Below are 57,671 nucleotides of genomic sequence, written 5' to 3' on the forward strand. Positions count from 1 at the left end.
CCAGGTTCAATCAAGCCACACACTAAATTCGACGCAGAAGTATACGTACTTTCTAAAGAAGAAGGTGGTCGTCATACTCCATTCCTTAACGGTTACCGTCCACAGTTCTACTTCCGTACAACTGACGTAACTGGCGCAATCAAGTTACAAGACGGCGTTGAAATGGTAATGCCAGGTGACAACGTTGAAATGTCAGTAGAATTAATCCACCCAATCGCAATGGACCCAGGTCTACGTTTTGCGATCCGTGAAGGTGGTCGTACTGTAGGTGCTGGTGTTGTTGCTAAAGTAACTGCATAAGCCCAATACTGTGTTACACTCAAATCGGAAGCTTCGGCTTTCGATTTGCATAATAGGCTAGTAGTTCAATTGGTAGAGCGTCGGTCTCCAAAACCGAATGTTGGGGGTTCGAGTCCCTCCTGGCCTGCCACTTTTTTTTTATAAAAAAGCTTAATTCTGGCTGAGTTGTCATATAATAAGTCGCGAATTCTACGACGAGTAAAAAAATGTCGAATGATAAATCGCGTGACGCATTAAGCGACGCGCCAATCCCTCAAAGAAATAATGCTGCGGAAGTTGTAAGTTCAGGTTCTCCACTTGATGCTGTTTTGTGGTTGATTGCTATAGCTTTATTCGTCGGTTCAGCATTGGTAAATCAGCATTTACCAGCCTATTGGGCGCCTGCAAATGATATTTGGGTGCGCATTGGGGTAATTTTGGCTTGTATCGTCGTCGCTTTAGGTTTATTATACGCCACCCATCAAGGTAAAGGCTTTGTGCGCTTGTTGCAAGATGCACGAATTGAACTGCGTCGAGTGACTTGGCCTACAAAACAAGAGACGATCACGACATCGTGGCAGGTTCTTTTGGTTGTGGTTGTAGCATCATTAGTGTTGTGGTGCTTCGATTACGGGTTAGGTTGGTTTATTAAGTTAATTATCGGGTAAGAGCGCCATGAAACGTTGGTATATTATTCATGCCTATTCAGGTTTTGAAAAACAAGTGATGCGTTCACTTAATGAACGAATTCAACGTAGCACGGTAGCTGATAGCTTTGGTGAAGTCCTTGTTCCTACTGAAGAAGTAGTAGAAATGAAGGATGGGAAGAAGCGCAAATCTGAACGTAAATTCTTTCCGGGCTATGTATTAGTCGAAATGGAAATGAATGATGATACTTGGCACATTGTAAAAGAATGTCCAAAGGTTCTTGGTTTTATTGGTGGAACACCAGAGAAACCAGCACCTATTTCACAGCGTGAAGCAGATGCGATTCTTGCTCGTGTACGTAATACTGGTGAGGCACCTCGTCCTAAGACGATGTTTGAGCCGGGTGAAGAATTGCTCGTTATTGATGGTCCGTTCACAGACTTTAAAGGGGTCGTGGAGGAAGTACAATACGATAAGTCACGTTTAACGTTGACGATTAATGTATTTAATCGACCAACTCAAGTTGAACTCGAATTTCGTCAAGTCGAAAAAACGATTTAATTTGAATTGGTTGGAAAGCGCCCGATTTGATCGGGCATTGTTGTTCTAACACTTCGGTGTTGTTTAATTTTTTGGGGAGCCTAGCGGCGTCTGTACCCAGAGGAAATTTTCAATGGCTAAGAAGATTGACGGCTATATCAAGCTGCAAGTTCCAGCTGGTAAAGCAAATCCATCTCCACCAATTGGTCCTGCTTTAGGTCAACGTGGTGTAAACATCATGGCTTTCTGTAAAGAATTCAATGCTGCTACACAAAAACTTGAAGTTGGTTTGCCAATTCCTGTCGTGATCACTGTGTACAACGATAAGTCGTTCACTTTCATCATGAAAACTCCACCTGCATCTATTCTTCTTAAGAAAGCTGCTGGTATTCAAAAGGGTTCTTCTGTACCTAACAAAACTAAAGTTGGTAAGTTGACTCGTGCTCAATTAGAAGAAATTGCGACTACTAAAGAACCAGACTTAACTGGTGCTGATTTAGACGCTCGTGTTCGTACCATCGCTGGTTCTGCACGTTCTATGGGCTTGGAAGTGGAGCTATAAGACATGGCAAAGTTAACTAAACGTCAAAAAGCCATCGCTGCTGCTGTAGAAGCAAACAAAGTTTACACTTTGGAAGAAGCAGTACAAGTTCTTAACAGCCTTCCAGCTGCGAAGTTCAAAGAATCTTTAGACATCTCTGTAAACCTTGGTGTAGATCCACGTAAATCTGACCAAGTTGTTCGTGGTGCGACTACTTTACCTGCTGGTACTGGTAAAACTGTACGTGTTGCAGTATTTGCTCAAGGTGCTGCTGCTGAAGCTGCAAAAGAAGCTGGTGCTGACATCGTTGGTTTTGATGACCTTGCTGAAAGCATTCAAGGTGGAAATCTTGATTTCGACGTAGTGATTGCTGCTCCTGATGCAATGCGCGTTGTTGGTAAGTTAGGTACGATTCTTGGTCCACGTGGCTTAATGCCAAACCCTAAAGTGGGTACAGTAACTCCTGATGTTGCTGGTGCGGTTAAGAATGCTAAATCTGGTCAAGCACGTTACCGTGTAGACAAAGCGGGTATCATCCACGCTGCGATTGGCCAATTAGGCTTCAGTGAAGATGCTGTTCGTCAAAACGTTGAAACTTTAATTGCAGATTTAAAACGTTTAAAACCTGCAACTTCTAAAGGTGTATACGTTAAAAAGATCACTTTGAGCTCAACTATGGGTCCTGGTCTTGCAATTGACGTAAACAACGTTTCTAAGTAATTAGAAAGAATTTTAAAGCCTCAGATTCTTATATAAGAATCTGAGCAAACTTTGAATTGATAAATGAATATTTATCAGCGTCAAAGACCTCAGGCGAGAAATATTTTCGAATATTTTTCTTAATAAACCAGCCTGAGTAGACGTGGTGGTGTGATTTGTTCCTCCTCCACGTGTAGGTCGAAAGGCTTACGAATTGGGAGTGTACTCATATTTGAGTGCATAAATCACCGTTAGGAGGTTTTACAATGGCTCTTCTTATCGAAGACAAAAAACAGATCGTTGCAGAAGTAAACGAAGTTGCTTCTAAAGCGTTCTCTGCCGTTGTTGCTGACTACCAAGGCTTAACTGTAGAGCAATTAACAACACTTCGTGTTGAAGCTCGTAAGTTAGGTGTTACTACACGTATTGTGCGTAACACTTTGGCTAAGCGTTCATTCGAAGGTACTCAATTCGATATCTTGAATGACGACCTTGTTGGTCCAACAATTCTCGGTTTCTCTACTTCTGAAGACGACATGGGTGCAGCTGCACGCTTGTTCGAAGAATTTGCGAAAACTAACAAAGCATTTGAACTTAAAGCTGCTGCATTTGATGGCAAACTTTATAAAGGTGCAGAAGTTAGCGTTATTGCAAACCTTCCGAACCAAGAGAAAGCGCTTACTATGCTTGCCTCTGTTCTTCAAGCTCCTATTTCGAAATTGGGTCGCCTTATTACAGCACTCAAAGAGAAAAACGAGTCAGAAGCGGCTTAATCCTATTTTCACACCATTCAATATCCATTTGGAGTTATTCTCATGGCTTTAACTAACGAAGAAATCTTAAACGCAGTTGCTGAAAAAACAGTTCTTGAACTTGTTGAATTAATTTCTGCTTTCGAAGAAAAATTTAACGTATCTGCTGCTGCTGTAGCTGTTGCTGCTGCTCCAGGTGCTGGCGCTGCTGCTGCTGAAGAACAAACTGAATTCAACGTTGAGTTGACTTCTTTCGGTGCTAACAAAGTTGCTGTAATTAAAGCAGTTCGTGAAGCTACTGGTCTTGGTCTTAAAGAAGCTAAAGATATGGTTGAAGGCGCTCCTGCTGTTCTTAAAGAAGGCGTTTCTAAAGAAGAAGGCGAAGAACTTAAGAAGAAGCTTGAAGAAGCTGGTGCTACAGTTACACTTAAGTAATTCTGTAGGGAGTCGGTTTTTTGATAATCGGCTCCAAAAAATGGCTGATGGCTCTTGGGTCATCAGCCTTTTTGCGTTACAATAATCGGCTCGTTTTTTGTTAGTTTTGCTTGTAATACGTGCGTAATTAGAATAAACGACTGAATATCAAACGCTTACCAATATTTTTTTGCTTATAAAAATATTGTTAAGCGTTTTAATACCACTAAAAATTGCAGCATTTGTAAACAGTGGTGGCCATATCGGCCTGCGTAATTCCTTCCAAACCCGTTCTGCAGGCGGGTTTGGTTTACTTTCCGAGGACTCCAGATGGCATACTCATATACCGAAAAGAAACGGATCCGTAAGAATTTTGGTAAATTGCCCCAAGTAATGGATGCACCGTACTTGCTTTCGATTCAAGTCGATTCGTATCGTACATTCTTGCAAGACGGTAAAACTCCAAAAAATCGCGAAGATATCGGTCTCCAAGCCGCATTTCGTTCAGTTTTTCCTATTGAAAGTTATTCTGGCAATGCTGCTTTAGAATTTGTTGAGTATAGTCTTGGTAAGCCTGAGTTTGACGTACGTGAATGTATTTTACGTGGTTCAACTTATGCAGCACCAATGCGCGTAAAAATTCGTTTGATCATCAAAGATCGTGAAACGAAATCAATTAAAGACGTTCGTGAACAAGAAGTTTACATGGGTGAAATGCCACTCATGACCGATAACGGTACATTTGTTATCAACGGTACAGAGCGTGTAATCGTATCTCAATTACACCGTTCACCAGGCGTATTCTTTGACCATGACAAAGGTAAAACCCACTCTAGCGGTAAAGTGTTGTATTCAGCACGTATTATTCCTTACCGTGGTTCATGGTTAGATTTTGAATTTGATGCTAAAGATTTAGTATTCGTACGTATTGACCGTCGTCGTAAATTGTTGGCGACTGTGATTTTACGTGCTTTGAATTATACAAATGAACAAATCTTGAATTTGTTCTACGAAAAAGTACCTGTATATCTAGATATGGGTAGCTATCAAATTGACCTCGTTCCAGATCGTTTACGTGGTGAAATGGCGCAATTTGATATCTTGGATAACGATGGTAAAACAATCGTTGAACAAGGCAAACGTATTAATGCACGTCACGTACGTCAAATGGAAGCTGCAAACTTAGCGAAGCTTTCTGTACCTGATGAATATTTATATGAGCGTATTACTGCTGAAGACATCACACTGAAAAGTGGTGATGTGATTCCTGCAAATACGGTGCTTAGCCATGAAATCATGGTGAAGATCGCTGAAGGTGGCGTTAAACAGTTTAACATTCTGTTTACAAATGACATCGACCGTGGTCCTTTCGTTGCGGATACATTACGTGCAGATACAACAACAGGTCGTGAAGAAGCACTTGTTGAAATCTATAAAGTAATGCGTCCAGGTGAACCACCGACGAAAGAAGCTGCTGAGAACTTATTCAATAACTTATTCTTCTCTTCTGAGCGCTATGACCTTTCTCCAGTAGGTCGTATGAAATTTAACCGTCGTTTGGGTCGTCCTTACGAAGTGGGTACTGATCAGAAGTCACGAGAAGTTGAAGGTATTTTATCGCACGAAGATATCATTGATGTACTGCGTACATTGGTTGAAATTCGTAACGGTAAAGGTGAAGTCGACGATATCGACCACTTAGGTAACCGTCGTGTGCGTTCTGTTGGTGAAATGACAGAAAACCAATTCCGTGTTGGTTTAGTTCGTGTTGAACGTGCTGTTAAAGAGCGTTTAAGCCAAGCAGAAACAGATAACTTGTCTCCGCAAGATTTAATCAATGCAAAACCAGTTGCTGCTGCAATCAAAGAATTCTTTGGTTCAAGCCAATTATCTCAGTTCATGGACCAAAACAACCCATTGTCTGAGATTACACACAAACGTCGTGTATCTGCGCTTGGTCCTGGTGGTTTGACTCGTGAACGCGCGGGCTTCGAAGTACGTGACGTACATCAAACTCACTATGGTCGTGTTTGTCCTATTGAAACGCCTGAAGGTCCAAACATTGGTTTGATCAACTCGCTTTCTGTTTATGCAAAAGCGAATGACTTCGGTTTCTTGGAAACACCATACCGTAAAGTTGTAGATGGTCGCGTAACTGACGATGTTGAATATTTATCTGCAATTGAAGAAGTGGGTACTGTCATTGCACAGGCCGATTCTGCTGTTGATAAAGATGGCAACTTGACTGAAGAAATGGTTTCTGTACGTCATCAAGGTGAATTCGTACGTATGTCGCCTGAGCGCGTAACTCATATGGACGTTTCTGCACAGCAGGTTGTTTCTGTTGCAGCATCATTGATTCCATTCCTTGAACACGATGATGCGAACCGTGCATTAATGGGTTCAAACATGCAACGTCAGGCTGTTCCAACTTTACGTGCTGACAAGCCGCTTGTTGGTACGGGTATGGAAGCAAACGTAGCACGTGATTCTGGTGTGTGTGTGATCGCCGATCGTGGTGGTGCAATTGAATATGTTGATGCATCTCGTATCGTTATTCGTGTAAACGAAGATGAAATGATCGCAGGTGAGGCAGGTGTAGATATCTATAACCTCATCAAATATACACGTTCAAACCAAAATACATGTATTAACCAAAATGTTATCGTGAAATTAGGCGACAAAGTTGCTCGTGGTGACATCTTGGCTGACGGTCCATCGACTGACATGGGTGAACTTGCGCTTGGTCAAAACATGCGTGTCGCGTTCATGACATGGAACGGTTATAACTACGAAGACTCGATCTTATTATCTGAGCGTGTACTTCAAGAAGACCGTTTAACGTCGATTCACATTCAAGAATTGTCATGTGTAGCACGTGATACTAAGTTAGGAGCAGAGGAAATTACTGCCGATATTCCTAACGTAGGTGAAGCTGCACTGTCTAAATTGGATGAGTCTGGTATCGTTTATATTGGTGCTGAAGTGACTGCGGGTGATATCCTTGTTGGTAAAGTAACGCCTAAAGGTGAAACTCAATTAACACCTGAAGAAAAATTACTTCGCGCAATCTTTGGTGAAAAAGCGGCTGACGTAAAAGACTCTTCTTTACGTGTTCCGTCTGGTACTAAAGGTACGGTTATCGATGTTCAAGTCTTCACTCGTGATGGTTTGGAAAAAGATGAGCGTGCACAGGCAATTGAAAAAGCTCAGCTTGATGCATACCGTAAAGACTTGAAAGAAGAATACAAAATCTTCGAAGAAGCAGCACGTGAACGTATTGTTCGTTTGTTGAAAGGTCAAGAATCTAACGGTGGTGGTTCGACTAAACGTGGCGATAAACTTTCTGAAGACGTATTGTCTGGTTTAGAGCTTGTTGATTTACTTGAAATCCAGCCAAATGATGAAGCAATTGCTGAGCGTTTAACTCAAATTCAAGTGTTCTTGAAAGAGAAGAGCTACGAGATTGATGAGAAGTTTGCTGAGAAGAAACGTAAACTTTCTACAGGTGATGAATTAACAACTGGCGTATTGAAAGTTGTTAAGGTTTACCTTGCTGTTAAACGTCGTATCCAGCCTGGTGATAAGATGGCGGGTCGTCACGGTAACAAAGGTGTTGTATCAAACATCTTGCCAGTTGAAGACATGCCGCATGATGCAAATGGTGTACCAGTTGATATCGTGTTAAACCCACTGGGTGTACCATCACGTATGAACGTGGGTCAGATTCTTGAGACTCACTTAGGTATGGCGGCGAAAGGTCTTGGTGATAAAATCGAGAAAATGTTGAAAGAACAGCGTACAGTGTTAGAACTACGTGATTTCTTAGACAAGATTTATAACAAGGTTGGTGGCGAACAAGAAGAGCTGAATAGCTTAACTGACGCAGAAATTTTAGCACTTTCAGGTAACTTGCGTGCTGGTGTTCCATTGGCAACACCTGTATTCGATGGTGCTGAAGAAAGTCAAATTAAAGACTTACTTGAATTGGCAGACATTTCGCGTACTGGTCAAACGGTATTGTTTGATGGACGCACAGGTGAGCAGTTTGATCGTCCTGTAACTGTAGGTTACATGTACATGCTCAAATTGAACCACTTGGTTGATGACAAAATGCATGCGCGTTCAACAGGTTCTTACTCGCTTGTTACACAGCAGCCGCTTGGTGGTAAAGCACAATTCGGTGGTCAGCGTTTCGGTGAGATGGAAGTATGGGCACTTGAAGCATACGGTGCAGCATATACACTCCAAGAAATGCTTACTGTTAAGTCGGATGACGTCGAAGGTCGTACACGCATCTATAAGAACATTGTAGATGGTAACCATTATATGGATCCGGGTATGCCTGAATCGTTCAACGTATTGACCAAAGAGATCCGTTCTTTAGGTATCAACATTGAACTGAAAAATGGTGACTAAAAAATCTCCGCTAACCCCTGTTTGAGAAAGAGGGGTAAAGTCCCCCTTTATGAAGGGGGATTCGAGATTTCCAAATTTCAGTAAAAACAATATTTGTGACCCAGTCGGGTGAGCGTAGCTTCCCGACACACGGAGAAAAAAATTGAAAGACTTGCTCGATATCATGCGTAAGAAAACGGATTCAGAAGGTCATGCACCTATTGAATTTGACCGTATCCGTATTGGTCTTGCGTCACCAGAGATGATTAAGTCATGGTCTCACGGTGAAGTTAAAAAGCCTGAAACCATTAACTACCGTACTTTTAAACCTGAACGTGACGGTTTGTTCTGTGCCAAAATCTTTGGTCCAGTAAAAGATTACGAATGCTTGTGTGGTAAATACAAGCGTATGAAATACAAAGGCGTCATTTGTGAAAAATGTGGCGTTGAAGTAACAACTGCAAAAGTTCGTCGTGAGCGTATGGGTCACATCGAGCTTGCTTCTCCAGTTGCACACATCTGGTTCTTGAAATCATTACCGAGCCGTATTGGTTTACTTCTTGATATGACTTTACGTGATATCGAGCGCGTATTGTATTTCGAATCTTATGTTGTAACAGATCCTGGTATGACTCCGTTTGAAAAGTATCAACTTTTAACAGACGAAGAATACTACAATGCACTTGAAGAACACGGTGATGAATTCACTGCGAAAATGGGTGCAGAAGCAGTTCAGGATTTGTTAAAAGATATTGATCTTGAAGCAGAAATTTCACGTTTACGTGAAGAAATTCCACAAACAACGTCTGAAACGAAGCTTAAGAAAGCTTCTAAGCGTTTGAAATTGATGGAAGCTTTCAAAGATTCAAACAACAAACCTGAATGGATGGTAATGAATGTACTTCCAGTACTTCCACCAGACTTACGTCCGCTTGTGCCACTTGAAGGTGGTCGTTTCGCGACTTCAGACTTGAACGATTTATATCGTCGTGTGATCAACCGTAACAACCGTTTAAAGCGTCTTCTTGACCTTGCTGCACCAGACATCATCGTACGTAACGAAAAACGTATGTTACAAGAGTCTGTTGATGCATTACTTGATAACGGTCGTCGTGGTCGTGCGATTACAGGTTCGAACAAACGTCCATTGAAATCTTTGGCAGATATGATCAAAGGTAAACAAGGTCGTTTCCGTCAAAACTTGCTCGGTAAGCGTGTTGACTATTCAGGTCGTTCGGTAATTACCGTTGGTCCTACTTTACGTCTTCACCAGTGTGGTCTTCCGAAGAAAATGGCACTTGAATTATTCAAGCCATTCATTTTCGCAAAACTACAAGCTTCTGGCCAAGCAACAACCATTAAAGCTGCGAAGAAAATGGTTGAGCGTGAAACACCTGAAGTTTGGGACGTTTTAGCACACGTTATTCGTCAACATCCAGTGATGTTGAACCGTGCGCCAACACTTCACCGTCTAGGTCTTCAAGCATTTGAACCTATCCTGATCGAAGGTAAGGCAATCCGTCTTCACCCACTCGTATGTGCTGCGTTTAACGCCGACTTCGATGGTGACCAAATGGCGGTACACGTTCCATTGACATTGGAAGCACAGTTAGAAGCTCGTGCGTTGATGATGTCAACAAATAACATCTTGTCGCCTGCAAACGGTGAGCCAATTATCGTTCCTTCTCAAGACGTTGTCTTGGGCCTTTACTACATCACTCGTGATGCGGTAAATGCCAAAGGTGAAGGCATGGTATTTGCGGATACTCACGAAGTTAACCGTGCGTTGGCGACTGGTAAAGTTGCAATCCATGCACGCGTAAAAGTACGTGTACACCAAACTGTTATTGATGAAAATGGTAACCGTGAAAAACAAACCATTATTGTTGATACAACACCTGGCCGTTGCTTGTTATGGGAAGTTGTTCCACAAGGTCTAAGCTTTGAATCGATCAACCTTGAGATGACCAAGAAAAACATCTCTAAGTTAATCAACTCTTGCTACCGTAAACTTGGTTTGAAAGATACTGTTATCTTCGCTGACCAATTGATGTATTTGGGCTTCCGTCAAGCGACTCGCTCAGGTGTTTCTGTTGGTATGGAAGACATGCTTATTCCGCCAACTAAACATGCAATTATCGATAAAGCTGAAACAGAAGTTCGTGAAATCGAACAACAGTTTGAACAAGGTTTCGTAACTGCGGGCGAGCGTTATAACAAAGTTGTCGATATTTGGGCACGTACAAACGACCAAGTAGCGAAAGCGATGATGGATAACTTGTCTTATACACTTGTGAAAAACAAACAAGGTGAAGACGAGAAGCAAAAATCATTCAACTCGATTTATATGATGTCTGACTCGGGTGCCCGTGGTAGTGCGGCGCAGATTCGTCAGCTTGCTGGTATGCGTGGCTTGATGGCGAAGCCGGATGGCTCGATCATTGAGACACCAATTAAAGCAAACTTCCGTGAAGGTTTGACAGTACTTCAGTACTTCATCTCGACACACGGTGCACGTAAAGGTTTGGCCGATACTGCATTGAAAACTGCGAACTCTGGTTACTTGACACGTCGTCTTGTAGATGTAGCACAAGATTTGGTAATTACTGAATCTGACTGTGGTACAGCTGGTGGTCTAGTAATGACACCATTCATTCAAGGTGGTGACGTTATTGAACCATTACGTGACCGTGTATTAGGTCGTGTAACAGCTGAAGATGTACGTCGTGCATCTGATGATGAAGTGGTTCTTCCACGTGGTACGCTCATTGACGAGAAAATCGCTGCTCAGCTTGAAGAAGCAGGTGTCGATGAAGTTAAAGTCCGTTCTGTAATTGCATGTGAATCAACATTCGGTGTATGTGCGCGTTGTTATGGTCGTGACCTTGCACGTGGTCATTTGGTGAATCCAGGTGAATCAGTAGGTGTAATGGCTGCACAATCAATTGGTGAACCAGGTACACAGTTAACGATGCGTACGTTCCACGTTGGTGGTGCTGCGAGCCGAACTTCTGCTGCAAACAGTGTTCAAGTACGTAATAAAGGTACTGTACGTTTCCACAACGTGAAAACTGTACAACATGCCAAAGGTCACCAAGTATCTGTTTCACGTTCAGGTGAAATTGGTATTGCGGATGATTTAGGTCGTGAGCGCGAGCGTTATAAGCTTCCTTACGGTGCAAGCATCTTGTTGAAAGATGGTGAAGCTGTAGAAGCTGGCGGTATTGTAGCGACTTGGGATCCACATACACATCCACTTGTTACCGAAGTTGCTGGTAAAGCACGTTTCAGCCAGATTGCTGATGGTGTAACTGCAACATCTAAGACAGATGATGCAACTGGTATGACAACAGTTGAAATCTTGCCTGTAACAGCACGTCCTGCTTCTGGTAAAGATTTACGTCCAGCAATCGTGTTGGATACAACAGATGGTGGTGAACAGTTCTACTTCTTGCCACAGAACACAATCGTAACTGTCCGTGATGGCGAAACGATTGGCGTGGGTGACGTCATTGGTCGTGTACCACAAGAAACTTCACGTACTCGTGATATTACTGGTGGTCTTCCGCGTGTAGCTGACTTGTTCGAAGCACGTAAGCCGAAAGAGCATGCGATCCTTGCAGAAGTATCAGGTGTTGTAAGCTTCGGTAAAGAGACCAAAGGTAAGAACCGTTTAGTGATTACGCCAGATGATGGTTCTGAGATCTACGAAGAATTGATTCCAAAATGGCGTCAAATCAACGTGTTCGAAGGTGAGCATGTAAACCGTGGTGAGACAATCTCTGATGGTCCACAAAACCCACATGACATCTTACGTTTGAAAGGCGAAGTAGCATTAACTAACTACATCGTGAACGAAGTTCAAGACGTTTACCGTCTCCAAGGTGTAAAAATCAACGATAAGCACATTGAAGTTGTTGTACGTCAAATGTTGCGTAAAGTTGATATCACTGATGGCGGTGATACAAGCTTCATCAAAGGTGAGCAAGTGGATTACATCCGTGTTGTTCAAGAGAACCAAGCTGTCTTGGCTCAGAACAAGTTCCCTGCGAAGTTTGAACGTCAATTGATGGGTATCACGAAAGCATCGCTTTCTACTGACTCGTTCATTTCTGCTGCATCGTTCCAGGAAACAACGCGTGTGTTAACTGAAGCGGCTGTAACAGGTAAAGAAGATGATTTACGTGGCTTGAAAGAAAACGTTGTTGTGGGTCGCTTGATCCCAGCGGGTACAGGCCTTGCATATCACTTAGAGCGTCGTCGTCAAGAAGCAGAAGCTGCTGAATTTGAACTTCACAATGACTTTAGTGAAGTAGACCAAGCATTTAGTCAAGCATTGAACTCAGACCAGTTCTAAGTTCTCGCTGATCAAAAAAGGCACCTTTGGGTGCCTTTTTTTATTGAAAGCTTAAAAAGAGTACGTCTTTTACAAAACACTAAACGATTCAGTAAATGTAATAACAGAATGTGATCAAACTCCACATAAAAGAAGATTATGATTTTTAATAGAACGTATAGGAGTGAATAGACTCATGAAAAAAACAATTGGTTTAGTTTCAACTTTGATGCTATCTGCGGTATTTTTTACAGGTTGCCAAAATATGAGCGCATCTGATCAACGAATTGGTGCAGCGGCTTTAGGTGGTGCTGTAGGCGGTGGTGTAGGTAACCATGTTGGTGGTGGTATTGGCGCGGGTGTAGGTGCAGCAGCAGGTGCGGGCGTTGGTTCAAACACACAAGGTGGCAGCCGTAATACTACGACAAGCAGTGCAATTGGTGCAGGTATCGGTTCAGTTGTCGGTAAGGCACTTTTAGGTGGTGATTCTGGGGCTGCGATCGGTGGTGCGATTGGTGGTGGTGCTGGTGCAGCAATCCAAGAGAAGAAATAATCTTTTCACTTTATAAAATACCCACATTCATAATGTGGGTGTTTTATTATGAGCTGGCTCTAGGTTTTTTACGGCGGATATATAGTATTTTTTCAACCTCAGCAATCCGAGTTCCAGACTCATCCACAATATTCAAGGTATAAGTGCGAAATACAGGTTCATGATTCTCTGCGAGTTGCTTAATTTCATTAATCTCAGCAGCACTCAGTTGAATATCTGCATAGACTGTATTTCGGCCTGGAGAAAGGAAGTTAATCGAGGCACTCTTGTCCCAGACAATATATTTATGACCCAAATGATGCATTAAAATCAGCATATAAAAGGGATCAACCATGGAGTAAAGGCTTCCTCCAAAATGAGTTCCAACAATATTACGATTCTTTCTTGTGAGTGGCATTTGGACGCGAATGTGGTAATGATCCAAATCAATTGTTTCAATCGAAATACCTGCTCCACGATAGGGCGAGTAGTGATTGAGGATAAATTTTGAAACAATAGGAATGGTTCGAATCTTTCTGAAAAAATCTTTCATGGTCAATTTTTTTTCTTGCAACTCTATTCATACTCCATAAGTATCACTTTTATTGCACCGCTGGCAATGGTTGTTTCATGAACAGCCGATAGAAAACAAAATGGGAAAAAATTATGCAAGCACTAGTCAAAACAGTCACAACGTCAGATCAGCAAACACTGTGTGTGAAAACATGGGGAGATGAGAAAAAAACGCCTTTAGTTTTAGTGCATGGCTATCCAGATAATCAGGAAGTTTGGGAACCAATCATTGAAAAATTAGTCAATGATTATTACGTGGTGACTTATGACGTGCGTGGTGCAGGCTTATCTTCAATTCCTAAGCGTATTAAAGACTATCGTTTGCCACGCTTATCTTTAGACTTACAGGAAGTGGTTGATCAAGTGCTTCCGAATCGTAGTTTCCATATGGCTGCCCACGATTGGGGTTCTTTGCAGTCATGGGAATCTGCAACTGAGCCTAAGTTAAAAGGTCGTCTATTGTCTTATACAACGATTTCAGGGCCGTGTTTAGATCATGCATCATTGTATTTGCGTGAGAAATTTAAATCAGCTCCAAGCAATGTGCTGAAAATGCTGACCAAATCATGGTATATCGGTGCTTTCCATTTACCTTTGGTTGCTCCAACTGTATGGACATTTTTTAGTCCAGAAAAATGGGGCAAGATTTTAAGTGGTTTAGAGAAGAAACAAAACTTACCTTTAAATGCAAATATTGTTGCCGATGGTAAATATGGAATTAACTTATATCGAGCGAACTTTATTCCATCGCTGACTCAACCACGTCAACGTTATGCGCAGTGTCCGGTTCAGGCGATTGTATTACGTCGTGATGCCTTTGTAAGCCCAGAATACATCACTGAATCAATGCCAAAATGGGTTGAAAAATTTGAATATGTTGAGCTAGATGCAAATCACTGGGCAGTACTCAGTCAGCCTGAAAAAATTGCCGATTATATTCGCCAATTTATCGTGAAAAATGCATAAATAAAAATCAACTGACAGCAATCGCAGAATTTAAACTCTGTTAGAATGACGCCCTCGTTTCATTTAGTTCAAAGTTATGTTCGCGATTATTGCAGCGGTTGCTGTCATGTTCGGCCTTTCATTGGGGCGAGTTCCAGTTGTTTTTGCACTTGTAATTGGAGCTTTAACGGGAGGTTTGTTAGCAGGCCTAGGGGTACAAGGTACGTTAGACGCATTTAATAATGGTCTGGGCGGCGGTGCGCAAATTGCACTTGCTTATGGCGTGCTTGGTGCTTTTGCTTTGGCACTTGCTCGTTCTGGTTTACCTGATTTACTTGCTTATAAATTAGTTAAAAGTCTTAAAAATGATGCAGATATTCGTGCTCAGAAGAAGGTGAAATTTCTCATTTTTCTTACAGTTGGCGCGGCTGCGGTGGCATCGCAAAATGTCATTCCAGTACACATTGCATTTATTCCAGTTTTGATTCCACCGTTATTGATTGTTTTCAACCATCTACGTTTAGACCGTAGAGCGATTGCGTGTGTGCTAACTTTTGGCTTAGTTGCAACGTATATGTTCTTGCCTATGGGATTTGGTGCGATCTTCTTAAATGATATTTTAGCGCACAATATTAACCATTTTGGTCAAAGCTACGGTTTCCATATCAGCAACGATCAAATTCCTCGAGCAATGTTGATTCCTGTCTCTGGAATGTTCTTGGGGATGTTAACAGCGGTTTTTATTAGCTATCGTAAGCCGCGAGATTATCAAGACAAAGCATTGCATAACGTTGCTCGTAGCATCGTGGGTGAAATGACACAAGAACAACAAGCACCACAGATTGCAAAGTTCACGTTATTCATGGCTGCATTTGCGATTCTCGCTACGATTGTTGTACAGCTTTATTCAGACTCAATGATCGTCGCGGGCTTAGTTGGTGTGGCGATCTTGAGTTGTGCTGGAATCTTTAAATGGAAAGAAGCTGATGATGTGATCGTGACAGGTATGCGCATGATGGCACTGGTTGGTTTTACTATGATTGCTGCCCAAGGTTTTGCCGCAGTTATTGAAGCAACCAATCAGGTTCCTGAGCTTGTGAAAGCTACAGCTGGCTGGATTGGGGATAGTAAAGCCTTAGCTGCTTTTGTCATGCTTTTGGTCGGTCTGTTGATCACACTCGGTATTGGTTCTTCATTTTCTACTGTACCGATCTTAGCCATTATGTATGTGCCATTATGTTTGCAGTTTGGTTTTAGCCCGATGGCAACGATTGCAATCATCGGAACTGCTGCTGCATTGGGTGATGCAGGCTCTCCAGCTTCAGATTCAACTCTTGGGCCAACATCGGGTTTGAATATGGATGGTCAGCATGATCATATGAGGGATAGCGTTGTACCTACCTTTTTGCATTTCAACATACCCCTGATCATTTTTGGTTGGATTGCTGCAATGGTTTTATAAAAAATTAAAACTGTATTTAGGCTCTATTTATAGGGCCTTTTTTATTGATTGAGAAATACATCACAGAAAAATATTTTTTAATAATCTGTATATCAAAATAAAAATATAGGTTATGACATTTTTTGTCTGTTTATTAATCTATTTGTATAATGCTGTCATTTTATTATTTTAAGATTAAATTATATTTTTAAGTTATTTTAAAATGTATTATTTAAAATAACTTTACTATTTTGGTCGGATATTTAAAGTATACAAAAAAGCTAGGTTTTATAGTAATTTAACTTTACTTAACTTGTCGGAATTATTAATTATTACATAATTTTACAAATATAAATTTATATTATTCAATATTTTATAAAAATAAATAAAATGGTCGGAATTTATGTGTATTGCATAATGTAAAAATACATGTCTATTATTATGCACAAGATCAATAATTTGTTAATGAGGTTGTTTAAATGTTAAAGAAAGCGCTCGTTATTGCTTTGCTGGGATTATCTTCAACTGCTTTTGCAGGTGGTTTTCAAGTTAAGGTCGGTGCAAGTTTAATTGATCCAACAGCGGATACTACACTTGCTCCTGGTGCAACTGTGAAAGGGGATCACGAGTTTGCATTTACGCCATCTGTTGAATATTTCTTCGGAGATACTCCTTTTTCTGCTGAGCTATTATTAGCTAATCCAATCAACCATGATGTACTTTTAAATGGTGATAAAGTTGCTAGTGTTCGTCAGTTACCACCAACAATTACAGCAAAATATAACTTCAAAAACTCAACTCGTTTTACACCTTATATTGGTGTAGGTGGTACGGCTTTTATTGCATGGCATGAGAAAGGCGTAGCCGATGATGTGAAAAATACCTACGGTTTTGCTGGTCAGCTTGGTTTCAACTTCCAGCCAGCAGATGCGAAAAATTGGGGCGTATATATGGATGTTCGTTATGCGGATATCAGTCCTGAAGTGAAGCTTGTAGATGGGACTAAATTTGATTTAGATCTTAATCCAGTCGTTTACACACTAGGTTATAGCTACAAATTCTAAGCTCAACCCAACCTTAAAAAAAACCTTACGAAACGTGAGGTTTTTTCAATTTAAATATAAAAAGAAACAAGGAATCGTCATTGCGTTTTGTATGCTGAAAAGAATGAAAAGTCATTCAGGGAAAAGTGATGCTACAAAAAGTCATTTATTCAGCCACACTCTTAGTTTCTAGTTTATTGATGTCAAATACGCATGCTGCCAGCTTTTCGTGTAAGGCTGCAAAATTAAAAGCCGAACAGAAAATCTGCCATACGCTCGTTTTAAATGATGCAGATGTTCGACTTGCGACGACCTATCAGATTGTTTTACATGCTTTACCAATGGGCGGACGTGATGCAGAAAAAGATCAGCAATTTAAATGGTTAAAGCAAAGAAATGCTTGTGGTTCGAATACTCAATGTATTCAAAGAGCTTATCAACAGCGTCAGCAACAATTAGATTTGCTTTTACAGGAACGCGTACTAAGTCATGGTCCTTTTTGATTGATTCGATTGTTAAATGTTAAAAAATAAGCAAACAAGGATTGAAAAATCGTAGAGATACACCATTCATAAATCATTCTAATTTGATAAGTCTCAAAATAAGGAGTGATTTATGAGTGAACAAGCATCACAAAATTATAGTTTCCAAGCTGAAGTTGCTCAGTTATTGCATTTAGTGACGCATTCTCTCTATTCAAACCCTGAAATTTTCTTACGTGAATTAATCTCAAATGCCTCTGATGCATGTGACAAATTACGTTTTGAAGGAATTAATCATCCTGAATATTATGAAAATGATCCTGATTTGCATGTACGGGTAACGCTAGATAAAGACAATAAAACACTCACCATTTCAGATAATGGGATTGGTTTAAGCCAGCAAGAAGCGATTGATAACCTTGGAACAATTGCAAAATCAGGCACCAAAGACTTTATGTCGAAATTAACAGGTGATCAAAAAGCAGATGCACAATTGATTGGTCAGTTTGGTGTAGGTTTTTATTCTGGTTTTATTGTTGCTGACAAAATCACTGTTGAATCTCGTCGTGCGGGTGCAGATGCGGCTGAAGGTGTACGTTGGATTAGCGGTGGGACAGGTGAGTTTGAAGTCCAAACGATTGATAAAACCACACGTGGAACAGATATCATCCTCCATTTACGCGATGATGCGCTTGAGTATCTAGAATCGTGGAAAGTGAAGCAGATCATTAATAAATATTCTGACCATATTAGCTTGCCAATTGAAATGCAAAAAGAAGTTTGGCAAGAGGAAGAGGTTGCTGAGGGTGAAGAACCTAAAGGCGGTCAAATGGTCAAGACTGACGAATGGGAAGCGATTAACTCTGCGAGTGCGTTGTGGACACGCAGTAAAAATGAAATCACTGATGAGCAATATATCGAGTTCTACAAGAATTTAAGCCATGATTTTGCTGAGCCTTTGGCGTGGGCGCATAATCGTGTTGAAGGTAGTACTGAATATACCCAATTGCTTTATATTCCAAGCCAAGCGAAACAAGATTTGTTTACTCGTGAGGCGAAAGCAGGCATTAAGCTCTATGTGAAGCGTGTCTTCATCATGGATGAAGCAGATAACCTCATTCCAAACTATTTACGCTTTGTACAGGGTGTCGTGGATAGCGCTGACTTACCGCTGAACGTGAGCCGTGAATTGCTACAAGAGAGCCGTGATGTTAAAACGATTCGTGAAGGAAATGCACGCCGTGTTTTAACCTTGATTGATGGTTTAGCTAAATCGGAAGATGAAAAAGACCAAGAGAAATTCAAAACGTTCTATAGTGAATTTGGTTCAGTGTTGAAAGAAGGCCTAGGTGAAGACTTTGGTAATCGTGAACGTATTTTAAAATTATTACGTTATGCAACATCTACCAATGATGAGATCACCACATCTTTTGCTGAATATAAAGCGCGCATGAAAGAAGGGCAAAAAGCAATCTATTATGTGACTGCTGATAGTCTAACTGCTGCGAAGAACTCGCCACAACTTGAGCTATTCAAGAAAAAAGGCATTGAAGTACTTTTAATGGCAGACCGAGTTGATGAATGGGCAATGAATTTTGTCAATGAATTTGACGGTACACCATTACAAAACGTGTCAAAAGGTGCGGTTGATTTGGGAGACTTACAAGATGCTGATGAGAAAAAAGCACTTGAAGAAGCTGCTGAGCAATTCAAACCTGTTGTTGATCGTTTAACCACTTCATTGAAAGATAAAACCAAAGAAGTACGTGTAACCACGCGATTAGTTGATTCACCAGCATGTTTGGTTACGAGTGAAGGTGAGTTATCGCCACAACTAATCCGTATGCTGAAGCAAGCTGGTCAGGCTGTACCAGAAATTAAACCGACTTTGGAAATCAACCCAGAGCATCCACTGGTGAAAAAATTGGAAAGCTCTGCGCAGTTTGATGATCTTGCAAATGTGATTTTTGATCAAGCTGTGATTGCAGAAGGTGGTTTGCCTGAAGATCCTGCAGCTTATGTGAAGCGCATTAATAGTTTACTGATGAAATAAATGATTAAAAAAACCTCTGATTCGTCAGAGGTTTTTCTTATGGATAAATGTAGAGTTATCCACAGTTTCGTTGCTTATTTCATCAGAACAATGTTTCCAAGCGGACAAATGTACTCACATAATGATTCCGATCTTCTCGGTGATCATTGAAATAATTTAAATCGCCTTGAACAAAAAACCATTCACGCCAAAGCGGTTGTCTCCAAGAAACAAAAGGCCCCCAACTGTTTAAGCGCAGGTCATTATTGTTGTAATAACCACCTGTATAGATACCATAGTTAAATTTGTTGTTGGCAAAGAATTGGTGCTGACGAAATATTCGGTTATCCCATCGTAAGTCATCATCTTGATCATCTGCATAGGTGAGGCTGAGTTGATCTGATAAAAAGGGTTCATTCGGACGAGCATGGATGAGTTCTAAATTGGTTCTAAGATAGTTTTCGCTTTGGCTGCCATAGCGATAGATTTGCTCAGCATTAAAACGGAAATCATTTTCTAAATCCCAATATTTTTTCGCGCGTAAGCGTAAGTAAATGTCATCCCCTGAACGTATACCGATATCTGCATCTGTTTCAAACGGAAGTTTTTTCGAAAAGTTCGACCAGCGTAATGCAATGGATCCATTGTTATCACGTGTTTGTTTTGAATCAAATTTTTTGTCTGGGTCCTGATTTGGTTGGGTGTTAGTATTGGCAATATTATTATCAAATTCATCATCTAGTGAATCATCACCGAAGACCAAGCTAAATCTTTTCTCTAATGTGGGAAGCTTAATTTTTCCTCGAATACGAGGTTTGACTTCATAGCCATCATATTCGTTCCAATAGTTATCCAACATAAAACGAATCGTTGCAGAAGCAGGTTTATCAGGATCAACATCGCCAAACCAATCATCAATTTTCACAGAAGTGCGATCTGCCCAATTGCGAATATCTCGCTGTTTTCGATCTACCCAAGTTTTCTCCTCAGTCTCAGACATTGGTGGAACATTAGGTTGATTAGATTGTTCAGGGAGTATCGTTGGGGTTGCATCAACCCATTTGGGAATATAGTTCAGAACGCTTTCAGAGCTTTTATTATGCGTCTCTTGAGTATCATTTTGCGAATCAGGAGTGGTTTCATCAGCAGCGTAAGTCACATTAATTGACCCAAGCGAAAGTGCCAAAATGCTGTAAAAAAGATGAGCAGGTACCGTTTTTTGGAAAATATTCATAATGAAAACTTTTATATTGTTCTTAGTATCAATTTTGATTATTTCATCAATAAAATCAATACCAAGACACAAAAAGCAGCAATTCATTCATTTGGGTTTACAAGAAAAATGTATTCGCCAAAAAAGAAAAGTCATCAGCAAAATTTTGATGATGACTTACGTATTATATTAAGTAGATCATGATAGATCTGAATTTTCTAAAGCTTGATATAAATCATTGACGGAAATAGGTTGAGCAAGGCGGCTAATCACTTGACGAATTAATTGCCATGTATAGCCATCAGTACGATCAAGCAATAGGTAAGGATAAGCTTGATCTTCGGCGGATAACTTAATCCGTTCTGCACCATGGATGACACGAATCTTTTGATGCTCTTTGAGTAAAATAACAGGAGTTAAAAAGTTCGCTGCTGTTTCCTCAAAAGGAATAAACTTTTTCGTGTTAATAAATGATGCTGGAATATATGGGTACGCTTCTTCATTTCGTTGCCAAACTTGTGCACCGTTCATAATGCATTCATTAAAAAGTGTTTCATGTTGATGATAAAACTTTTTAAATGTCGTCCAAGTGGTTTGATGAATTGAGCTTGTTCGAGTGTGACGTTGGTCTGTATATGCTTGTAGCACTGTAATCGCATAGTCGACACTATGCGTACCAATTAGAACCACATAATGTGAAAACTGACCTTGCTCGTAAAGTTGTTCCGCAATGAAAATTTGAGCGGTTCCCCAGTGTGGTTGCTCATCATTTTCTGCTTTTAAATAGAGCCAATCAATTTTGATATTTTGATTAATTTCATCATGTAGTTCTACACGATACAAGGATGGATATAATTTAGGATCTACACGCTCTAAGCGACATAATAGACCATCTAAATTAAAATCTTTGAGTGCAACAGGCTTCGCTTTATTAATATTTGCAACAGAAGGTGAGTTTTGTCTAAAGCTTGGTCTAGGACGTGTTGCCGTGACTGTACTTGAATTACTCGAAGGCGTTACAGGTTGAATTTTTTCTTGAATAATCGCTTCGAGTTGTGACTCAAAGTTTGCAGTTTCTTTACGTAATAATGATAGTTGTTCTTGAGCAGACAGCGTTGTCGGCATTTCGTTGTGAGCTTCTAAAACTGGAATGATGGTCTTTAATTCCTCATCAGTCCGAATAAATTCACGACTATGCTTTTTTAACCATTCAAGTGCTTCTTGAGTTGAGGTCATCCATGGACTTTTTAAGAATGATAATGACGGACGAATGACCCATATTTGCCAATGCTGTGATTGACGTAGAGCGGCCCAACCCATATCTGCCGAAGCAAATAAGGCACTTTCAACTCTTCCCATAAAATTATAGGTTCCACGATAAGTCATTGAGAAACCATAATCTTCTAAATCTTGTTTTGAAAATTCTTCTTGTTGCATAAATTCTTTAAAAGCCGTTAGTTCATCCTGAAACAGTGGGTCATTACAAGACGCACAGATATCTTTGATTCGTTGTTTCGATTTTGCAATTTCAAAAAGTGAAGCTTTATTATCATTGAGGCCAACGATCAAATGTTTGAGCTCGTCAACCAATAGTGCTTTCTCTAATACGTCCATTGCCTGTTTCCTTAGAGATAGGCTTGAGCCTGTTTTAAATAATGAATCAGTACTACATTTACAGCATTTTCGAGCAATTTATATTCAGTTGTAGTCGTCAGAGTATGCTGATGCGCTAATGCTACAAGCTGTTTTATACAAATATGTTCAGGCTGAACTTGACCACTCAATAAGGCTTGTAACTCTTGCATTTCCATAACAAAAGATTGTCACTTTATGACGATTATAGAAGAAATATAGGCAAAATCTAGAGAACGTCAATTGGTAGAGAATCTCATTTGAGGATTCTAAATCGAGATGTTGATCATGTTTTATTGGTAAAATAAAAACACTTTAAAACAATGAATCGGATAATTAGATGGTACTGCAAAAATACATCTATAAATTTATAAGCAGCTTGTGATTTTGTTCACAAATCAACTAGCTAAAAGTTGAGCAATAAGCTCATGAACTTTGTTACAGGATTTTTTGGCTGAGATAGGCGGTATTTTTTTAAAGATAATTGGTTTAAATCAACAGATTAAGTTCTATAAAGAATGAGCTCTATCTAACGATAAAACTCATCTGTAGGTTTAATTATTTATGGTTTGATTTCGCAAGAGTCGTCATTACATTGTGCAGCATCGGCCTGTTCAATATTTTGATTATCTGAATTTGCTTGCTGCAAAGCTTGTAAGAAAACTTCACGAGGTTGCGCCCCCGCAAGTGCGAGCTTTTGATCAAACACAAAAAATGGCACGCCAGTAACTTTAAGTTGCTCATGTGCAATTTTTTCATCATGACGAACAAAATCAGCGAGTTCATCTGAATCTAATACATATTCAACTTCAGCATTGTCTAAACCGATACGTGATGCAATTTCCTCAACAACTTCACGCTCTCCAATCGCAAGACCTTCCGTCATATACGCGTGGAAGAACGCTTCTTTTGCTTCGTTTCCTAGCCCCTTGCTTTGTGCAAGATGAATCATACGATGTGCATTAAAGCTATTACCTGAATTGGCTTTCTGCCATTGGAAGTCGATTCCTTCTGATGCTGCCATTGCTGCAACATTACGCTCCATCTCTTCCATTTCAGCGTAGCTTCGACCGTACTTTTTGGCTAAACGCTCTGTATTTGACGTGTCGTGTTTTGCGGGTGCATTTGGATCAAGTTCAAAACTATGCCAATGGATTTCCAGCTCAATACCTGCTTCCTCAGCCACATGCTCTAAACGTTTTTTACCGATATAACAAAAAGGGCAGACCACATCTGACCAAATATCTACACGCATGATTGATCTCTTTAATTAACATTAAACGGATAATAGGGACTGTGTACACGAATTTAAAGCGGTGTGAATGTAATGCAGCGTTACGTACACTGCAATAAAAACGATATACTATCTAAGTATTGTCTTGATTAAACTTAGATAAAACATAAAAAATATAATGAAATGAGGAGGCTTTATGCGCCGTTTATTAATTTTGATCGGTGTGGTCGTGCTGTGTATCGGTTCATTTTTTTTCTACCAACATTACCAACAGCAGCGTGTTTTAAATAATCAAAAAATGTTCGATGTGGTCATGTCTGAAAAAATGCGTGCTCTTTATATGCAAGCACAGGATTGGTCGACACCCGTACAGCTGGATATTCATGATGATCGTCTGTCAGGTGATTATAAGAAAATGTCAGAGTTTTTGCTGACTTATTGGATGCAAAATATTGAAGCGCGAAATCACTATTTACGTGAGTTAAAAGCTGCAAATTGGGATACATTTTTGGATGTTGAACGTTTGGATCGTGATCGTAAACAGGACTATGCAGAAACTGAAAAAATGCTTGCTGATGTAACAAAGATTTCCGCTGAATATGAAAAACAACGTCTACAACTTCAATTGAGTTCATTGCAACAGGCAAAGCAGTTGTCAATTGACGATGAAATGAAAACGTCATTATTGGTGAAAATTGAAAGCAATATCAATGCAGAAAATGCTGATGATATATTCGTTATAGAACAAAAAATTATTGAAAAAGCACAGGCAATGTTCGATTTATTGAAAAAGGATCAGTGGCAGAAAAAAGGTAAAATGATTCTTTTCCCAGAAACAGCGCAAGTAAAAAAATTTAATGCTTTATATCAAGATGTTTTAAAGCTAAATGCCAAAATGAATAACATCAAGAAAAACAATACTGAAGTTTTGGATGAAGAACTTTAAGTTTTAAAAAGACAATGATTTGATATTTAAGTCATTGTCTTTTTTAATGATCATCAATCGAAAATTTTATCTGCCGCTTGGAAAGGTAAGCTAACGACATCAATTGCGACTGCAAAGGGTAGCAGCACCAACTTCTCAAAAGGATTTAAGCTAGATTTTGATTGGTAACTTTCTTGCTTATTTGTGTAGATCGTAACTTGATAGGACTTGCTGAGTGCTTTGAGTGACGTGAGGTTGTTAGCAACAGGATACACCACACCAGCTAATTTAAGATCAAAACAGAATCGCTGTGCTTGCATACGTTCATCACTAGAACTTGAGCATTCTCTCGCACCATTTTCAATGAAAAACGCTAAGTCTTTTTTGCTTAAATCTTCTTTGAGCTTTACATAAGAAAGCGGCAGTGTGCCTGAGAAATGCCCGTCATTTTTTTCAGAATAAAAACTGAGGTCTCGTGTGATTTGAATGTTTTTCGGATCAAGCTTGCTGATTAGAGTGAAGAACTGTGCACCTCCCTGAGTGAGGACATAGCTATTCTTTTGACCCGCGATCACAATGCTATCTTTAGGTAAATTTGCAGATAGTTGGGCAGGGCGACCAAAGGCAACAACATTATCTTCAACTAAAGTAACTTTGGTGGCTCGATTATAAGTTTTATGATCTTTTGTGATGAGCGTTTTGGTTGCACAGCCTGATAATAGTATCCCTGTTATTGCACTTACGATAATTATGTTCTTTTGCTTGAAAAGCATCTATTTTCCCTTTGTAGATTTTAAATTTTTGAAGAATGATATTTTACCCTACCATCAAAACTAATGAGGTGGTGTTGTGATTTTATATTTGACTGCAATGTATTCTTAGCTGCCACGTTTAGGTCAGGGTAAACGTGGCAGCTAAATTATTATTCAGCTGTTTCTTCAAATAGTGGACTTAAAGGTTTTGTTACTTCAACAGAATGATGGCTTTTGGAAAAAGGTTTGCCTTGTAATAGACCACCTTTAGACCAGAGAATTTCTTTTTTCTCTAAATCAATTAGATGAATAATATACTGTTGACCTTCTTTAGGAATATATGTCGTTACAAAGCCTGCACCTGCGCCCATTGTTGCGAGCGTCACGCCAACGCTTAAAGCACCTGCAGTAAATTTTTTACCAAAAGATGCATCAGTACCTGTTGTCGATGTCATAAAGATATAGCGAGATTGAGTGAGTGCTTGAATGACGGCTACATCTTCATCACTTATTGGGAGTGCCTTTGAAATCGGTTGCTTATTCTTAGCATTTTGTACTGCTTGTTCAGCCTGTTTTTTAAAACTTTGATTGAGATGTAGCAAAGCTTGTTGCTGTTGAGCTGACAGGTCTCCTCTTTCCGAATTGATTAATGGAAATGAGTTAATTTCTGCGCGTTTAGTTTGATTGTTTAATTGATAATCATATTTTTTCAACTCTTCTTCTGGCATGAATCCGCAAACAAAAGGTGATAGCTTTTGATTCACTTTTATACCGTGTCGTTCTAAGCGGTTCGCGAATAGATCTGAGAATTTTAGAGCAGTTAAACGGGACTGTTCACCGACAATAAGGCTTGTTCCTAATTCACTTCGAATGAGACAGCCATCAGCAATGATAGAAACACCATCAGTTCGAAGCTGTGTCTGCGTTTGATTGAGTTTACTGCGTTCTTCTGGAGAAATTTTTGTGGTTGCACAACCTGTCACAGAAAGACAAATCGTGAGGGAGATGAGAAGTTTTTTCATTGTTACACTTGGTCTAGGTTGATTTGTATAAAATTATAAATAATGTAAGTTATATTATTATTTCTGTGTGAAAAAGTGAATTATTTAATGATATTTACCGTTTATCAGACCCATACTGAATCTATAACGACTTTGTTGTAACCTAATTTTATAGATTTTATTTATTCATCTTGAGCTGGTTGAAGTTTGCATATGGTGAATGATTTTTGGAGTAAGCGATGAACGTTTTAAAACGATCAGCCCTCATTTTTATTTTTTCTTCTATGATGGGCGTACCTGCTGTTTATGCTGAGGATGAAGTGGCTTCACTGCCTACGATCCGTCTCATGGCTGAATCTGAGTTACGTGAAGAAGTTGGGATTGTTCCATATCAAGAAGATAAAAATGTACGACAAGCCCTTCAACATCATCTCTATAAAGTCAATTTAGATATGCAAAATCAAGAAGTGAGTGAAAGTGTTGGAGGTCTTAATTACCAGCCTCAAGCTGCTCAACCTGATTTGTCATACGTTCCAGCGATATTACAACAATATATTTTGGCGGTGGCAAACGGTTTTCAGTCATCAGATCCAACGAATGGTGTTTTTAAAATGCTAGAACCATTGAATATCAATCGGGATAATGCAATTGATTTTCAGAATGGAACAATGAAAGTTGATCTTAGCGATCTTTTGAAATTACAACAGCAAATCCGAGATGGATTAAATCCTCCACCGAGTCCATTGTTTCCGCGTTAAAAATTTTATCCTAGCTATAAAAAATCCCCGCATATAGCGGGGATTTTTTATCTCAGTGTCGATTAAACACGTTCGATAATGGTCGCGATACCTTGACCAAGACCGATACACATGGTCGCAAGACCAATTTGCGTATCTTGTTGTTCCATCACGTTCAACAATGTTGTTGTGATACGTGCACCTGAACAACCCAATGGGTGACCCAATGCAATCGCACCACCATTCAAGTTGATGATGTCTTGTTTGTCATACACGCCTAAGCCCTTCATTACTGATAAGCCTTGAGCAGCAAATGCTTCGTTTAACTCAATAGTTTGGATGTCAGCCATCGTCAAACCAGCACGTTTAAGTGCTTTTTGAGTTGCTGGAACTGGACCATAACCCATGATTGCAGCATCACAACCTGCGATCGCCATTGAACGAATCACAGCACGTGGTTTTAAACCCAATGCTTGAGCACGTTCAGCAGACATCAATAACATTGCAGATGCGCCGTCAGAAAGAGCAGATGAAGTTGCTGCTGTTACTGAACCACCTTTAGGATCGAAAACTGGTTTCAATGCTTTGAATGCTTCAAGATTGGCATCAGCACGAATTACTTCGTCGATGTCGCAAAGGATTTTGAAGCCGTTAGCATCATGACCTTCTACGCCAACGATTTCGTTTTTGAAACGACCTTCTTGAGTTGCAGCCCAAGCACGACGGTGAGATTCAACACCGAAAGCATCTTGCTCTTCACGAGAGATACCGTTCATGCGACCTAACATTTCAGCCGTTAAGCCCATCATGTTAGATGCTTTTGCATAGTGTTTAGATGCTTCAGGGTTCAGGTCGATACCATGCATCATACCGACGTGACCCATATGCTCAACACCACCAATGATGAATACATCACCTTGATTCGTCGCGATTTGAGCAGCAGCCGTATGGATTGCCTGCATAGAAGAACCACAAAGACGGTTAACTGTTTGACCACCAGCAGTCTTTGGAATATCAGCCAATAAACCAATGTTACGAGCAATGTTCATACCTTGCTCTAAAGTTTGGTTTACACAGCCCCAGATTACGTCTTCAACTTCATTGGTATCAAACTGGTTACGAGCAACAAGTGCACGTACTAATTCAGCAGATAGACTGTCGGCACGTACATTGCGGAACATACCGTTACGTGATTTGCCCATGGCAGAACGAACGCCATCAACAATCACAACGTCACGTGGATTTAAAGTAGCCATTCACGTCGCTCCTTAACCGTAGAATTTTGTGTTGTTAGCAGCCATGTCACGCAACATTTGTGGCGCTTCATAAGCCTTACCTAAGTGTGCATATTTGTCGCAAAGCGCAACGTATTCAGCAACACCAGTTTGGTCGATGTAACGGCATGGACCACCACGGAATGGAGGGAAACCTACACCCATGATCATCGCCATATCTGCTTCAGAAGCAGTTGCAACAATGTTGTCTTCTAAGCAACGAACGGTTTCGTTACAGAAAGCAAGCATCATACGGTCAATGATTTCTTGGTTATCAAACTCGCGTTTTTCACCAGTAACGTAAGGAGCGATGATTTCGTATGCTGTTGGATCAACAGTTTTCGCTTTCTTACCTTTCTTATCTAACACGTATTTGTAGAAACCAACGTCATTCTTTTGACCAAGACGTTTTGCTTCATACATTGCTTCGATAGAACCTTTGTAATCTGGCTTCATACGGTCAGGGAAACCTTCTGCCATTACTTCTGCGCCATGAACACCTGTGTCGATACCAACAACGTCGATCAAGTATGCAGGACCCATCGGCCAGCCGAATTTCGCCATTACATTATCAACTTGCTGGAAGTCAGCACCGTCTTTAACGAGTAGGTCGAATGCACCGAAGTAAGGGAACAATACACGGTTTACTAAGAAGCCTGGGCAGTCGTTTACAACGATTGGTGTTTTACCCATTTTCTGAGCAAGAACAACAGTTGTTGCGATTGCTTCTTCAGAAGTTTTCTCACCACGAATGACTTCAACCAATGGCATCATGTGTACTGGGTTGAAGAAGTGCATACCAACGAAGTTTTCAGGACGTTGTAATGCTTTCGCCAAACGAGTAATCGAAATTGTAGATGTGTTAGATGCAATGATCGTGTTTTCACGAACATGTTTTTCAGTATCAGCAAGTACGATTTCTTTAACTTTTGGATTTTCAGTTACCGCTTCGATCACGATATCCACTTCTTTAAACTCATCGTAGCTCAAAGTAGGACGGATGCGAGCAAGTGTTTCACCCATTTGCGCTGGTTTCATTTTCTTGCGTTCAACTTGCTTAGTGAGCAAGCCATTCGCTTCTTTCATACCGAGTGCAAGTTGTGGGTTGCCAATGTCTTTCATGATGATTGGAGTGCCTTTGCTTGCCGCTTGGTAAGCAATACCACCACCCATGATACCCGCACCTAAAACAGCTGCTTGGTTTACAGGATGAGCACCTTTCTCATATTTTTTCGCAGTTTTCTTCACAACTTGATCGTTGATGAATAAACCGATTAATGCACCAGCTTGTGGTGTGATCGCAGCTTTAGCGAAACCTTGAGCTTCTGCTTTTAATGCGTCATCACGAGTTGAGCTTGCACCTGCTTGTAATGAGTCAAGCAATAACTTAGGAGCAGGGTATTGTGCAGGGTTTGCTTTAGCAAGAACCGCACCTTTCGCTGTATTGAACGCCATCATTTGTTCAAGTGGGTTCAATTTAATTGCGTCTAATTTTTCTTGACGCTTTGCTTTCCAGTTCAAACGACCAGCCAGTGCTTGTTTAACTAAGTCAAGAGCAGCTTCTTGGAGTTTGTCAGCAGCAACAACTGCATCTACAGCACCATCTTTAAGTGCAGCAGCTGGCTTCTTAGGATTCGCCATTGCCATCCACTCAACGGCATTGTCGATACCGATGACACGGCTTAAACGTACGCTACCACCAAAACCAGGATAGATACCCAATTTGATTTCTGGTAAGCCAACTTGAGCTTGCTCAGACATGACACGGTAGTCACACACTAAGCACATTTCAAAACCACCACCAAGCGCCATGCCATTGATTGCAGCCACTTTAGGGATGTCTAAATCTTCAAAACTGTTGAAGATTTCGTGTACAGGCATAAGCCAATCAATGATTGCTTGTTCACCAGCAGCGAAATTGTCGCCAAATTCAGTAATGTCAGCACCAACGATAAATGTTGATTTGCCAGAAGTAACAACTAAGCCTTTAATATCGTTATTGGCTTTAACTGCAGCAATTGCTGCTTGGAAGTCTTCAATGGTCGCACGGTTAAACTTATTAACCGACTCACCTTGTAAGTCAAAGCGGAATTCTGCAATTCCGTCCGCAAGCATTTGGACGGTAATGGCATTGCCAGCGTGGATCATGCCTGATCTCCCTTGTTGTGGAGGATTCTGAGTTGATGTCATAAAGCCTGAGTGCAATTAAGTGCACAAAATGCTTCGCTAATCTTACGATAACTATATCCAAAAAGGACATAACAAGTTGTATCAAGCCGTGACGCTAGGGTCATCTATTCTTTTTAACAAGATAAACTTTATGGTTTTTATGGTTTAGGTTTGTATTTTGTTATTTTAAATCAATGCCTTGGTTTTATTTCATATCAATTATTTTTGTTTCCTCATGATCTAAAGCTCAAAGATTTGCAAAATAATTACAAAATACAGATAAAAACTAGAGCCTTAAAAATAAATTTCTATGTCAGTTTTAGGTTAGATAAAAATGAATTATTTATTAAATTTTGATGGAAAATATTTTGAACACGCGTTAAATAAATTTGTAAATTTTATACAGAAAGGATTGTCTATTTTTTAACGTTGTATAAAATCCTGTGTTATAAAAATGTTTTAGAAAGTAATGTTATGTTAAAAAGAAAGTTTATTTTATGCTCTCTCCTTTCCGTTTTATTAACAGGCTGCGGTGGAGGCGGAGATTCAGGATCATCATCTGGTAATAATAGTGACCCAGCGCCAACGCAGGAAAAAGTTTCAGTTGATCTGTACTCTGTTAGTTATCAAGAAGATGAAGATCATTTGTATACTAAAAAATATTCTTTTGTAGATAATGTTGTTAAAGATACAGAGTTTTATACTCCTTTATCGGAAGAAGATTATCTACTGACAGAAGATACTTTATACACTGATACTTGGGTTGCGGCTAAAACAAAAGCAATTAGCGCATTGAACTTCTATTTCAGTGACGCGCCAAAAACAGGTTATTACAATACCTACAAAAAGATTAATCTTTCAGGAGAAAATGTCTTTGAACGTTTTTATCCTAGTTATAAAGTTATGTTTGATAAATTTGGTGTTCCAGAAGAGTTAGAAAATTCTAAAGTTGCTCAAGCTTATAATCGAATAGGTCCTCTATTTTTCCCACAAGGTTCTTATTGTTATCAAGTCCAAGAAGAAAAAACTGAAAAGCCGTATATCACTTTTTCTAAATCTGGTATGACCGAAGATAATTATGCTGAAGTTATTGATCAATTAGAAAACCAGTATAAAACTGAATTGTCGAAAGTCGGGCATACTTATAAGGTGAACACTGGAAAATGGAAAGGCTATTCGTGGCGTTATTATCGTGAATACGATGCTTATGGACAAATTTTTGACTTTGTTGTAATTAACTACAATGGAAAATTAGTTTTTGGAGATATGAATCATTTTGAAAATGTGCGACTGACAGACGTAATTACTCAACACACACAGCGTTTGAATGCGATGAACTCGTCAACTTTTGTTGAAGCCTATTATGCTCAGAAAGCAGTTTTGGAAGAACTTAATAAACATTGTTCTTGGTTCAATGAGGCCGCTGCTGATACGATCCTAAAATTATAACTTTGATTTGTATAAAAAATAATAATTAAATTTTGTATGCTGATTTGGAAAACTAAGTTCATGCCGAATCAGCATATCTATTTTTTCTTAGTGCATGCTTATTTTATCTTTTTATTCTTTATCTTGGTCCATTTCTTGCTGCATTCTGAGAAGGATATCACATTTATCTCATGAGGCTTGAAATGGATAGATTGTGCTTGATTTCAAGATCCATAGGTTCGCTTTTTCATATTAAAAGGCCGTCATCTACTGACAAAAAATGTTAGTTAAAGCTTGATGTGGAAAGCGTAAATCATCACCAAATACGATATAACCAAAATAACAGTTGTGTATCGACCCTCAATAATCTTGTTTGGACATGGGAGGTGTCAGGATGAAACCAACAGATCAAACATTGATGAAACAAATGCATATTTCCAGTGAGGAAATAGAGTACCGAAAATCATTACTTTCATTGACCAATAAAGAGTTAATGAGTCTCGTACAGCTTGGAATTATGTTGGAACCTTTGCTCGATCAAGTGGTCATCGAGTTTTATCAGCAACAAACGTCAGTGGTTGAAATCGCGACATTAATTGGTGATGTCGATACTTTATCCCGATTGCAGCGAGCACAACGACAATATGTCACTGAATTATTTTCAGGAAGTTACGATGCAAATTATGTCAATATTCGTTTAAGGATCGGTTTAGTTCATAAGCGAATTGGTGTTGAACCTAAATTATATTTATCAGCGATTTATCATTTAAAAACGCGTTTGATGTCTTTGGTTTATGAGCAATTGGGGGATACTGAACAATTTCATGAGGTGAGTTGTACGCTGGAAAAACTATTTATGTTTGATATTTCACTAGTGGTCGAAACTTATGTATGGAGTCTCGTCAGTGAATTAAAAACATCAAAAGAAAAAATTGAACAATATGCCAATGTTTTAGAAGATCGCGCGCAACAAATGGAGGCACTGTCTCAGACAGATGCATTGACGGGTTTATTAAATGTAAGACACCTCAATAGCATTTTGAATGCAACGATTTGTGCAGCAGAACATGCGCTTGAACCTGTTACAGTTGTTTTTATTGATATTAATGATTTTAAAGTGATAAATGATAGTTTTGGGCATCCACATGGGGATCAAATTCTAAAAATTGTTGCCGATGGAATACGCTTTGTTGCGCGGTTGGATGATCATTGCTTTCGGTGTGGAGGTGATGAGTTTTGTATTATTTTTCCTCGTTGTACTGAATTACAAGCGACAGAAAGTTTTGTTCCGCGATTATTGCAATATATTCAGCAAATTGAACCCACCATTACCCTGAGTATTGGCATAAAACAAACAGATCATGTTGAGGGCTATCTTGAAGCAGCAGCTTTGCTTCATGAAGCGGATGCTCGTATGTACCAAGCAAAGAAACAATTAAAGGTGAAAAGTTAAAAAGCAGATAAGCTTTTATACCATAAGATTTTGATATTTAATGACTAATATTTTTATGTGTTTATAGAGAGGAGGAATTCATCAAAAGCGTATAGAAATTATAGGGGATGGTGTTAAAATTTGGCGATTAATTTTTTTGTGCCGATTTCAATGATTAAATGGATCATATTAGCGATCTTTATCACATCAGCGCTTTATATTCAGCGTCGTGGTAAAGTGAAGCACTCGTTTTATCGTCAATTCTTTGACCATTCAACGATTTTAGCGCCGATCAATTTCTTGATGTACATGTTCTCAAAAGTGCCGAATCAGCCTTATATTGATACTCAACATTTTAAGGACTTAAAAGTTCTAGATGAAAATTGGGAAATGATTCGAGACGAAGCAAAAGCATTGTATGAAAAAGGAGGAATTAAAGCCTCAAGTACTTACGATGACTTAGGTTTCAACTCGTTCTTTAAAACAGGTTGGAAGCGTTTCTATTTGAAATGGTATGACTCGGCTCATCCATCTGCGGCTGAACTCTGCCCTAAAACAACAGCTTTATTGAAAACACTCCCAACAATTAAAGCCGCTATGTTTACTGAGCTTGCACCTGATAGCCGTTTGGTTCGTCATCGTGACCCTTATGCAGGCTCATTACGTTATCACTTGGGTTTGATTACACCCAATGATGATCGTTGCTTTATTGATGTGGATGGTGAGCGTTATTCATGGCGTGATGGTGAAAGTGTGGTCTTTGATGAGACTTATATTCATTATGCTGAAAATAAGACTGATCAAAATCGTATTATCTTTTTCGCTGATGTGGAACGTCCTTTAAAAACACGTTTGATGGAAAAATTTAATCACTGGTTTGGCAAAAGCGTGATGACTGCTGCGAGTTCTCCGAATGAAGCAGGTGATCAAACAGGTGGCTTAAACAAAGTCTTTGGTTATGTTTACCAGATTCGTATAAAAGCGAAAGCATTAAAGAAATCGAACCGTAAGCTTTATTACTTTTTAAAGTGGTTCATTATGCTGGGATTATTTTTCCTTATTTTTATAAGACCTTATGTGTTTAAATAAGTGAAAACATAAGACGCCCTTTAAGGGCGTTTTTTATACTTTGTTTATAAAATATTTTTAATTTCTAAAATTAAGCATAGGAAAAAATATGCAAACCTTTCGTTCAAAAATAGATTGGTGGTTCTGGGGCGTGGTGATCGCAACAACAGGCCTATTATTGCAATTTTTATGGACGATGTATGTGAAAGGAACAATGCAAGAATATTCTGAACATGCTGCTGTTTACTTATTCTCGATAGTCTTGCTTTGGTGGCCGATCTTCAATACACGTTATATCGTGACAGAGAATGATTTAATCATTCATTCAATGCTATTTAAATGGAAAATAAATAAGGCTGATATTATAAAAATAAGTGCATCGAATCATTTAATTTCTTCGCCTGCTTTGTCTTTAGATCGTTTACGCATTGATTATGCAAAAAATGGCAATGTGACACATATTTTGGTTTCACCTAAAGATCAAAAAGCTTTCTGTCTTGCATTAGAACACGATTTGACTAAGTAATTATCAGGCTGTTCATTTTCCTGTATCTCTAATAATTTTTATATTTTTAATTATACCAAGTGGTATAATTTTGATGGTATTTAATTCATTTTAACCACGAGAAAACATAATGAAAAAACAATTATTGATTAGTTTAAGTCTTTTAAGCTTAGTTGCTTGTAGCGATGAAAATGATGATATCTATGGAACTGTTGATCCAAAGAATAAAGCCTTTTATAGTTATGATATTGCGACAGCAAACACCTCAAATAAACTCACTAAAAAATCATATCAAGTTGATAAAAATAATGATCTTTTAATTAGTTATACAGAAACACCGAAGTTACAGACTGAAGCACTGCGTAATTTTATAACAAACAATGGAATATCAACGATTTTTCCGCCACAGAATACAAATGCTGCTTATATTGTGGGCCGTAAAGCAACATTTAGTGATACTGTGTTGGAATATGAACCTAGTAATTTAGAGCAAAGAACAAGTTTTAAATTGACCTATCAACTGAAAAAAATTGATTTATCTGGTTTAGATGTTTCTAACTATGTGAGTTACTTTTTAACTCAAGCATCAGCTTCATCTTCGATTAGTGATGCAACCTTACAAATTATTCAGGCCTTATTATTATCGACTCAAGATAAGTTTCCGTCAGGCGCAACGTGTTGGCAAAAACAAGTTCAGTTGAGTACTCAAGATTATATTGAATCTTATCCAACACAAAATCTGTCGCATGTCAGTACCAATAGTAATATTCAAAATCAAGGAATTTGGCAAAATGCCGCTTGGACAGCATTTCAACCGAATACTGAAATGAATTTAGCTGATACCCGAATTCGCCATCAATCTCTGGAGTATTGGGGTTTTTATCACAATACAAGAGAAGTGAATGCTGTATCACCAGCAAATGAACTGGCATGTGATTTCTTTAATGAATCGGCCTTCAAGAGTGTTGATAGAGTGTTAAGTAAAGTTCTTTGATTTGACCATGTCTTGAGTGATTCAATCGATGGATTTCAACTCAATTGACTTGAAATTCATCTATTCAGGCTACATCATCAAAAGCATTACTGATAATGAAAGTCTGCTGTGAACTCAAACGCTCGTGAACACATTGAAAAAATACTTGCTCATATGACCCAATTGCCCGGCGTTTATAAAATGCTAGGCAAGGATGGTGAGCTATTGTATGTTGGCAAGGCAAAAAATTTAAAAAATCGTGTTTCGAGCTATTTTGTAAAAACCATTGAGCACCCTAAAACACAAGCATTGGTTGCTCGAATTTATGATATTGAATCGCTGGTGGTTCGTTCTGAAACCGAAGCCTTATTACTTGAACAAAACCTAATTAAACTACATCGCCCGCCGTATAACATTATGTTGCGGGATGATAAGTCCTATGTATATATCTTTGTCTCAGCCGATAAACCTTTTCCACGGATTGCCAGTGGACGTGGTAAGGGCAAACATCAAATTGGTAAGTTCTTTGGTCCTTATCCAAGTGCATATAGTGCAAGAGATACCTTGCTGGTTTTACAAAAGCTATTTAATGTCAGGCAGTGTGAAAATAGCTATTTCTCACAACGAAAACGACCATGTCTTCAGTATCAAATCAAACGTTGTACTGCCCCTTGTGTTGGGTTGATTAGTCCTGAAGAGTACAAAGAAGATGTTGATAACTCGATCCGCTTTTTGCAAGGTGATACAAAAGAGTTGAACCAAGAGTTGATTGGGAAAATGGAGCAGGCTGCCGCAGAGCTAGAATTTGAGAAAGCCGTTTTTTATCGTGATCGTCTCGCATTATTACGCGAGGTACAGGCACAGCAAGCTGTATTTAAAATTAAAGGTGAAGCCGATATTTTAGCAATCGCTTATCAGGCTGGCGTGACTTGCGTGCAAATTATGTATGTGCGTAATGGGCGGATGTTAGGCGGTAAGAGCTATTTCCCAGATATGTTGGGTGATGATTTAGGACAGATGTTAAGCGACTTTATTGCCAATTTTTATTTTCAGGTTGCAGATGAAGTTCCGACTGAGTTGATTGTGAATGTTGAAGTGCCTGATCGAGTCCAACTAGAAGAAGCACTACAACAAACCTTTAATAAAAAAGTTCAAATTAAGCATAAAGTGCGTGAGACCCGAGCTGAGTGGCAAGAGCTAGCACAAATGAACGTCCAGCATGCAATTAAAGGCAAACTCAGCAATCACTTAGAGTTAAATGAGCGTTTTCATCAGCTTGAACAAGTGGTTGGAAGACCGATTGACCGAATCGAGTGTTTTGATATTAGCCATACTATGGGTGAAGCACCAATTGCTTCCTGTGTTGTATTCGATCAGGGTGGAGCACGAAAACGCGATTATCGCCAATTTGCCATTCAAGATATTACAGGTGGCGATGACTATGCAGCGATGCGTCAAGCATTGATCCGTCGTTATAAAAAGAATATGTTGCCTGACTTGCTTCTAATTGATGGCGGTAAAGGTCAGCTGCATATGGCAATAGACGTGATGCAAGAGCTTGAGTTAGATGCATTTATGATTGGAGTATCAAAAGGTGAAGGGCGAAAACCCGGCTTAGAGACGCTTCATTTTACTGATGGAACTAAAATTCAATTGTCAGAAGATCATAAAGCATTGCATTTGATTCAGCAGGTTCGAGATGAGGCGCACCGTTTTGCAATCACGAAGCATCGCGCGAAGCGCGATAAACGTCGCAGTAGTTCCGTATTAGAGGCGATTCCTGGACTGGGTCCGAAACGCCGCCGAGATTTACTCACGCATTTTGGTGGCATTCAAGGTGTATTAAAAGCATCTGAAAAAGAACTGATGTTGGTGCCAGGCTTGGGTGAAGTCATGGCTAGGACAATTTATAAAATTTTGCATGAATAATTTGACCGATTGACCAAATTATTCACTGACTGATAAGTTAATGACCATTCACAAATCAACCAAAACATTCAAAGATAGGATGTTTTGACGGTTAAGGAAAAACAATGTCATTGCTTTCTCTCTATCAACAAATTGAACAACAAGAATGGATTGATATCCCAGCGGGATGGCTACAGGGGCGTACAGTCTTTGGTGGCTTAGTTGCAGGGCTATTGGTCCAAAAAGCAATTTGTGCAGTGAACGATCCTGAAAAGCAGTTATTGAGCTGTAATGTCACTTTTGTCGGGCCTGTACAGCAAGGGCCGGCGAAATTGACTGCTGAAATTTTCCGAGAAGGTAAATCTGTTACCAGCTTAGAAGTCCGCTTATGGCAAGATGATGCGGTTCAAAGTATTTTAGTTGCGAGTTTTGGTCTCCGTCGAGAATCTCGCATTGTTGTCAATCATCAGCCGCAAGTTCCAGATTATCCAATGCCAGATCAGCTCGAAAAAATGGTCTATCTAGAAGGATTAATGCCTGAATGCTTACAACAGTTTGAATTGTGTTGGGCGGAAGGAAGCTATCCGATGGCAGGGAGTAAAGTTCCAGACTTCGGTGGTTGGAGCCGTTTTTCACCTCTGCAACATTCAAACCGTGAAATGTATTTGGCTGATTTATTTGCATTGATGGACGTATGGCCACCGGGCGTCTTGCCGATGTTTAAAACGCCTGCACCTGCAAGTTCTTTAACATGGCATATTACTTATCTTGATCCGATTGGGAATCAAATCCAAGATTGGTTCAAATACAAAGTCGTGACACAAGTTGCTGAGCATGGCTATTCAACTGAGTATGCCTATGTCTGGGATAGTCAAAACCGTTTAATTGCAGTGCTTCGACAGACAGTTGCTGTCTTTGCCTAGTCGACACTGCGCAGCATTTCGTATAAAGTTGCTTACAGTTGGATACAATCTCGGCACATCCTTTGTGCGACATGCATATTTGATGCGAACAACATGGCGGTGTTTATGAGCACAGGGCGAATCCTGAACATTCCGAATATTTTGACTTTGGCGCGCATTGCCCTTATTCCTGTTTTTTTGGTGATTGCTTATTGGCCACCAGCGATTGGAATTGCTGAGCATCATGGGGGAATGATGCGGCATATGGTGCTGACAGCCATTTTTGTGCTTGCAGCAGTGACAGATTGGTTTGATGGTTATCTCGCAAGAACCCTTAATCAGACATCTGCTTTTGGGCGTTTTCTAGATCCAGTTGCTGATAAGTTAATGGTCGCAGCGGCGTTGATTGTACTGGTGCAATGGCAACCCACCATTTCGATGGCATTTGCAGCAATCGTGATTATTTCTCGTGAAATTACCGTATCGGCTTTACGTGAGTGGATGGCAGAGCTTGGTGCGCGTACCAGTGTTGCGGTATCAACCGTGGGGAAATACAAAACAGCATTTCAAATGATTGCAATTAGTGTGTTTTTACTTAATTGGAAGCCATTGGAAATGTGGGCTTATGCTTTATTGTACGCCGCAGTAATTTTGACTCTGTGGTCGATGTTCATTTATATGAAAGCAGCATGGCCGTATTTGAAACAACCGTAAATGTTGTACTCGATATACTTTAATTAGAAACTTAAAATATTAATAAAATCATAGCATTCACTTGGTCTGATTTGATCATGTGAATGCTAAAAATGATGAATCAGGAAAATAAATTAATGTCATCTCTACTTTATTTATCTAATCAAGCGTTATATCAACTGCAAAATCAGCAATCACAAAGTATTGATTGTCATGCGGTGAGCCAATATAAAAAAAAATTTGCAAGAAATTAAGCAACGTAAGCAATGGAAAACCACAGGTACAGGTGCGCAATTCATGGGCTTACGCAATTATGATGATCCTGATGAGCTAGCGCATATTTTTCCTGTAGATGCGGTGTTGACGAATGAACAGCAGATAATTTACGCAGCTCGATTGCAGGATGGCTGTGCGATTTATATCAAATCATTAGCAGCCCTAGAACAGCCTGAATCTTTGGTACTGCGTAATAATGAGTTTATTGTTCATCATCTTGATTATGATACGCAGAATCAACGCTTAATTTTATCTGCAAGCAAAGGTTATGCTTTTGAACGTCATCTATGCGTTCTGGGTTTAGATTCAAGTCGTATTCAATATATTACCGAGGGGGATTGTCAGGATGAGCATCCATATTTTGATCCTGAAAATCCCAATGTTGTTTATTACGATAGCTGTGGTTTTGCCTATGATCATCAGGGTAATGTAAGTATTGGCCCTAAAGAAATTTGCCGTTTGGATTTGAAAACAGGGGAACTTGAAACAATCCTAAGTGACCCACGTTATGATTTTTATAAACCCAAGGTGGGCAAAAATGGGCAGTTATATTATTTAAAACGACCATATCAAGGTCAAAATTATAGTGGTAGCTCTATAAAAGATATTTTGATGGCGCCGTTTAAAATTTTACGCGCTATTTTTGGCTGGTTAGATTTTTTCACACAACGTTATACCGGTGAGTCTTTAAAATCGACCTCTGGTGCCAACCCTGCTAAGGCAAGACAAAAGTCTGAAGAAGAATTATTTGTCGAAGGTAATCTAATCAAAGCACAGAAGACATTACAGCAAAATCAAAATGCAGGGGAAAAGTTTGCAGGAGTGATTCCACGTAATTGGGAATTAGTTCAGCAATCTGCATCAGGTGAGCAAAAGGTTTTGAAGAAAGGAGTACTCAGTTATGCGCTTGGTGTTGATGATTCAGTGTATTACTCCAATGGAAAGTACCTAGTGTCAATCAATGCTGATCAAACTGAACAGATGTTAGTTGAAGCTAAATTGATTCATAAAATCATGTGCTAAATATTAACTATGATCTTGAGGCCTTCTTTTTAGAAGGCTTTTTTATTTTTAGATGGCAAGAAAAAAGCCCATAACAACGATGAGCTTAGTTCTCTGAGGAAAGTCATGCTCTTTTGGGAGAGTATGCTGAAGAACATAATCATAATATGAGAATATGTTGATATTTACAACCGTGAAAAATGTAAATATTTTTTAATATTCTCAATTCTAATTAATTTGGTTCTCAGAAAGTGTTGCAAACTTATGTTCAATTTGCGCTGCATTGCTTTGTAAAATTTCAATTAACTTTTGAATATTTAGAAAATCGAAACGGTTCTTAGAAGCGACCAAAGTGAGTGCAATCGGTGCTTCTTTGTTTGAGAAGCGAATTGGCACGGAGAGACCACAAACAAGAGGGTCAATCTCACCTTGCGATAAATAGAAGCCTTGTTTTTTTATCTTCCGCATTTGTTGAGTGAACTCATCTAAATTATTGGCAAAGCCAACTTGAGCCAACTCTTGAGTGAACTGTTGGTAATAAGCCTGTATCCGTTGTTTGGTGAGGTGTGCGATCACAATCTTAGGCGAAGCGCCCACATATACAGGACGTGGACAACCACGACCATAAGAGATCAGCTCAGCCTCTTTGAACGTCTCATGATGTAAGTCAATGCAGTAATCATGATTTAAATAGGTGAGTAAGCAACATAATTCTGTGCGCTCAACGATATCACGCATAAAAGGGATGCTGATTTGTACCAGCGGATCAGTACTATGCGAAATATAGTCTAAAACTGCAATCTTAGACCCTAAAGTGTAATCACCAGAAGTTCCACTAATACGCTTCAACATATCACTAGAAACAAGTTCTTTGAGATAACGATAGGCCGTTGGTTTGGATAGACCAAGCTCATCACAAATGATATCGACATTGATAATCGGACGTGACACTGAAAAGAGATCCAGTACAGTGAGAATTTTACCAAAACTCGAAATTGCCATGATGGGTTGTCTACTCCTAAAAAAACGTGAAACTCGAACTTTTATTGCTTTATAACAGAAAAGCAGAACAGCGTGTGTGGACTTTTAAAACTGATCATTTTTAATCAATAGATTTCGGTTGAAATTGAGAAAAAAGATAAATTTTATAAGGTTTATTCTAGATTAAATTTAAGAATTATCAAATAGTGATAATTTATCTTGACTATTCTGCTTTGTTTTGAAAAAATCAACAACACAATGTCTTATTTGGATAATTATTTTTAAGCAAATTGTCCAAACATTGTGTATCACTCCAAATAATTAGTTCTCTATCACGCTGATTTGAAGTCTTTCGAATCAACAAGCGTGTTTGCATTTCATTATTTTGATAAGGAAATGTGCAAGAGGCTAATTCAGCATTGAGAATAGTTCATGATCCTTAAGCAGTTGTTGGCTTTTAGACCGAGCCAGCTCGACATCATTTTTGCGTGCAAAATTTTTGTGGCAGGTATGCTGGCGCTGTTTATTTCATTTGAACTTGATTTGATTAATCCAATGTGGTCGATTGGAACGGTCATGATTATCGCAAGTCCATACTCAGGTATGGTGTCTTCAAAATGTGTTTATCGCTTAGTAGGCACAGTTGCGGGCGCGATCATTGCTTTATTATTGACACCTCATTTTATTAATACGCCGTGGTTATTCACGATCATTTTATCTTTATGGGTAGGATTTGCCTTATACGTGTCCCTATTAGACCGTACCCCTCGCAGTTATGTGTTCATGCTGGCGGGCTATTCAACGGCAATGATTGTCTATAACGCGATTACTTATATTGATACCTATAACATTTTTGATATTGCGCTTGCACGCGTACTCGAAATTTCAGTTGGTGTCATTTCCACAGCAGTTGTTTCTGCAACACTTTTTCCTGTGCATATTGGCACGATGATTAAACAGCGTGTTAATAAAACACTCAATGATTTAGAAAGTACTTTTGAAAAGTTGATCACTGCGCAAGCGTCTTCAGAAAATTACACACAAATTTTGTCTGTGATTACTCGAGATGCATCAGATATTCATGCACTAGCAGTGCATTTGAATTATGAAAAAGGTGAGCTTAAAGGCATGACTAAGCCGTTGCAGGAAATGCTGCATCAGGTTTCGTTAGTGGTTGCAAATCTGGTGGCTTTGTCTCAACGAGTCAAACAGCTTGAACAAATGCAGTTGATGAATTTAATGCCGCATCTCAATCTGATTCGACAACATACCTTGGCCTTCCTCAAGCAGGATAGAACCTTAATACCAAATGACTTACTGACACTGCCAGTAGATTTTGAACATGATTTTTCTGAACTTATGAATTTAGCAACACCTGAGCAACAAATTGTGTTGGGTGCGTTAAAAATGGATGTGCGTCATTTCATTAGCAACACTTTAGCTGTGAAATTGTTATGGCAACAGATTCAACAAGGTAAAAAAGAAATTCCTGCTGAAATCACCGCAATTACCACTAAATATCCAAGTTTGCATCGTGATCATGGTATTGCGATTCGTGGTGGGATTAGTGCGGTATTGATTACTTTTATTGTGACTGGGGCGTGGATTTTATCTGGCTGGAAGGCTGGTTTTATGATGGCGCAAATGGGCGCGATCACGGCTTGTATTTTGACAGCACTGGATAATCCTGTGCCTGTACTGCGTATTTTTATTTGGGGCAGTATTGTTTCTGCTGGTCTGGTGTTTTTATACGCTTTTGGAATATTTCCGCATATTACCCACTTTTGGCAATTGGCGTTGGTTTTATTTCCAGTGTTTCTTGTTGCAGTCAGTATGATGGCAAATCAGATGTTAATGCCTGTTGGGATGGTGCTTGGGATTAACACCATGATGGGGTTGAATCTCCACAATAAATACACGATGGATGCGGTGTCCTATTTAGATAGTTCATTCGCGATGATCTTGGGTGTGTTGGTTTCGTTAATTGTGATTGACTTGGTTCGTGCGGTTTCTCCAGATGCCAGTGCAACACGTATTTTGGCTTTACATTATCAAGCGATGCGACAAGCGCTGCACATGCCTTATGGTAGTGACTTTAAAATTCATCTACGCAGTATGTTAGATCGGGTTGGTGTACTGAATACCAAGATGGTACAGAATCCTGAAATTAAGGCTGCAATTCAAAATGCATTGATCGAAAGTAGTTCAATCGTTGACTTAGTTCGTTTACAAGAGATTAGTCAAAAGTTACCGCAACTTGTGGAGTTGCAGCATGAAGTGACCGTTTTACAAAACCAGCTTGCTGCGTATTTCCACTCACAAGAAAAGCAAATATCAAGTTGGCATTTTCCTGTGCAAATCGTACAGCAAGTGAATCAATTACAGCAGGTCGCTCAGCAGATCGAAGATGATGAGCTCCGTCAAAGATTACTGATTTCTTTAAATAATATTTGTAAAAGTATTGGGCATGTTTCTACTGAAGATATGCATGCAGAAACGTCTGGTTTAGGTGTCTCTCATGGGTGAAATTAACGTTTATGGGATCTATTTCCCGATCCTACTGGTACAGGCTGTGATTGCTTATGTACTGTTTAAACTTCTGACACCAGCAACAGATCGCCTAATTCAAAAAGGTTGGATCGCATTACCAAGTATTTTTAACTTATGTTTTTACTTGGGTCTTATGTTGTTGGTGCATTGGTTGTTTGTTTGGTTGTGGGTTTAAGGTCTGATTAGACGCTGTTCCTGAAATTAATGATTTAAAAATAAGTGGTAAAGGTGATAAACATGAATGCATTTGATGTGCGAAAGATCATACGTCCAATCGTATTGCTTGTTGCGGTTCTAATCGCAGTTTATACCATCGTGCATTTATGGAATTACTACAATGCCGCGCCTTGGACACGTGATGGTCGTGTCCGTGGTGATGTGATTCAAGTCGCTTCAGATGTGAATGGTTTAGTCACAGAGGTGCTTGTTCAAGATAACCAGACGGTAAAAAAAGGTCAGGTTCTCTTCAAAATTGATGTTGCACGTCAAGCTTTGGATGTTGAGCAAGCAAAGTCTGATTTGGCCAAAGCCAAAGCAGGTTTGGCACAAGCACATGCAAATCTAGCAGGTGCTAAAGCCAGTTTGGTTAAAACTGAAGCCAATATGAAATTGGCTGAAAAGAATGCGGCTCGTTACGCTAGCTTAATGGATGGAGCAATTTCTAAACAAGAGCAAGATCAGGTGTTTGCAACGCGTGATCAAGCACTCGCTGAACGCGAGCAATTAACGGCAAGTATTGAACAGGCGAATGCGGCGATTCAACAGCAGCAAGCATTGATTGAGGTTGCCAATAGTAATTTACATTTGGCGCAGTTGAATTTACATCGTTCTGAAGTGGTTGCACCTGCTGATGGTACGTTATCGAATTTTGATTTACGTGTTGGTAATTATGTGAAAGTTGGACAAGCTGTTGCTGCTTTGCTCGATCGCCATCAGCTCTATGTTGTGGGATATTTTGAAGAAACTAAACTCGATCGTATTCATGTTGGTGATGTCGCAACGATTCAACTGATGGGTGATCGTCAAAAAATCCGTGGGCATGTGCAAGGCGTTGCGACAGGGATTGAAGACCGAGAGCGTTCAGGTAGTTCAAATTTATTGGCCAACGTAAATCCGACATTTAGTTGGGTGCGCTTGGCGCAAAGAGTACCTGTAAAGATTGTGTTAGATGAGCAGCCGAAAAATCCATTGGCTTTTGTTTCGGGTCGTACTGCGACAGTTAGAATTATTGAGAAATAATCAATGCGTTTTTGGATAGGCTCATTTATTCAGAAATGAGTCTATAAATAGCGGCATCGAGTGCCGCTAAATGATAAAGCGTAAATTATACTTTTAAGGTGTAATCCCCGCGGGATCACGATACCAACTTTGGATGAGCAGGGCAGCAGCAAAACTATCTGCGGATAAGCGTCTTGCTTGTCCTTTGTTTTGATAATACTCAAGCTCTTCTCGTGCTTCACGCGTGGTTAGACGTTCATCTACCATCCACGTTTCAATATTGGTTTGATGACGTAAACGACGTGCAAATTTTCGAGCACGTGCAGAAAGTTCTGACTCACTGTCATCCATATTTAAGGGTAGACCCACCAAAAACACATTAGGTTGCCATTCTTTGACTAGCTTGAGCAATTGATTCCAGTCAGGAATGCCGTCTTTCATCACAAATAAAGGAAGTGGATTGGCACTTTCAATGCTTGCTTGGCCAATCGCAATCCCCATTTTTTGTGTACCGAAATCAAAGGCCATAATGGATTGAGATGATTGCATATCAGGCATGCCCAATCTCTGAAGCGAACCAAGTACGATCTACCCCGATTTTCTTATAGGCAGCGTCCCAACGATCGCCATAAGGTAAGTTGAAGATCAAATCCATATCAGAATCACACATCAACCAATCGCCACGCGCAATCTCTTCTTCAAGCTGGTTTTTACTCCAGCTCGCATAACCTAACGCAATTTGATAGCGTCCAACACCTTCATTATGTGCAATTGCATCTAAAATATCTTTACTAGTGGTGATACAGACATTTTCACCGACAGCAATAGACGAATGCCAAGTCGGTTGACCTGTATGTAAGACAAAACCCGCTTCAGGGCGTAAAGGTCCGCCTTGTAAAACAGCATGAGGCTGTACGTTATCTGCATCGATCTCTAAATCATTGAGCAACTCTTTGATTTGCAGTTCAGAAGGGCGGTTGATAATAATGCCTTGAGCACCTTCTTCATCATGGCGAGCAACATAAATCACAGTGTTTGCAAAAAAGTCATCTGCCATGTCTGGTGGAGCGATGAGACAACGGTGAGTTAAATATTGTTTCGTCACCTAGGCGGTTCTCCATCAAAGTGTTGTGCTGATCTATCTATATAGGTTCTTTTTATCAACATACAAGAGTTAATCGGATTTCGCCAATCATTTTCTGATATTTTGTCGCGAAACTTAGCTTGATTGGAACTTGAGTTGGCGTAATTGTTTCGCATGTTGTAAGGTCGTATCGTTGATTTCAACACCACCAGACATACGCGCCAATTCTAAGATCCGTTGTTCTTCACCTAATTCAATAATGGTGCTGCTGGCTGGATCTGTTTGTTGCTTTTTCACCAAGAGGTGTTGATCAGACTGTGCTGCAACTTGAGCTTGGTGCGTAATACAAAGTAATTGTACATGTTGAGCAAGATCAGCCAGTAAACGTCCGACGACTTCAGCTGTGCCACCACTAATACCCACGTCAATTTCATCAAAGACTAATACTTCTGCATCTGTTTTTTCAGCATTCATTACTTGCATCACCAAGGCAATACGCGATAATTCACCGCCTGATGCAACCCGTGCAAGCGGCTGTGGAGGAATTCCTTTGTTGGCTGTAAATAGCAGTTGAATGAAACTGAGACCCTCAGCATTTGCTGGTTCTAATGGCTCAAATTTGAATTCAAAATGTGCTTCAGGTAAGGCCAATGGCTTCACTTGCTCAGTCAATTGTTTGGCAAGTGGAATGGCCGCAGCACGACGGATTTCATCTAAATGTTGAGCTTTTTGCATAAAGTCTTGATATGAAACTTCAACTTGTTCCGCTAAGGTTTCTGGATCTTCGAGTTGATGCAGTTGCTCTAGCTCTTGCTGCCAAACTTCATATTCTTGTTTAAGCAGTTCAGGCTGTGTACGATGTTTACGTGCCAAACGATGGAAGACCTCAAGCGTCGCATTTAACTGTTCCATCCGTTCAGGGTTAAAACTTTGACGGTCTATAAACTGACGCAAGCTTGCGGTCGCATCCTCTATTTCACTTTGTGCATTTAATAAGGAATTATAAATATTACTTAGTTGTTCGCTACGACCTGCATGAGATTCCAATCGGCGAATGATTGAGGCAACTTCTTGCGTGATATTCTGTTCGGCTTCATCTAAAACATTTAAGCCATAACCGCAGTCTTGCATGATATGTTCATGATGGCTGAGGCGATCAAACTCTTGTTCAATTTCACGATAATCAGTTTGGACAACGTCTTCTAATTCTTCGATTTGTGATTCTAAGCTTTGTATTTTCTGAATACGAGTTGCTTGTGCATTTAAAGCGGCTTGATGTTGGCGAATATTATTTTGCCATGTGCTATAAGCTTCACGAACGGCATGAGCAGGATCAGCGAAGTTGTGATAACGATCCAACCAATGCTTTGGGTAAGGCGGTTCTAACAGCTGCTGTTGACTATGTTGACTATAGAGTTGAACGAGTAAACGTCCAATTTCTTTAAGTTCAGCTAGACTACTTGGTCGACCATTAATCCATGCCTTGCTACGACCCGTTGCGAAAATAACCCGTCTTAGGTGAATTTCACCTGAATCATCATCCAGTTCATGCTCTGTGAGCCAGTGAGCTTCAGCACTTTGAGGTTGATAACTAAATACCGCCGTGACATCGGCTTTATCTGCGCCATAACGAACGTAGTTGGTATCCGTGCGTTCGCCTAAGCATGCGGAAAGAGCATCTAACAATAATGATTTTCCTGCGCCTGTTTCACCCGTGAGAACATTAAACCCTTGTTCAATATCCAAAGCGAGATGGTCAGCAAGTGCAAAATTAATTAAAGTTAAATGGGTGAGCATAAACGCATCCAATGCACAGAATCTTTTGCTTAAAGATAGAGAAGTTTTAAATGGGCTACAAGAGTTGAATGTAGGATTTTCCTTATTTACTTGATAGATAGCTGAGTAGTGATCAGCATACTTTAAATTTCTGGATGATTTTCTTGATTGATTTATAGCTTAGCAAATTTTTTCCGAGTTTTAGTTGTTACGATGGATTAAGTTTTACTTTTCCAATTTGCTCACAGTATATGAGCCATATATGGCACAAGGTCTAGTGTTGGGACAATATTTCACTTTATTTTTCTTCTTTACTCATATACGGCTGCTCGTCTTGCGCTCGGACAAAGCTTTACTTTGTTAAAGCTCGCCACTCGTAGCATAGTTACTCGTCTTGCGCTCAGGCAAAGTTTCACTTTGCTTATCTTCGCTCAGGTATGAAAATTGCTATGTTTCCACTAGAAAATGGATTGATTAGTTGCAACAGCACAATTAAACTACGTCCAGCATAACCTAATATAAATGCGGCATTATTTGGAGAGTACGCATGAGTTCAGTACAGTTTGATCATGTAACGGTCATCAAGAAATCGAATGTGTATTTTGGTGGGGCATGTATCAGCCATACAGTACAATTTGAAGATGGTACAAAAAAGACTTTAGGTGTGATTTTACCTACTGAGCAACCTTTAACGTTTGAAACGCATGTCCCAGAGCGTATGGAAATCATTTCTGGCGAATGTCGTGTAAAGATTGCAGATAGTACCGAGAGTGAACTATTTCGTGCTGGACAATCATTCTATGTTCCAGGCAATAGTACTTTCCTAATCGAAGCTGATGAAGTGCTCGATTATGTTTGCCATTTAGAAGGTTAACCTATTTCCTGCTAAATCTAGTACACTAGAGTCAATAGAAATCCTGTAAAGTCATTTTGCAGGATTTTTTTATTAAATACTCTTGCGGAGCTATAATCGCTCCTCACCTGTAAAGTCACTTTGCAGGATTTTTATTTTTCGTTGAGATGAAATTGTTAGAGGTCGTTCATGGCAAAACCTGAATATTATTATGGCGTTCATTCGGTTGAGTCATTGTTGGAATTAGAGCCTGAACGTGTTTTAACTTTATTCACTTTAAAAGGTCGTGACGATCAACGTTTACAAAAAATATTACAACTCGCAGAGCCATTTGGAATTAGTGTTCAAAAGGCGAGTCGAGATAGTTTAGAAAAACTCGCTGGTTTACCTTTTCATCAGGGGGTGGTTGCTGCAGTAAGACCGCATCCAACTTTAAATGAAAAAGACTTAGATCAGTTAATGCAACAACATACTAATCCATTGTTATTGGCATTGGATCAAGTCACAGATCCACATAATTTAGGTGCATGTATTCGTACAGCTGCGGCCATGGGTGTTCAAGCAGTCATTGTGCCTCGTGATCGATCAGCAAGTTTAACGCCAACTGCGCGTAAAGTTGCAGCTGGTGGTGCTGAGAAAGTTAAATTCATTCAGGTCACTAATCTTGCCCGTACGCTAGCGCATTTAAAAGATACAACTCACACTCGTGTCATTGGTACAATGTTGGACGAAAAGGCTTTACCGATTCAACAGTGCGATTTTAATGGCTCAATCGTGATTGTTATGGGGGCTGAAGATACGGGATTAAGACCAATTACTCAGTCACAATGTGATCAGACGGTTTATATTCCAATGATGGGTGATTTGCAAAGCTTGAATGTCAGTGTGGCAACTGGTATGGCACTTTATGAAGCTTGTCGTCAACGCAATAGTGTATAATTCACCTAATCTTCGGTTCACCTAATTTAAAATGACTGCTCGCTCACAAGGCTATTTATTTGTTCTGATTACAATGTGTATTTGGGGCGGGTTTACAATTTTTTCTCGGTTGAATGCGCATTGGCATGTGAGTGTTTGGGATCTGGTTGCAATGCGTTTTGCGATTGCCTCGATTATTTTACTTCCTGTTCTCATTTATAAAAAAGACTTTGCTTTTCTATGGGATCTAAAGCCGATTATATTGGCTTGTATCGGTGGCTTAGCATACTGCTTCACGGTCTATACCGCTTTTTTACATGCACCTGCTGCACATGCTGCAATTTTTCTAAATGGCTGTATTCCATTATGTACCGCCGTCGCTGCCTATTTTTTATTTAAACAACCCTTTGATAAGCATACTTGGCTGAGTCTTGTTATTATGATGAGCGCATTAGTACTGATGAGCTATCTAATGTTACATGATCAAGCTTCAGCATTAGGGTGGGGTGATCTACTGCTCTTCATCAGTGCAGTGTGGTGGGGAGTTTTTACAGTTTTACTGAAACAGTGGAAATTGTCCGCTTGGCATTCGACAGTCGGTGTTGTGATCTGGTCAGCTATCATTTACCTACCGATCTATCTTTTGTTTATTCCTAAACATTTCCATGATGCAGCACCAGTACATTTATTAATTCAAGGGCTTTTCCACGGGGTGTTGGTTGTGATTGTTGCTACACTTACTTATGTGGCTGCTATTGAGCGCTTAGGTGCATTTAAAACAGGTAGTATCGTGACGCTAGCACCTTTTATTGCTGCATTGGTTGCTGTGCCATTACTCAATGAACCATTAAATGCAGCAATTGCTTGTGGTTTAGTGGGTATGGCAATAGGAGCATTGCAGCCTTGGCGATGGTTTAGAAAAGACACCTTGGCTACTCAATTGGCTCAGCAAAAGCAGGATTAAAAAGAGCGTTCAGCTCTCTGTAAATATTGTAGATGTAAAGGCTTGAGTTGAGTGTGTAGATGTTCGAGTAGACCATCATTCAGAATAATATCGTTCGCCCGTTTTTGTTTCTCTGAGCGAGACATTTGTGCTGCAATAATTTTACGAATTTGCTCTTCACTTTGACCATCCCTCTGACTTGCACGATCTAATTGAGTTTGTTCATCTGCATCAATAAGTAAAGTGTGCTGAACGAGTTCGTGCTGGTTCGTTTCAAAGAGTAGCGGAGAAACTAAAATGACATAAGGGCTTTGTGCTTGTTGAAGTTGTTCAACAATTGATTGGCGAATAGCAGGGTGAGTGATTTGCTCTAAGGTGTGACGTGCTTCAGGGAATTGAAAGATGTGTTCACGTAATGCACGTCGATTAAGCGAGCCATCATTAGAAATTACCCAATCTCCAAATGCTTCTTGAATAGCATTTAACGCAGACTGCCCAGGTTCAACCACTTCGCGAGCAACAATATCAGCATCAACCACGGTAATACCTTGGGACTCAAACCATTGGGTTGCAGCTGATTTACCACTACCAATGCCACCGGTGACGCCCAAAACAAAACCCATATTATCCACCTAAATATACCTTCATAATTTGATCACCCCATAAAAAGGCTATCCAACCTGCAATCGCAATATAGGGGCCAAATGCAAAAGGCTGATTTTCACCACGCATTTTCATTAAAATGATACCGATAATGGCACCAACTACTGAGGAAAGTAGGATGATGAGCGGTAACATCATTGGTCCCATCCAAGCGCCTAAGGCTGCAAGTAACTTAAAGTCACCGTAACCCATGCCTTCTTTGCCTGTAATAACTTTAAACAGATAGTAAACAATCCATAAGCACAAGAAGCCAATTAAATAGCCCCAAATTGCAGAACTTGGAGATGTGTAAATTGCAAAAGTATTAATCCCTAAACCCAAAGCTGCAAGTGGCAGAGTAAATCTGTCGGGTAGCAGTTGAGTGTCAAAATCTATAAACGTTAAGGTGATCAATACCCACGTCAATAATAGCCCCAACAGCATTTGAATCGTTGCACCAAATACAAGGACAACGATTAATGAGCAGACCATTGTGAGTAATTCAATAAAAGGGTAACGAATACTAATCGGATTTTGACAAGTGCCACATTTGCCTCGAAGTATAAGCCAACTGATAACTGGAATATTTTGATACCAACGGATTAGACTATGACATTTTGGGCAAGTTGAAGCTGGTTTACTTAGCGTTAGTTTTTCTTGATCAATGATGGGTTGTTCAGGATGTAAAAGCATTTGACATTCTTGATGCCATTCCTGTTCCATCATTTTTGGTGTTCGAAAAATAACAACGTTGAGAAAACTGCCGATACATAAACTAAAAAGCCCAACCGCAATATAAAGCGCAGTTGGGTTATCAACTAAATATGAAATGACTTGTTGCATTAGACTACAGAGCCCATTTGGAAAATTGGAAGATACATAGCAATTACTAGACCGCCTACCAATACCCCTAAAATAGCCATAATTAAAGGTTCCATCATAGAGGTTAAGCCATCAACAGCATTATCAACCTCATTTTCAAAATGTGTTGCCACTTTATCGAGCATGCTATCTAAAGCACCAGACTCCTCACCAATCGCAACCATTTGAATAGCCATAGATGGGAAACGATTGGATACACGCATTGCGAATTGCAGTTGTTGACCAGTCGCAACATCCTCTCGAATTTTCATTACGGCTTCTTCATAAATAATGTTATTGGTCGCACCTGCGGTAGATTCAAGTGCATCAATCAATGGAACACCAGCGGCGAATGTTGTAGCTAGGGTGCGACTATAACGAGCAATAATTGCTTTATAAACTAAGTCTCCAAAAATAGGTGCTTTCAAAACCAATTTGTCTAAAAAATTTCTAAATTTTTGACTACGTTTTTTTGATTCTAAGAAAGCCGTGATAATAATACCAATAATCAGAATAAGGATGAACCAATATGCTTGCATCCATTGTGACATGTTAACTACCATCTTAGTAAAAGCTGGAAGATCAGCACCAAAGGAACTAAAGAGATCTTGAAATACTGGAACAACTTTAACCATTAAGATAATCGTAACAATAACGGCAACAACAATTACTGTAATAGGATACTTCATCGCTTTCTTGATCTTTTGTTTTAACAATTCACTTTTCTCTTTGTAAATTGCAACTCGGTCAAGCATGGTTTCTAAAGCACCAGATTGTTCGCCAGATTCGACGAGAGAACAAAATAGATTATCAAAGTAAAGAGGGTATTTACGTAATGCCCCAGCGAAAGTATTGCCTCCTTCTACTTCCCCTTTAATGCCAAGTACAACTTCGCGCATAGATGGATTTTCTAGTCCTTCTGCAACAATTTCAAAGCCTTGAACTAAAGGGACACCTGCTTTCATCATTGTTGCTAATTGGCGTGTGAAAATCGTAATGTCTAGGGTAGTGACTTTCTTTTTCATTAAACCTTCAAGAATATTCTTCCTTTTTTCGCGAATATTCTTGATAGTGACACCTTGTTTTCGTAATGTAACTTTAGCTAAAGCCATATTACGAGCGGGTAATTCCCCTTTGATCTTTACCCCTTTGCGATCAACCCCTTCATAAGCAAAAGTAGGCATCATTTGCGCTTTTTTAGCTGCCATGACCATTAATCCTTGTTATTAATTTTATTCACTAGTTACTCGGTTTACTTCTTGTAAGGAAGTAATGCCTTGCATCACTTTTTTTAACCCAGAACGACGTAAGTTGTTAAAGCCTGCTTTTTCTGAAGCTGCTGCAATTTGTAGGGCGTTGCCATCTTCCATAATAATTTTAGAAATTTCAGGCGTTACTTTCATAACCTCATAAATACCAACACGGCCCTTGTAACCTTCTCTACATTCTGAACAACCTACTGGCTGAAATAGTTTTAATTCAGGATCAGCGAGGTCTTGTTCGGTGAACCCTAATTCTATGAGACTTTGTTTAGGGATATCGACAGGTACTTTACACTGTTGACATAGGCGACGTGCTAAGCGCTGAGCAATCACCAAATTGACAGAGGTCGCAATATTGAATGATGGTACTCCCATGTTGCGTAAACGAGTCAATGTTTCTGGTGCACTGTTTGTATGTAAAGTAGACATTACCATATGGCCTGTTTGCGCTGCTTTAATTGCAATTTCAGCAGTTTCAAGGTCACGAACCTCACCCACCATGATGATATCAGGATCTTGACGTAAGAATGCTTTTAAGGCTGCGGAGAACGTTAAACCTGTTTTGGGGTTGACGTTAACCTGATTAATACCTTCTAAGTTAATTTCTACAGGATCTTCCGCGGTAGAAATATTGGTATCTTCTGTATTTAGAATGTTTAAACCAGTATATAAAGATACGGTTTTACCAGACCCTGTAGGACCAGTAATGAGGAGCATCCCTTGCGGTTTTTCTAATGCTTCTAAGAATAATGCTTTCTGTTCATCTTCATAGCCGAGGGCTTCAATGCCTAGCATCGCGCTCGATGGATCAAGAATACGAAGAACAAGTTTTTCACCGAATAATGTTGGAAGTGAGTTAACACGGAAGTCAATGGCTTTAGTCTTGGATAGTTTAAGTTTAATTCGGCCATCTTGTGGCATGCGCTTCTCAGAAATATCCATCTGAGACATCACTTTCAAACGTGAAGCTAATCGATTCGCCATTTGTAATGGTGGATTCGCAATTTGTCTAAGAACGCCATCAACTCGATAGCGGACACGGTACATTTTCTCATAAGGTTCAAAGTGTAGGTCAGATGCTCCCATGCGAATTGCATCAATTAATAACTTATTGATGTATTTAACAATTGGAGATTCATCACTTTGGGCGACGTCATTTTCATCTTCATCCTTAGATGTACCACTCTCAACATCAATACTCTCTAAATCAAAATCTTCATCATCACCAAAATCAAAGCTACCCGTGTCACCAAACTGTTGTTCAATCAGCTTTTCTAATTTGTTATGTTCAACAATAATAGGTTCAATATTAAGTTTAGTATTGAAGCGAATTGCATCTAAGGCATCAATATTGGTGGGGTTGCTGGTTGCTACATATAAGATTTGACCACGCTGTACCAAAGGCACAATTCGATGTCTTTGGATTAGTTTTTGATCTGTAATTTCGCGAGGAAGAATGGCTGTGTCGTAAACAGCTAAATCAAATAGTGGTTCACCAAACTCGAGTGAAATGCTTTCCGCAATTATTAGAGGCGATATTCGTTGGTGCTCAATCAGATGAGCAACAATATCTTGTTTAGCCTTTTTTGCAGCATCAATTGCGGTTTGCATATTTGACGCAGTCAAATGACCATCATCGACTAAACGTCGAATAAACCCCGAAAATTTTGGAGACGTATGTAATCCTGACATCTGTCCGCCTTATGACAATATGGTTATAATAGCTATATAATAAAATTATACTTTTGTTACGCAAAAATACTACTAGTGAAAGTGTTGTTTTTGACTTGGTTCATGCTGAAAACTTTGAACTAATCGAGTCTTTTGGGAATTAATTTTTATAATAAAAGCAATCATAAAGAAATTTAAAAAAGTTATGGTTAGGAAATTTATTTTTTTCATATAGCTATCTTATTTTTTTGTCATTTCGTAGCTTATAAATATTTTTTACGAGGTTTTAACTTTACGCATTATAAAAAAACTGAATTTTCTAAAAATACGTGTAAAATATGCAGCATTTTTTAGAAATTAACAGTAGGTGGGCGAAGTATGTCGAGTTCGACGATTACCCCTTGGGTTGTTGGTAATTGGAAATTAAATCCAATGCGTGCTGACGCTCTCCAATTAATAGAAGAATTTAAAGCTTTGTTAGAACAGCAGTCGATTTCTCCTGAGTACTGTCATATTGGCGTGGCGCCAACTGCAATCGCATTGACTGCGGTAAAAGCTCAGCTGAATGGTGCGAACCGAAAAATTTATACCGTTGCTCAAGACGTCTCTAGAATAGCTGGAACAGGTGCTTATACTGGTGAGGTGAGTGCTGAGCTATTAAAAGATAGCCAAATTGAATTCGTTTTAATTGGTCATTCAGAGCGTCGTGAGTTATTTGGTGACAATGTAGAAATTCTAAAAACAAAGTTACAAAACGCTTTAAAAGCAGATTTAACTGTGATTTATTGTGTGGGTGAGAGTCTTGAGCAGCGTGAGCAAGGTCAGGCTGAACAAGTTGTTTTACAGCAGATTTGTGATATTGCATCCGTGGTTCAATCAGAGCAATGGCAGAATATTGTGATTGCTTACGAGCCGATTTGGGCAATTGGTACGGGTAAAACAGCCTCTCCAGCAGATGCACAAGCAATGCATGCCAAAATCCGTGAGGGTCTGAAACAAATTACGGCATTCGGAGCGGATATGGCGATCCTTTACGGTGGTAGCGTAAAAGCTGAAAATGCAGTTGAATTAGCAGCATGCCCAGATATTAATGGTGCTTTGGTTGGTGGTGCATCATTGAATGCTGAATCTTTTTACCAAATCGCAAAAGCATTTGCTCAAAGCAAATAACGAGGAATAGAGATGTATAGTTTTATACTCGTTGTACATATCATTTTAGCAATCTTGATTATTGCTTTGGTTCTAGTACAACAAGGTAAAGGTGCAGAAGCAGGGGCATCATTTGGCGGCGGCGGCGCGGCGACAGTTTTTGGTGCTTCAGGCGCTGGCAACTTTTTAACGCGTTTAACTGCAATTTTTACAGCTTTATTTTTTGCTACAAGTTTAACTTTAGCTGTATTTGCAAAAAAACAAACGACAGATGCGTATAGTCTAAAATCTGTACAAACCACAACGGAAGCACCAGCTACATCGTCTGAAACTTCATCAAACGCACCTAAAACTACTGAATAAGTTGAATTAAGACTTTCCTTTTTAGTTTTAAAGGAATAGAATGCGTCCCACAAAGCTGCGGTGGTGGTGGAATTGGTAGACACGCTACCTTGAGGTGGTAGTGCTTTCGGGCGTGGGGGTTCAAGTCCCCCCTTCCGCACCAAACTTAATAACCAATAAGTTTGGTGTATGCAGTGATTGTTGATGCGGGATGGAGCAGTCTGGTAGCTCGTCGGGCTCATAACCCGAAGGTCGTTGGTTCAAATCCAGCTCCCGCTACCATTTGATTAAGGTGCAACTTAATCAAGCAAATATGAAAACTAAGATTGACTTTTTTTCATATTTGTATATAATTTTTGCACGTTGATGCGGGATGGAGCAGTCTGGTAGCTCGTCGGGCTCATAACCCGAAGGTCGTTGGTTCAAATCCAGCTCCCGCTACCAAGTTTCTAAAAAGAGGCTCACAATAAGGTGGGCCTTTTTGCACAGTGGGCTATGCTTTTCTGTGCAGTATAGGGGCGATTATCGCCCTTTTTTATTGGTTGTTTAACTATCGTGTAGTGTTCGACATCAATTGGTCAAATAGTCGTGCTTCACTATACGGTTAAGATTGATTGGCTCGTAGAAGAGCGACGAGAGTAA

49 protein-coding genes, 4 tRNA genes and 2 pseudogenes are annotated in these 57,671 nt (G+C 39.6%); 38 read left to right on the plus strand and 17 right to left on the minus strand.

Features of this window, described 5'->3' with window-relative positions; genetic code table 11:
* From ACF8D3_RS04035 to ACF8D3_RS04085, 11 genes and pseudogenes are all read left to right on the plus strand, one after another.
* Positions 1–300 (plus strand): annotated as a pseudogene (locus ACF8D3_RS04035) (elongation factor Tu); the annotation flags it as partial.
* A gap of 54 nt (positions 301–354) precedes the next feature.
* Positions 355–430, plus strand: a tRNA-Trp gene (locus ACF8D3_RS04040).
* A 76-nt stretch (positions 431–506) separates the two neighbouring features.
* Entirely contained in the window at positions 507–947 is a 441-nt protein-coding gene (secE, locus tag ACF8D3_RS04045; RefSeq protein WP_392470313.1) for a preprotein translocase subunit SecE, read from the plus strand.
* Between the two features lie 7 nt (positions 948–954).
* Positions 955–1,488 carry a transcription termination/antitermination protein NusG gene (gene nusG, locus ACF8D3_RS04050; RefSeq protein WP_004876413.1) on the plus strand — a complete coding sequence of 178 codons (534 nt, stop codon included), beginning with the start codon at positions 955–957 and terminating at the stop codon, positions 1,486–1,488.
* 112 nt (positions 1,489–1,600) lie between these two features.
* Positions 1,601–2,029: a 50S ribosomal protein L11 gene (gene rplK, locus ACF8D3_RS04055; protein ID WP_004637639.1), complete on the plus strand. Its 429-nt coding sequence runs from the start codon at positions 1,601–1,603 to the stop codon at positions 2,027–2,029.
* A 3-nt stretch (positions 2,030–2,032) separates the two neighbouring features.
* A complete protein-coding gene (rplA, locus tag ACF8D3_RS04060; protein WP_004876415.1) occupies positions 2,033–2,728 on the plus strand; it encodes a 50S ribosomal protein L1 in 696 nt (231 codons plus the stop codon).
* 245 nt (positions 2,729–2,973) lie between these two features.
* Positions 2,974–3,480 (plus strand): 50S ribosomal protein L10, encoded by a 507-nt coding sequence (rplJ, locus tag ACF8D3_RS04065; RefSeq protein ID WP_004876417.1) that lies wholly within the window; start codon positions 2,974–2,976, stop codon positions 3,478–3,480.
* 42 nt (positions 3,481–3,522) lie between these two features.
* Entirely contained in the window at positions 3,523–3,894 is a 372-nt protein-coding gene (gene rplL / locus ACF8D3_RS04070; RefSeq protein ID WP_004774018.1) for a 50S ribosomal protein L7/L12, read from the plus strand.
* 309 nt (positions 3,895–4,203) lie between these two features.
* On the plus strand, positions 4,204–8,292 hold the full coding sequence (gene rpoB / locus ACF8D3_RS04075; protein WP_004876418.1) for a DNA-directed RNA polymerase subunit beta: 4,089 nt from the start codon (positions 4,204–4,206) through the stop codon (positions 8,290–8,292).
* A gap of 142 nt (positions 8,293–8,434) precedes the next feature.
* Positions 8,435–12,628 carry a DNA-directed RNA polymerase subunit beta' gene (gene rpoC, locus ACF8D3_RS04080; protein WP_004876420.1) on the plus strand — a complete coding sequence of 1,398 codons (4,194 nt, stop codon included), beginning with the start codon at positions 8,435–8,437 and terminating at the stop codon, positions 12,626–12,628.
* Between the two features lie 175 nt (positions 12,629–12,803).
* Positions 12,804–13,160, plus strand: coding sequence for a hypothetical protein (locus tag ACF8D3_RS04085; RefSeq protein ID WP_004876421.1), 357 nt, complete (start codon positions 12,804–12,806; stop codon positions 13,158–13,160).
* A gap of 46 nt (positions 13,161–13,206) precedes the next feature.
* Here ACF8D3_RS04085 and ACF8D3_RS04090 read toward each other — a convergent pair whose 3' ends face one another.
* Positions 13,207–13,713 (minus strand): DUF4442 domain-containing protein, encoded by a 507-nt coding sequence (locus ACF8D3_RS04090; RefSeq protein WP_007480159.1) that lies wholly within the window; start codon positions 13,711–13,713, stop codon positions 13,207–13,209.
* Positions 13,714–13,805: 92 nt separating this feature from the next.
* On the opposite strand from ACF8D3_RS04090, the gene ACF8D3_RS04095 reads away from it, so the two are divergent.
* The 5 genes from ACF8D3_RS04095 (at position 13,806) to htpG (ending at position 19,676) form a co-directional block, all read left to right on the plus strand.
* Positions 13,806–14,678, plus strand: a complete 873-nt coding sequence (locus ACF8D3_RS04095; protein WP_061516163.1) for an alpha/beta fold hydrolase — start codon at positions 13,806–13,808, stop codon at positions 14,676–14,678.
* A 76-nt stretch (positions 14,679–14,754) separates the two neighbouring features.
* Complete coding sequence (locus ACF8D3_RS04100; protein WP_004876426.1) at positions 14,755–16,119, plus strand: Na+/H+ antiporter family protein; 1,365 nt, start codon at positions 14,755–14,757, stop codon at positions 16,117–16,119.
* Between the two features lie 458 nt (positions 16,120–16,577).
* Positions 16,578–17,162: an OmpW family protein gene (locus ACF8D3_RS04105; protein ID WP_004876427.1), complete on the plus strand. Its 585-nt coding sequence runs from the start codon at positions 16,578–16,580 to the stop codon at positions 17,160–17,162.
* 128 nt (positions 17,163–17,290) lie between these two features.
* Entirely contained in the window at positions 17,291–17,644 is a 354-nt protein-coding gene (locus ACF8D3_RS04110) for a lysozyme inhibitor LprI family protein (protein WP_019385839.1), read from the plus strand.
* Between the two features lie 112 nt (positions 17,645–17,756).
* Positions 17,757–19,676 carry a molecular chaperone HtpG gene (gene htpG, locus ACF8D3_RS04115; RefSeq protein ID WP_004876430.1) on the plus strand — a complete coding sequence of 640 codons (1,920 nt, stop codon included), beginning with the start codon at positions 17,757–17,759 and terminating at the stop codon, positions 19,674–19,676.
* Between the two features lie 82 nt (positions 19,677–19,758).
* Here htpG and ACF8D3_RS04120 read toward each other — a convergent pair whose 3' ends face one another.
* From ACF8D3_RS04120 to ACF8D3_RS04135, 4 genes are all read right to left on the minus strand, one after another.
* Positions 19,759–20,889 carry a hypothetical protein gene (locus tag ACF8D3_RS04120; RefSeq protein WP_392470319.1) on the minus strand — a complete coding sequence of 377 codons (1,131 nt, stop codon included), beginning with the start codon at positions 20,887–20,889 and terminating at the stop codon, positions 19,759–19,761.
* 177 nt (positions 20,890–21,066) lie between these two features.
* The gene (locus ACF8D3_RS04125) at positions 21,067–22,482 is read right to left on the minus strand and encodes a hypothetical protein (protein ID WP_392470321.1); all 1,416 of its coding nucleotides are present in this window, start codon (positions 22,480–22,482) and stop codon (positions 21,067–21,069) included.
* A gap of 11 nt (positions 22,483–22,493) precedes the next feature.
* Positions 22,494–22,679: a hypothetical protein gene (locus ACF8D3_RS04130; protein WP_004876437.1), complete on the minus strand. Its 186-nt coding sequence runs from the start codon at positions 22,677–22,679 to the stop codon at positions 22,494–22,496.
* A 383-nt stretch (positions 22,680–23,062) separates the two neighbouring features.
* Complete coding sequence (locus ACF8D3_RS04135; protein WP_392470323.1) at positions 23,063–23,755, minus strand: DsbA family oxidoreductase; 693 nt, start codon at positions 23,753–23,755, stop codon at positions 23,063–23,065.
* Between the two features lie 175 nt (positions 23,756–23,930).
* On the opposite strand from ACF8D3_RS04135, the gene ACF8D3_RS04140 reads away from it, so the two are divergent.
* Positions 23,931–24,680 (plus strand): hypothetical protein, encoded by a 750-nt coding sequence (locus ACF8D3_RS04140; protein ID WP_392470325.1) that lies wholly within the window; start codon positions 23,931–23,933, stop codon positions 24,678–24,680.
* Between the two features lie 53 nt (positions 24,681–24,733).
* Here ACF8D3_RS04140 and ACF8D3_RS04145 read toward each other — a convergent pair whose 3' ends face one another.
* Together ACF8D3_RS04145 and ACF8D3_RS04150 are read right to left on the minus strand one after the other, a co-directional pair.
* Positions 24,734–25,432, minus strand: a complete 699-nt coding sequence (locus ACF8D3_RS04145) for a hypothetical protein (protein ID WP_392470327.1) — start codon at positions 25,430–25,432, stop codon at positions 24,734–24,736.
* A 149-nt stretch (positions 25,433–25,581) separates the two neighbouring features.
* Positions 25,582–26,433 (minus strand): hypothetical protein, encoded by an 852-nt coding sequence (locus ACF8D3_RS04150; protein WP_392470329.1) that lies wholly within the window; start codon positions 26,431–26,433, stop codon positions 25,582–25,584.
* A 218-nt stretch (positions 26,434–26,651) separates the two neighbouring features.
* Here ACF8D3_RS04150 and ACF8D3_RS04155 point away from each other — a divergent pair, with 218 nt between their 5' ends.
* Positions 26,652–27,170, plus strand: a complete 519-nt coding sequence (locus ACF8D3_RS04155) for a hypothetical protein (RefSeq protein WP_004876443.1) — start codon at positions 26,652–26,654, stop codon at positions 27,168–27,170.
* A gap of 62 nt (positions 27,171–27,232) precedes the next feature.
* Here ACF8D3_RS04155 and fadA read toward each other — a convergent pair whose 3' ends face one another.
* Entirely contained in the window at positions 27,233–28,405 is a 1,173-nt protein-coding gene (gene fadA, locus ACF8D3_RS04160) for an acetyl-CoA C-acyltransferase FadA (RefSeq protein ID WP_004802276.1), read from the minus strand.
* A 12-nt stretch (positions 28,406–28,417) separates the two neighbouring features.
* Positions 28,418–30,571: a fatty acid oxidation complex subunit alpha FadB gene (fadB, locus tag ACF8D3_RS04165; protein WP_392470510.1), complete on the minus strand. Its 2,154-nt coding sequence runs from the start codon at positions 30,569–30,571 to the stop codon at positions 28,418–28,420.
* A 495-nt stretch (positions 30,572–31,066) separates the two neighbouring features.
* Between fadB and ACF8D3_RS04170 the strand changes: the two genes are divergently transcribed.
* From ACF8D3_RS04170 to ACF8D3_RS04210, 9 genes and pseudogenes are all read left to right on the plus strand, one after another.
* Positions 31,067–32,041, plus strand: a complete 975-nt coding sequence (locus ACF8D3_RS04170; protein ID WP_392470332.1) for a hypothetical protein — start codon at positions 31,067–31,069, stop codon at positions 32,039–32,041.
* 373 nt (positions 32,042–32,414) lie between these two features.
* Complete coding sequence (locus ACF8D3_RS04175) at positions 32,415–33,473, plus strand: diguanylate cyclase domain-containing protein (RefSeq protein WP_392470334.1); 1,059 nt, start codon at positions 32,415–32,417, stop codon at positions 33,471–33,473.
* 150 nt (positions 33,474–33,623) lie between these two features.
* Positions 33,624–34,541, plus strand: coding sequence for a lipid A hydroxylase LpxO (gene lpxO, locus ACF8D3_RS04180; RefSeq protein ID WP_392470337.1), 918 nt, complete (start codon positions 33,624–33,626; stop codon positions 34,539–34,541).
* An 88-nt stretch (positions 34,542–34,629) separates the two neighbouring features.
* Entirely contained in the window at positions 34,630–35,046 is a 417-nt protein-coding gene (locus ACF8D3_RS04185) for a PH domain-containing protein (RefSeq protein ID WP_392470339.1), read from the plus strand.
* Positions 35,047–35,155: 109 nt separating this feature from the next.
* Positions 35,156–36,019: a hypothetical protein gene (locus ACF8D3_RS04190; RefSeq protein WP_392470342.1), complete on the plus strand. Its 864-nt coding sequence runs from the start codon at positions 35,156–35,158 to the stop codon at positions 36,017–36,019.
* A 108-nt stretch (positions 36,020–36,127) separates the two neighbouring features.
* Positions 36,128–37,927, plus strand: a complete 1,800-nt coding sequence (uvrC, locus tag ACF8D3_RS04195) for an excinuclease ABC subunit UvrC (RefSeq protein ID WP_392470344.1) — start codon at positions 36,128–36,130, stop codon at positions 37,925–37,927.
* 104 nt (positions 37,928–38,031) lie between these two features.
* Complete coding sequence (locus ACF8D3_RS04200) at positions 38,032–38,829, plus strand: acyl-CoA thioesterase (protein WP_392470346.1); 798 nt, start codon at positions 38,032–38,034, stop codon at positions 38,827–38,829.
* A gap of 105 nt (positions 38,830–38,934) precedes the next feature.
* Positions 38,935–39,522 (plus strand): CDP-diacylglycerol--glycerol-3-phosphate 3-phosphatidyltransferase, encoded by a 588-nt coding sequence (pgsA, locus tag ACF8D3_RS04205; RefSeq protein WP_004876453.1) that lies wholly within the window; start codon positions 38,935–38,937, stop codon positions 39,520–39,522.
* A 116-nt stretch (positions 39,523–39,638) separates the two neighbouring features.
* Positions 39,639–40,800, plus strand: a pseudogene (locus tag ACF8D3_RS04210) (hypothetical protein).
* A 207-nt stretch (positions 40,801–41,007) separates the two neighbouring features.
* On the opposite strand, the gene ACF8D3_RS04215 reads toward ACF8D3_RS04210, so the two are convergent.
* Positions 41,008–41,781, minus strand: a complete 774-nt coding sequence (locus ACF8D3_RS04215) for an IclR family transcriptional regulator (protein ID WP_004876458.1) — start codon at positions 41,779–41,781, stop codon at positions 41,008–41,010.
* Between the two features lie 411 nt (positions 41,782–42,192).
* Here ACF8D3_RS04215 and ACF8D3_RS04220 point away from each other — a divergent pair, with 411 nt between their 5' ends.
* From ACF8D3_RS04220 to ACF8D3_RS04230, 3 genes are all read left to right on the plus strand, one after another.
* A complete protein-coding gene (locus tag ACF8D3_RS04220) occupies positions 42,193–44,286 on the plus strand; it encodes an FUSC family protein (RefSeq protein ID WP_392470349.1) in 2,094 nt (697 codons plus the stop codon).
* Entirely contained in the window at positions 44,279–44,485 is a 207-nt protein-coding gene (locus tag ACF8D3_RS04225) for a DUF1656 domain-containing protein (RefSeq protein WP_004876464.1), read from the plus strand. The genes ACF8D3_RS04220 and ACF8D3_RS04225 overlap by 8 nt, the downstream gene beginning before the upstream one ends.
* A 62-nt stretch (positions 44,486–44,547) precedes the next feature.
* Entirely contained in the window at positions 44,548–45,549 is a 1,002-nt protein-coding gene (locus ACF8D3_RS04230) for an HlyD family secretion protein (RefSeq protein WP_019385826.1), read from the plus strand.
* Positions 45,550–45,642: 93 nt separating this feature from the next.
* Here the strand turns inward: ACF8D3_RS04230 and ruvX are convergent, their stop codons facing one another.
* The 3 genes from ruvX to recN form a co-directional block, all read right to left on the minus strand.
* On the minus strand, positions 45,643–46,086 hold the full coding sequence (gene ruvX, locus ACF8D3_RS04235; protein ID WP_004876467.1) for a Holliday junction resolvase RuvX: 444 nt from the start codon (positions 46,084–46,086) through the stop codon (positions 45,643–45,645).
* Positions 46,079–46,633: a YqgE/AlgH family protein gene (locus ACF8D3_RS04240; protein WP_019385824.1), complete on the minus strand. Its 555-nt coding sequence runs from the start codon at positions 46,631–46,633 to the stop codon at positions 46,079–46,081. Before ACF8D3_RS04240 ends, ruvX begins: the two co-directional genes overlap by 8 nt.
* 114 nt (positions 46,634–46,747) lie before the next feature.
* Entirely contained in the window at positions 46,748–48,409 is a 1,662-nt protein-coding gene (gene recN, locus ACF8D3_RS04245; protein WP_392470352.1) for a DNA repair protein RecN, read from the minus strand.
* 526 nt (positions 48,410–48,935) lie between these two features.
* On the opposite strand from recN, the gene ACF8D3_RS04250 reads away from it, so the two are divergent.
* From ACF8D3_RS04250 to ACF8D3_RS04260, 3 genes are all read left to right on the plus strand, one after another.
* On the plus strand, positions 48,936–49,262 hold the full coding sequence (locus tag ACF8D3_RS04250; protein WP_004876475.1) for a pyrimidine/purine nucleoside phosphorylase: 327 nt from the start codon (positions 48,936–48,938) through the stop codon (positions 49,260–49,262).
* Between the two features lie 168 nt (positions 49,263–49,430).
* Positions 49,431–50,180, plus strand: coding sequence for a 23S rRNA (guanosine(2251)-2'-O)-methyltransferase RlmB (rlmB, locus tag ACF8D3_RS04255; RefSeq protein WP_004876476.1), 750 nt, complete (start codon positions 49,431–49,433; stop codon positions 50,178–50,180).
* 31 nt (positions 50,181–50,211) lie between these two features.
* Positions 50,212–51,123 carry a DMT family transporter gene (locus ACF8D3_RS04260; RefSeq protein ID WP_392470355.1) on the plus strand — a complete coding sequence of 304 codons (912 nt, stop codon included), beginning with the start codon at positions 50,212–50,214 and terminating at the stop codon, positions 51,121–51,123.
* On the opposite strand, the gene coaE is transcribed toward ACF8D3_RS04260, so the two are convergent.
* From coaE to pilB, 4 genes are read right to left on the minus strand one after another with little or no spacing between them, the layout of a single operon-like run.
* The gene (coaE, locus tag ACF8D3_RS04265; protein WP_392470357.1) at positions 51,120–51,725 is read right to left on the minus strand and encodes a dephospho-CoA kinase; all 606 of its coding nucleotides are present in this window, start codon (positions 51,723–51,725) and stop codon (positions 51,120–51,122) included. The genes ACF8D3_RS04260 and coaE overlap by 4 nt on opposite strands.
* 1 nt (position 51,726) lies before the next feature.
* Complete coding sequence (locus tag ACF8D3_RS04270; RefSeq protein WP_392470360.1) at positions 51,727–52,587, minus strand: prepilin peptidase; 861 nt, start codon at positions 52,585–52,587, stop codon at positions 51,727–51,729.
* Positions 52,587–53,813 carry a type II secretion system F family protein gene (locus ACF8D3_RS04275; RefSeq protein WP_392470362.1) on the minus strand — a complete coding sequence of 409 codons (1,227 nt, stop codon included), beginning with the start codon at positions 53,811–53,813 and terminating at the stop codon, positions 52,587–52,589. The genes ACF8D3_RS04270 and ACF8D3_RS04275 overlap by 1 nt, the downstream gene beginning before the upstream one ends.
* A gap of 24 nt (positions 53,814–53,837) precedes the next feature.
* Positions 53,838–55,559 carry a type IV-A pilus assembly ATPase PilB gene (gene pilB / locus ACF8D3_RS04280; RefSeq protein ID WP_392470364.1) on the minus strand — a complete coding sequence of 574 codons (1,722 nt, stop codon included), beginning with the start codon at positions 55,557–55,559 and terminating at the stop codon, positions 53,838–53,840.
* A gap of 357 nt (positions 55,560–55,916) precedes the next feature.
* On the opposite strand from pilB, the gene tpiA reads away from it, so the two are divergent.
* From tpiA to ACF8D3_RS04305, 5 genes are all read left to right on the plus strand, one after another.
* Positions 55,917–56,708, plus strand: a complete 792-nt coding sequence (gene tpiA, locus ACF8D3_RS04285; RefSeq protein ID WP_019385817.1) for a triose-phosphate isomerase — start codon at positions 55,917–55,919, stop codon at positions 56,706–56,708.
* A gap of 12 nt (positions 56,709–56,720) precedes the next feature.
* Positions 56,721–57,050 carry a preprotein translocase subunit SecG gene (gene secG, locus ACF8D3_RS04290; protein WP_004876490.1) on the plus strand — a complete coding sequence of 110 codons (330 nt, stop codon included), beginning with the start codon at positions 56,721–56,723 and terminating at the stop codon, positions 57,048–57,050.
* A 57-nt stretch (positions 57,051–57,107) separates the two neighbouring features.
* Positions 57,108–57,192: transfer RNA gene (locus tag ACF8D3_RS04295), tRNA-Leu, on the plus strand.
* 42 nt (positions 57,193–57,234) lie between these two features.
* A tRNA-Met gene (locus tag ACF8D3_RS04300) sits at positions 57,235–57,311 on the plus strand.
* 85 nt (positions 57,312–57,396) lie between these two features.
* Positions 57,397–57,473, plus strand: a tRNA-Met gene (locus ACF8D3_RS04305).
* The last annotated feature ends 198 nt before the right edge of the window (positions 57,474–57,671 follow it).

The organism is Acinetobacter sp. YQ_14, from assembly GCF_043102985.1.
GTDB classification, from domain to species: Bacteria; Pseudomonadota; Gammaproteobacteria; order Pseudomonadales; family Moraxellaceae; genus Acinetobacter; species Acinetobacter venetianus.

Excerpts from the sequence above, each read along its gene's own strand:
- secE (WP_392470313.1), top strand. The coding sequence starts at position 507 with ATGTCGAATGATAAATCGCGTGACGCATTAAGCGACGCGCCAATCCCT.
- nusG (WP_004876413.1), top strand. The coding sequence starts at position 955 with ATGAAACGTTGGTATATTATTCATGCCTATTCAGGTTTTGAAAAACAA.
- rplK (WP_004637639.1), top strand. The coding sequence starts at position 1,601 with ATGGCTAAGAAGATTGACGGCTATATCAAGCTGCAAGTTCCAGCTGGT.
- rplA (WP_004876415.1), top strand. The coding sequence starts at position 2,033 with ATGGCAAAGTTAACTAAACGTCAAAAAGCCATCGCTGCTGCTGTAGAA.
- rplJ (WP_004876417.1), top strand. The coding sequence starts at position 2,974 with ATGGCTCTTCTTATCGAAGACAAAAAACAGATCGTTGCAGAAGTAAAC.
- rplL (WP_004774018.1), top strand. The coding sequence starts at position 3,523 with ATGGCTTTAACTAACGAAGAAATCTTAAACGCAGTTGCTGAAAAAACA.
- rpoB (WP_004876418.1), top strand. The coding sequence starts at position 4,204 with ATGGCATACTCATATACCGAAAAGAAACGGATCCGTAAGAATTTTGGT.
- ACF8D3_RS04085 (WP_004876421.1), top strand. The coding sequence starts at position 12,804 with ATGAAAAAAACAATTGGTTTAGTTTCAACTTTGATGCTATCTGCGGTA.
- ACF8D3_RS04095 (WP_061516163.1), top strand. The coding sequence starts at position 13,806 with ATGCAAGCACTAGTCAAAACAGTCACAACGTCAGATCAGCAAACACTG.
- ACF8D3_RS04100 (WP_004876426.1), top strand. The coding sequence starts at position 14,755 with ATGTTCGCGATTATTGCAGCGGTTGCTGTCATGTTCGGCCTTTCATTG.
- ACF8D3_RS04105 (WP_004876427.1), top strand. The coding sequence starts at position 16,578 with ATGTTAAAGAAAGCGCTCGTTATTGCTTTGCTGGGATTATCTTCAACT.
- ACF8D3_RS04110 (WP_019385839.1), top strand. The coding sequence starts at position 17,291 with ATGCTACAAAAAGTCATTTATTCAGCCACACTCTTAGTTTCTAGTTTA.
- htpG (WP_004876430.1), top strand. The coding sequence starts at position 17,757 with ATGAGTGAACAAGCATCACAAAATTATAGTTTCCAAGCTGAAGTTGCT.
- ACF8D3_RS04120 (WP_392470319.1), bottom strand. The coding sequence starts at position 20,889 with ATGAATATTTTCCAAAAAACGGTACCTGCTCATCTTTTTTACAGCATT.
- ACF8D3_RS04125 (WP_392470321.1), bottom strand. The coding sequence starts at position 22,482 with ATGGACGTATTAGAGAAAGCACTATTGGTTGACGAGCTCAAACATTTG.
- ACF8D3_RS04130 (WP_004876437.1), bottom strand. The coding sequence starts at position 22,679 with ATGGAAATGCAAGAGTTACAAGCCTTATTGAGTGGTCAAGTTCAGCCT.
- ACF8D3_RS04135 (WP_392470323.1), bottom strand. The coding sequence starts at position 23,755 with ATGCGTGTAGATATTTGGTCAGATGTGGTCTGCCCTTTTTGTTATATC.
- ACF8D3_RS04140 (WP_392470325.1), top strand. The coding sequence starts at position 23,931 with ATGCGCCGTTTATTAATTTTGATCGGTGTGGTCGTGCTGTGTATCGGT.
- ACF8D3_RS04145 (WP_392470327.1), bottom strand. The coding sequence starts at position 25,432 with ATGCTTTTCAAGCAAAAGAACATAATTATCGTAAGTGCAATAACAGGG.
- ACF8D3_RS04150 (WP_392470329.1), bottom strand. The coding sequence starts at position 26,433 with ATGAAAAAACTTCTCATCTCCCTCACGATTTGTCTTTCTGTGACAGGT.
- ACF8D3_RS04155 (WP_004876443.1), top strand. The coding sequence starts at position 26,652 with ATGAACGTTTTAAAACGATCAGCCCTCATTTTTATTTTTTCTTCTATG.
- fadA (WP_004802276.1), bottom strand. The coding sequence starts at position 28,405 with ATGGCTACTTTAAATCCACGTGACGTTGTGATTGTTGATGGCGTTCGT.
- fadB (WP_392470510.1), bottom strand. The coding sequence starts at position 30,571 with ATGATCCACGCTGGCAATGCCATTACCGTCCAAATGCTTGCGGACGGA.
- ACF8D3_RS04170 (WP_392470332.1), top strand. The coding sequence starts at position 31,067 with ATGTTAAAAAGAAAGTTTATTTTATGCTCTCTCCTTTCCGTTTTATTA.
- ACF8D3_RS04175 (WP_392470334.1), top strand. The coding sequence starts at position 32,415 with ATGAAACCAACAGATCAAACATTGATGAAACAAATGCATATTTCCAGT.
- lpxO (WP_392470337.1), top strand. The coding sequence starts at position 33,624 with ATGATTAAATGGATCATATTAGCGATCTTTATCACATCAGCGCTTTAT.
- ACF8D3_RS04185 (WP_392470339.1), top strand. The coding sequence starts at position 34,630 with ATGCAAACCTTTCGTTCAAAAATAGATTGGTGGTTCTGGGGCGTGGTG.
- ACF8D3_RS04190 (WP_392470342.1), top strand. The coding sequence starts at position 35,156 with ATGAAAAAACAATTATTGATTAGTTTAAGTCTTTTAAGCTTAGTTGCT.
- ACF8D3_RS04200 (WP_392470346.1), top strand. The coding sequence starts at position 38,032 with ATGTCATTGCTTTCTCTCTATCAACAAATTGAACAACAAGAATGGATT.
- pgsA (WP_004876453.1), top strand. The coding sequence starts at position 38,935 with ATGAGCACAGGGCGAATCCTGAACATTCCGAATATTTTGACTTTGGCG.
- ACF8D3_RS04215 (WP_004876458.1), bottom strand. The coding sequence starts at position 41,781 with ATGGCAATTTCGAGTTTTGGTAAAATTCTCACTGTACTGGATCTCTTT.
- ACF8D3_RS04220 (WP_392470349.1), top strand. The coding sequence starts at position 42,193 with ATGATCCTTAAGCAGTTGTTGGCTTTTAGACCGAGCCAGCTCGACATC.
- ACF8D3_RS04225 (WP_004876464.1), top strand. The coding sequence starts at position 44,279 with ATGGGTGAAATTAACGTTTATGGGATCTATTTCCCGATCCTACTGGTA.
- ACF8D3_RS04230 (WP_019385826.1), top strand. The coding sequence starts at position 44,548 with ATGAATGCATTTGATGTGCGAAAGATCATACGTCCAATCGTATTGCTT.
- ruvX (WP_004876467.1), bottom strand. The coding sequence starts at position 46,086 with ATGCCTGATATGCAATCATCTCAATCCATTATGGCCTTTGATTTCGGT.
- recN (WP_392470352.1), bottom strand. The coding sequence starts at position 48,409 with ATGCTCACCCATTTAACTTTAATTAATTTTGCACTTGCTGACCATCTC.
- ACF8D3_RS04250 (WP_004876475.1), top strand. The coding sequence starts at position 48,936 with ATGAGTTCAGTACAGTTTGATCATGTAACGGTCATCAAGAAATCGAAT.
- rlmB (WP_004876476.1), top strand. The coding sequence starts at position 49,431 with ATGGCAAAACCTGAATATTATTATGGCGTTCATTCGGTTGAGTCATTG.
- ACF8D3_RS04260 (WP_392470355.1), top strand. The coding sequence starts at position 50,212 with ATGACTGCTCGCTCACAAGGCTATTTATTTGTTCTGATTACAATGTGT.
- coaE (WP_392470357.1), bottom strand. The coding sequence starts at position 51,725 with ATGGGTTTTGTTTTGGGCGTCACCGGTGGCATTGGTAGTGGTAAATCA.
- ACF8D3_RS04270 (WP_392470360.1), bottom strand. The coding sequence starts at position 52,587 with ATGCAACAAGTCATTTCATATTTAGTTGATAACCCAACTGCGCTTTAT.
- ACF8D3_RS04275 (WP_392470362.1), bottom strand. The coding sequence starts at position 53,813 with ATGGCAGCTAAAAAAGCGCAAATGATGCCTACTTTTGCTTATGAAGGG.
- pilB (WP_392470364.1), bottom strand. The coding sequence starts at position 55,559 with ATGTCAGGATTACATACGTCTCCAAAATTTTCGGGGTTTATTCGACGT.
- tpiA (WP_019385817.1), top strand. The coding sequence starts at position 55,917 with ATGTCGAGTTCGACGATTACCCCTTGGGTTGTTGGTAATTGGAAATTA.
- secG (WP_004876490.1), top strand. The coding sequence starts at position 56,721 with ATGTATAGTTTTATACTCGTTGTACATATCATTTTAGCAATCTTGATT.